The organism is Acidimicrobiales bacterium (assembly GCA_035533595.1).
Taxonomy (GTDB): Bacteria; Actinomycetota; Acidimicrobiia; order Acidimicrobiales; family Bog-793; genus DATLTN01.
In genome coordinates this window covers 1-42,571 of record DATLTN010000017.1, presented here as the reverse complement: position 1 = coordinate 42,571, position 42,571 = coordinate 1, and the positions used below count along the sequence as shown (strand labels likewise).

Sequence of the window (42,571 nt, the reverse complement as noted above, 5' to 3'; positions counted from 1 at the left end):
TGCTCACGCTCCCCCACGACCGGGCGGTCGTCACCCTCGCCGCCGGCGAGGAGGGGCGCGCCCCCTACGTCGCGGCGCACCTCGCCCTCGGAGACCTGCGCGACCTCACCGCCGCGGTCGGCCGCTGCCGGCGCCTCCTCGACCTCGACGCCGACCCCGAGACGGTCGGCGGCGCGCTCTCCGGCGACGCACTCCTCGCCCCCCTCGTCGCCGCCCGCCCGGGGCTACGCGTCCCGGGCACCGTCGACCCCGCCGAGCTCGCGGTGCGCGCCATCCTCGGCCAGCAGGTCTCGGTGGCCGGCGCCCGCACGGTGGGCGGCCGGCTGGCCGCCGCCTTCGGCGAGCCGCTCGCCGCCCCCGAGGGCGCCCTCACGACCACCTTCCCGCGCGCCGAGGCCCTCGCCGCGCTCAGCCCCGCGGACCTCCCCCTCCCCGCGGCCCGCGGCCGGGCGCTGATCGGCCTCGCCGAGCAGCTGAGCTCCGGCAAGCTCACCCTCGACCCGGGGGCGGACCGCGACGACTGCGAGGAGGCACTGCTCGCGCTGCCGGGGATCGGTCCCTGGACGGCCGCCTACATCCGCATGCGCGCCCTCTCGGACCCCGACGCCTTCCTCGCCGGCGACCTCGGCCTGCGGCACGCCCTCGCGGCCCTCGGTGAGGCCTCGGGCCCCGCCGACGCGCTCCGCCGCGCCGAGGCCTGGCGCCCCTGGCGGGCCTACGCGCTGCACCACCTGTGGGCCTCGCTGCCCACCACCACCCGCCCGGCGAGCGCCGCGGCGTGAGCCGCGACCGGAGACGACCACACCCGAGACAGGAGCCGACGTGACCCTCACCACGAGCCGCGACAACGCCCTCCGCTTCACCGAGCCCGCCCGCGACCCGGCCCCCACCTGGCGGCGCGTCGCCTCACCGGTCGGCGGCCTCCTCCTCCTCTCCGACGGCGCCGCGCTGAACGGCTGCTACCTGGAGGGCGCCCGCTACGCCGAGGAGGCGCCCGACGGCGCCCTCCCCGACGAGGGGGTCCTCGAGGAGGCGGCGAGCCAGCTCGCGGAGTACTTCGCCGGCGAGCGGCGCTCGTTCTCCCTCTCGGTCGCGCCGGTCGGGACCGACTTCCAGCGCACCGTGTGGCGGGCGCTCGCGGCGATCCCCTACGGCGAGACCCGCAGCTACGGGGAGATCGCGGCGGCGGTCGGGCGCCCCTCGGCGTCGCGCGCCGTCGGCGCCGCCAACGGCCACAACCCGATCTCGGTGATCGTCCCCTGCCACCGGGTGATCGGCGCGAACGGCTCCCTCACCGGCTACGCCGGAGGGATCGAGCGGAAGACCACCCTCCTCGACCTCGAGCGCGCCGGCGGCGGCGGCGACTGACGCCCGACGGCGGGGGCGCCCCTCGCGGCGACTCAGCCGAGCCAGCTGCGGATCAGCGCGTGGCCGGCCGAGACCGGCCCGGGGAGGGTCATCGTGCGCCCCGTCATCCCCGAGGCGACCTCCTCGCGGGTGAACCAGCGCACCTCGTGGTGCTCGTCGTTGCCGACGAGGGGCGCGTAGGCGGCGGTCGCCTCGTAGGCGAGCATCAGCGAGGAGGGGAAGGGCCAGGGCTGCGAACCGCGGTAGCGGACCGCGCTGACGCGCAGGCCGACCTCCTCCTCGACCTCGCGGGCGACCGCCGCCTCGGGGGACTCGCCGGCATCGACGAAGCCGGCGAGCGTCGACCATCGCCCCTCGGCGGCGCCGATGCGGCGGCCGAGGACGCAGCGCTCCCCGTCGCTCACGAGCATGATCACCGCCGGGTCGCTGCGCGGGAAGTGGTCGCTCGCGCACGACGCGCAGCGGCGCACGTGGCCGCCCTCGGTGGGGTGCGTCGCGCCGCCGCAGCGGGGGCAGAAGGGGTGGCGCTCGTGCCAGGTGTAGAGGGCGAGCGCCTCGACCGCGGCCTCGCCGTCGGCGGCGGCGAGCGAGGGGCCGACCTCGCGCATCGCGGCGTAGCTCGGCCCGTCGTCGGTGAGCGCCTCCTCGGCGTCTGTCACCGAGGCGGCGAAGAGCGCGCCCCCGGCGGCGTTCACCCCGAGGAAGGTGAGCGTGTGCCCCGCCTCGAGGGCGGGGGCCGACGGCGCCCAGACGAGCGCGCCGTCGCCGTCGACCGGGATCGTCGCCCCGTCGCGCAGCCACAGCACCCGCCCTTGCGGCGCGGCCGCGGCGGTGGCGAGGAAGGCCTCGTCCTTACGGCGCTCGCCGGCACGGTCGAGGGTGTGGCCGCTGAAGGGGAGCTGGAAGAGCTCGTCGGTGGTGCGCATCGACCCGGAGCGTAGGCGGCCGCGGGGCGGCCGGCCCGCGTCAGCTCTGCAGGTCGCCGAGCGCCGAGGCGAGCGCGGCCAGCTCCTCGTCGTGGTCGTCGACGGCGGCCATCGGGCGGAGGACGAACTTCGAGAAGCCCTCGGCGATGAAGGCCTCGAGGAGCGCACGCGCCTGTTCCAGGCCGACCGGCACGACGAGGCGGGGGTCGCGGCCCTTTGCGCGCTCGGTGATCTGGGCGCGCTGCTCGGGTGTCGGCTCGGCGCGGAGGTAGGCGATGCTCACCCCGTAGTGCTCGTCGGAGATGGCGCGCCCCGCCGCCGCCGCCACCCCCTCGATCACCTCCCGGCCGGCGGCCGCCTCCGCGGGGGTGCAGGCCGAGGGGAGCCAGCCATCGCCGAGGCGGCCGCAGCGCTCGAGGGCGGCCGCGGCCATGCCGCCCAGCCAGAACTCGAGCGGCTGCTGCACCGGGAGCGGGGAGAGCGTGACGCCGCGGAACGAGCCGAGCGCGCCGTCGTGGTCGGTGACCTCGCCTGAGAGGAGGCGGCGCACGAGGGCGAGTCCCTCCTCCATCGCCGCGCCGCGCGCCCGCGGCGCGACACCGATCACCTCGCGCTCGGGGCTGCGCAGCACGCCCGGGACGAAGGTCACGAGCAGGCGGCCGCGCGACAGCCGGTCGAGTGTGGCGAGCGCCTTCGCGAGGCGCACCGGGTTGCGCCCGGGCAGCAGCATCGTCGTCCCGAGCTTCACCCGCGGCGCGCGCGCCGCCGCGAAGGCGAGGCCGGCGACGGGGTCGACGCCGCCCCCGGCGAGGGTCTCGGAGAGCCAGATCGAGTCGAAGCCGTGACGCTCCATGGCGTCGAGGAAGGCTCCGAGGCGCTCGTCGTCGAGGGGGCCGCGGCCGTTCCCGATGCCGATGCGGACCTTCACCGTCTCCCTCCGCCAGACCGCCGCGCACCGTTATCGGGGCGCGGCTCCACCCGATCACAGATCAGGCAGAGCCGCCGGGGGAGGACAGCTGCGGCGCCCGGAGTGCCACGCCGCTCGACTGCGGTGGGCCGACCGACGGTGACCCACCTGACCTTGTCCGTGCTCGGTGCGCGGGAAGGTCGCAGTGGTGATCGTCGCGTGCAGTTGTAAGACGAGTGCTGGCGAAGTGTTAGCGAAGCGTTGCGCCCTTCACGCCGCATCGAGCTGCCCCTTGCGCTCGAGCTCGGCGTGGAGGTGGGCGGCGATCGCGAGGCTGGAGGTGGCGGCCGGCGAGGGGGCGTTGCGGACCACGGTCACCCTCCCACTCGTCTCGATCACGAAGTCGTCGACGAGCGCCCCGGCGCGATCGAGGAGCTGCGCGCGCACCCCCGCCGGCGCGCGCTGCAGGTCCTCCGTCGAGAGCGCCGGCAGGTAGGCGCGCACCTTCGCCGCGTAGGCGCGCCGCGAGAGCGAGGTGCCGAGCTCCGCGAGGCCGGCCCGCCAGTGGGCGGCGAAGAGGCGGCGGGTGCCGGAGAAGGCGAGCACGCCGGCGAGCTCGCGCACCGAGAGGTCGCGGCGGCGGTAGCCCTCGAGGGCGGTGGCGAACACCGCGTTCGGACCGGCGAGGACCTCGCCGGAAAGGGTGCGGGTGAGGTGCACCCCCAAGAAGGGGTAGCGCGGGTCGGGGACGGGGTAGACGAGGCCGCGTACGAGCGCCGCGGCCGACGGCGCGAGGCGGTGGTACTCGCCGCGGAAGGGCACGACGTGAAGGCCGCCCGTCGCGCCGGCGAGGCGGGCGAAGCGGTCGCTGTGCGCCCCCGCGCAGCAGACGACCGCGGCGAAGCGCTCCTCGCCGCGGTCGCTGCGGACGAGGACCCCGCCCGCGACCTCGCGCAGGCCGCGCACCTCGTCGCCGAGGCGGACCTCCCCGCCGTGCGCGACGAGGTCCGCGCCGTAGGCACGGGCGACGGTCGGGAAGTCGATGACCGCAGTGTGCGGCGAGTGCAGCGCGCGGGCGCCGACGACGTGCGGCTCGATGCCGGCGATCTCCGCCGAGCCGAGCACCGCGAGGTCGGGGACCTGGTTCTCGACGGCGCGGGCGCGGATCGCCTCGAGGCCGGCGAGCTCGCCCTCGTCGCGGGCGACGACCAGCTTGCCGAGCTCGGAGAACGGGATCGCCTTCTCCGCGCAGTACTCGCGCAGCATCGCCCCGCCCTCGCGGCAGAGCCGTGCCTTGAGCGAGCCGGGGGCGTAGTAGAGGCCGGCGTGGACGACGCCGCTGTTGTGCGAGCTCTGGTGCGGCGCGAGCGCCTCCTCCTTCTCGTAGAGGACCACCTCGCCGCCCCACTCGGTGGCGAGCGCCCGGCCGAGGGCGAGGCCGACGATCCCCCCGCCGACGATCGCGACCCGTCGCTCACCCATCGCCCGACGGTACCGCGGCGCCCTCGGGCGGGTCGCCCGAGGCACCGGGGGTGGCGCTATCCGCGAGGGCGCGCCGTCTATCGTCGAGACGTGGCTGGCTCCGCTCCTCGTGGCCGCGCGAGGCACCGGCGCAGGCGCCCCCGCCGGCAGCGCTACCTCGCCGTCGGCGCCCTCGTCGTCGTCCTCGGCGCCATCGCCGCGGTGGTGCTCGCCCTCGGCGGCGGGAAGCCGAGCGCGAGCGGCGGCCACGGCACCACGACGACGACCACGCTCGCGCTGGCGACCAGGGCGCCCGCGCGTCCCTCGACCACGCTCGCGCGCACGAAGGCGAGTTCGACGACGACGACGTCGACGGCGACCTCGACGACGCTTCCCACGGCGAGCACGACCACCACCGTCGCCCCCGTCGACCTCGTCAGCCCCTCCTCGGTCCTCGTGCAGGTGGTGAACGGCTTCGGCGGCAGCAACGCGGCCACCGACGCGGCGAGCGCGCTGCACAACGCCGGCTTCACGATCAACGGCACGGGCGACGCCCAGAACTTCACCTACCACGAGAGCGTGATCGAGTACTCGCCCGGCAACCTTTCGGCCGCGCAGACCCTCGACAACCACGTCGTCGGGCCGGTCCACCTCGAGCAGGTCTCGGACCTCCCGGCGAACGACGAGGTCGTCCTCATCCTCGGCTCCACCTACGGCGGCGTGGCCGCCTAACCTCCCGCCCCGGCGGCGGCGCGCCGCCGAGAGAGCGAGGAGCCCCTGATGCTCGAGCCCGCCGCGACCTACTACGCCCCCGGCGGGATGGTCTGCACGGTCGACCACCTCGCCTCCGCGGCAGGCGTCGCGGTGCTGCGCGCCGGGGGCAACGCCGTCGACGCCGCGATCGCGACCGGCGCCGTGCTCACCGTCACCTTCCAGCACCGCAACGGCCTCGGCGGTGACCTGCTGGCGGTGGTCGTGCCCCCCGGCGAGGCGCCGGTGGCGATCAACTCCTCGGGCTTCGCCGGCTCCGGCGCCAACGCCGCGGCGGCGCGCGCCGAGGGCCTCACGCGCATCCCCGCCCGCAACGACATCCGCGCCGTCACCGTGCCGGGCTGCGTCGACGGCTGGCTCGCGCTCCATGAGCGCTTCGGCCGGCTGCCGCTCGCCGAGGTCCTCGCCGCGGCGCGCGACTACGCCGCCGAGGGCTTCCCGGTCGGCCCCGAGCTCGCCGGGGAGATCCACCTCATCGCGGAGCGCCCCGGGGCCGCGGACTTCATTGCCGGCGGTCCGGCGCACGCCGGCTCGCGGGTGCGCCGGCCGGGGGTGGCGCGGCTCTTCGAGGCGATCATCTCCGACGGTCGCGAGGGCTTCTACGGCGGCGAGTTCGGCCGCGAGCTGCTCGAGGTCGGCAACGGCGAGTTCACCCCCGAGGACCTCACCCGCCCGATCGCGAAGTGGGCGCCCGCCCTCGGCGTCGAGGCCTTCGGCCACCGCCTGTGGACCGTCCCCCCGGCCTCGTGCGGCTACCTCACCCTGGCGAGCGCCTGGATCGCCTCGCAGCTCGACCTCCCCGAGGACCCGGAGGACCCCCGCTGGGCGCACCTCCTCGTCGAGGCCTCCCGGCAGGCGAGCTTCGACCGCCTCGACGTGCTGCACGAGGAGGCCGACGGCGAGGCCCTCCTCTCCCCCGAGCGCCTCGCGCCGCGCGCCGCGGCGATCGACCCCGAGCGCGCCTCGGAGCTGCCCGGGAGCTACCTGAAGGGGGGCACGATCGCGCTCACCGCGGTCGACTCGGACCGCATGGCGGTGAGCATGCTGCAGTCCAACGCCTGGGGCTTCGGCAGCTACCTCGCGCTGCCCCGCCTCGGCGTCTTCCTGCACAACCGGGGGATCGGCTTCTCCCTCGACGAGGGCCACCCGAACGAGTATCGCCCCGGCCGTCGCCCGGTGCACACCCTCTGCCCGACAGCGGTCACCGGCCTCGACGGATCACTCACCGGCGTCGTCGCCTCGATGGGCGGCGACAGCCAGCCGCAGATCGTCCTGCAGCTCCTCGCCCGCTGGCTGCACTGCGGTCAGGAGCCGGGCGACGCCCTCGCCGCGGGCCGCTTCATCCTCGCCGACCCGGTCGCCGGCGCCCCCTTCGACACCTGGCAGGAGCGGGGCCGTGTCGAGGTCGCCCTCGAGGGCCAGGCGGCCGAGGGATGGGACGAGGGCCTCGCGGGCCGCGGCCACGACGTCGCCCGCCGGACGCCCTTCAACGCGAGCTTCGGGCACGCACACCTCATCGCGCTCGAGGAGGGGATGCTCGCCGGCGGCACCGACCCCCGGCCCCGCTCGGGCGGCGCCCTCGGCTACTGACTACCGATGGAGCTGACCGCCGATTGACCGGCTGGACGCTCTCGCGATTGTGCCTGGGGAATCGCCTCCATATCCCGCGGTGACCTGCGGTGATAGCGCGCCGCGAAAGCGCGGCGAACGCCCGGCATCGGTTCCACGCGGGTGCGCATGATTTCGCGCTCCACGATCATCTGGCGAGGCGGTTGCCGGTCTTTCGTTCATGTTGCCGCAAGGATCGCTCCCTACCGTTCACGCGATCGCGCCCGATCGCGCCCGATCGCGCCCGATCGCGCCCGGGCGCGGCGGTCGACGCCCCCGAAAGCGAGGATTCCTGTGGCATTTCCACTCTCACGTCGACTCGCGGCGGCAAGGGCTCGCGGATCATCTGGGGCCTCCATGTCCGGCGAGTCGACGAGCCATGTCCCACACCTGGACATGCGATCAGGCGGACTCCGCGCGGCGGTCTTTGGAGTGAGTGACGGCCTCGTGTCCAACCTCTCGCTCGTCCTTGGAACCTCCGGGGCTCACCCCGGCGGAGGCTTCGTGCGTCTCGCCGGCCTCGCGGGGTTGCTCGGGGGCTCTTTCTCGATGGCCGCGGGAGAGTACGTCTCGATGCGCGGCCAACGCGAGGGCCTCGAGCGTCAACTCGATCTCGAACGTGACGAGCTCGCCAGCGTGCCCGACAGCGAACAGCGAGAACTCGAAATGATCTATGAGCGTCGAGGCGTCTCCCCCGAGGTGGCCGCGGCGGTCGCGCGTGAGCTGATGGCCGATCCACAGACTGCCCTCGACACCCACGCCCGTGAAGAGCTGGGCATCGACCCAAATGCACTCGGTTCGCCGCTTCAGGCCGGCGCCGCGTCCTTTGTGACTTTCGGGATTGGCGCATTCGTCCCGATGGCCGCCTTCCTCGGGGGCTCGTCGGGCAACGGGGCGCTGTTCGTCTCGATCGGCAGCGCAGGAGCACTCGCGCTCGTTGTCGGCGCTCTGCTGTCGATCTTCACCGGCCGAAGCTGGTCGTGGTCAGGGATCCGATCGCTATTGATCTGCGCCGTGGCGGGTGCGGTGACGTACGCGATCGGCTCCGCCATCGGCGCGTCCGGGTAGTAGCCGACCCGCTATCGGTGCGCTTTGGGCACGGGTGATCGACCGGAATGCCGGTCGCGGGAGCGAACGGGGAACCCGCTTCGTTCATGTTCTCGTAAGGCCTGGCCCCTAGGTTGGATCGGGTGAGGACCAGCGCAAACACAGCTCTTTCGGGCATGCGAGCGTCGGTAAAAGCCGCCGGGGCCATTCGTTGAGATCTGCCAGCTCCGATCGGGCGGCCCACTGTTCGCGTCCTTCGGTTTGAAACGTTGCTGCTCCGCCATTCCGAGCGCGCTCCCGGCGCGCGGGGCGCGCCCGATTCCTCCGTTCCGAATGCGGCTGGCACACTTCTCGGCGTGCGAATCCTCCTTGCCGAAGACGACGCTCGCCTGAGGGAGGTCCTCGAACGGGGCCTCCGCGAAGCCGGCTACGTCGTCGACGGGGTGGCAGACGGTGACGCCGCCCGCGAGTACCTCCGCGCCTATGAATACAGCGTCGGCGTCCTCGACTGGCGCATGCCGGGAGCTTCCGGACTCGAGATAATCACCTGGGCTCGACACCGGGGAATCCACACGCCGTTCTTGATGCTCACGGCAAAAGACGCCCCGCCCGACCGGATCCGCGCCCTCGACGAGGGCGCGGATGACTACCTGATCAAGCCGTTCGACTACGGCGAGCTGCTCGCCCGGCTCCGTGCGCTGCTTCGCAGACCGAGTGGAGAGCGCCAGCCACTCCTCCGCTGCGGATCACTCACCCTCGACCCCGCTACGCGGGTGGTGCTCGTGGATGGTGCACCCGCGGAGCTCACGCCACGGGAGTACGCCATCATCGAGCTCCTCATCCGCAGGAGCCCCGCCGTCGTGCAGCGCAGCACGATCGCGCTGCAAGCGTGGCCGGACGAAGCCGACGCAGTTGGCTCCAATACGATCGATGTCCACATCGCCCGCCTCCGCGCCAAACTCGCTCGTGGCGACACGAGGATCGAGACGCAGCGCGGTGCCGGCTACCGGCTGGTCGCTTCATGACGACCGCAACGGCGAGCGCCGGGGTTGCGCGAGTCCGCCGGGAGGCCCGGCGCGTCGCGCTCGGCGCGACGCTGCTCGCCCTCGCCGTCTATCTCTTGGCCTGCACGCTCGCGGACCTTTTAGTCGTCGACCACCTCAACGGTTCGATCGACGCGCGGTTGGCGGGTCGCCTCATTTCGCTCACCCATGGACTGCCTCGGCACCTGAGCCCGCAGAAGTCGAGCCAGACCGAGCTGTCGACCGGTTCGGGTGGTGATCTCGACGACGCTCCACTCCTCGCCTGGTTCGTACCGGCCGGTGCTACACGCGCCCAGCCTCTCGAGAGTGACGAGCCGATCCTGCCGAGAAGTGCGCTTCACGTCGGCCGGCCGACCACGGCGGTCGTCGACGGCCGCACCTTTCGCCTCGACGGGACGGTGATTCGAACCGGACGGCTTGTCGTCGCCACGAGCACCCGCGAAGCGATGAGCGTGCGCAACACGTTGTTCGTCATCGAGGGAGCACTCGCGCCGATCCTGCTCCTTGCCCTGTTCGTCGCCGCCTCGATCATCGGTCGACGCGCCGCGACACCTATCGAGCAGGCCCGGCTGCGCCAGCTCGAGTTCACCGCCGATGCTTCTCATGAACTGCGCACCCCGCTCAGTGTGATCGAGGCCGAGATCGGTCTGGCGCTCAGCACCCAGCGATCAGCAACCGGCTACCGCTCGGCACTGGAGCGGGTTGCCGGAGAGTCAAGGAGGTTGCGGAGCATCGTTGACGACCTCTTGTGGTTGGCTCGCCTCGATGCGATGCCGGACAACCCGCCCCACGAAGCCGTCGACGTGGTGAGTCTGGCGACGGTGTGCGCCGACCGCTTCCGTGCGCTCGCGCAGCGCGACGGCCTCACCATCTCCACTGCCGAGGAAGGTTCCCTCCCAGCGATCATCCTCGCCCCTGCCGACTGGCTCGATCGCCTCGTCTCGGTCCTTCTCGACAATGCCTGCCGCTACGCCGGCGTCGGCGGGCTGATCGACGTCACCGTCTCCAGGACCGAGGACCGGGTGACGCTCACCGTCGACGACAACGGTCCAGGAATTCCCGAGGAGCAACGTGACGAGATCATGGAACGGTTTCATCGCGCGAGCGACGTCCCGGGGGGTGCCGGTCTCGGACTCCCCATCGCCAACGCCGTCGTACGGGCTACCGATGGCGAATGGAGCATCACCACCGCGCCCAACGGTGGCGCTCGGATCCAAGCTTCCTGGCCGCGCTTTCGATCAGACGATGCGAATGGCGCACGTGGCGACGACCACCGCGAGGCACTCCCCGTCGGCAGCCCCTCCTGAGCCACCGGAATGTCGCCCGACGATCAGCCGAGCGCGAGTCGGCCCCATTCATGTCGCCGTAAGGTCCGCTCCATACCCTCTACCTTGAGACGCGGGATCCCGCGCGTTTGACACCGAAGGGGTGAGGACGGGCATGGCAAACGGTCGCAAGCGCGGGCGACGTCCATATCAAGTCCGCCCCCAGCCGGACCACCCTGTGCAACGGGGCGAACCCGGTCCGGTCATAGACGACGAGCACGTGGCTCAATTGACTGCGCCGCGAAGCATCGGGGAGCTGTTCGGGGGGGTAGGGGGGCCGCTCCTATTTCTTCGGGCGTTCCTCGGCGTGACCTTTGTGTTCGCCGGCCTGCAAAAGCTTGCCAACCAGAACTTCTTCAGCGCGACCGCTCCCGGATCCTTCCAGGAGCAGCTGCGCGGCTCGATTCTCACGAGCCCGCTTCACCATCTCCTGTCTCCGGTGCTCCCCCTCGCCACGCTCGTCGCGGTGGTCATCTCTCTCGGCGAGGTCGCGGTCGGCCTCGGCACGCTGCTCGGCCTCTTCGGGCGCGTCGCGGCGCTCGGCGGGTTGCTGTTGTCACTGTCGTTCTTCCTCACCGTCAGCTTCAATGACAACCCCTACTACTACGGACCGGACATCGTTTTCTTGTTCGCCTGGACGCCGTTCGTGCTCGCCGGTTCGGGTACCTGGTCGCTCGACGCGCTCTTCGCGCAACGCGCCGCGCGGACACGCGCGGCGCTGCAGACCGCGGCGATCCGCGGTGGTCCCGCCGCGCGGCGCCGGGCAGCCGAGTTCGATCGACGGGTCTTCCTGCAGCGACTCTCTGCGGCGGGGGTCGTCGGCCTGACCGGTCTCGCCCTCGGTGGATTCGTCGCCGCGATCGGGCGCCTTGCTCACGGCGCTCAACAAGCGTCGGGAACGGGAACCATCGGCGGAGGCGGCACGAACCCAGGTACCGGCTCCACCGCGCCGACCGGCAACGGAGCGGCGAGCTCACCGTCGACGACCGTGCCGGCTCGCCCCCCTGAAGGACAGACCCCAAAGGGAACGCGCATCGGCCCCGCGAGCGACGTTCCGGTCGGAGGCGCGGCGAGCTTCACCGATCCGGCGCAGGGAGTCCCCGCGTTGGTCGTCCAGGTCAAGCAGGGCACGTTCCACGCCTTCTCGGCTGTCTGCCCGCACGCCGGGTGCCAGGTCCAGTTCGACCAACAGAACGACATCTTCGTCTGTCCGTGCCACGGATCGACCTTCAACGGATCGACCGGGGCCGTCGAGAGTGGCCCCGCACAAGCCGGACTCTCGCCGATCACGGTCAACGCGGGGTCCAACGGCCAGCTGTATGTCGACGGCTGAGTAGTCGTCCTCGGGAGCGTTGTGCCTCGCCGCGAGGCCTTGGTCTTGCGGGGTACCGAAGCGATCGCCGTCGGTGATGAGGCCCGCCGGACGGGCACCGCTCGGTTACGGCGCGGACATCGTGACAAAGTCACGGGAATACGCGGGTTCGAAAAAGCGGGCCGGCGTCTGCAGCATCGCGGGAAGCAGGTCGGAGCCGTTCGACGGCGAAGCAGCACCGCTGCCGCTCGTTGGCGCGTAGATCGAGAAGACGGTCCAATTCGGGTTCATGTCAAGGACCATCGCTCGCACCGAGCCGGCTCGCGCAAGGATGTCCGCGAGGTCGACGATCGTCATCTGGCCCGACACGTAGACGAGAGCGCCGTTCGCGGTTTCGCCGAGGCCGGATCGCCACGTGTCGACGACCCCGTGGAGACTCACCCCCCAAGTCGAGACGTCATTCGGATTGAGCCCTGCGACGGGTTGGCCGTGGTCGATGAGGAGGGTCAGGTTCTGCCGCACGGCGACGACTGCGGGCGTCATCGCAAGATCTCGCCCCCACTCACCGACCGTCGCAGAGCCGTTCTTGAAGATCACGAGCGACGCGGCGCCGGTGCGGAGCGGTGCGACGAGGTGGCGCTCACTGAAGTAGCCCCCGTTCGTGTCTTTCAGCAGGAACCCGCCGTTGAACGCCGCGACGAGCGTCTGGGAGGCGGCGGGCGAGATCGGGGCGGTGTACTTCCAGAACAGTCCTCCGGGGCTGAGGCTTCCCGAGTAGAGGCGAGCTCGAAGCAGCTTCGTGTCCATCCAGGCGATCCCGGCACCGGCGGCCGCATTGCTCGGGAGCCGGACCGTCGTCTCGTACACCGCAGGGAGATTGTCGACGCGACGGCCAACCGGCCGCCACTGACCCTCGCCGCTCGTCGGAGGGAGGTGGAAGGGGCCGATCGCATCGGGTGGCGCAAGCGACACCGCCGGCGCGTCGACCGCCTTGGGGTTCGTCGACCTTGCTTTCGTCGGAGTGTGCGGGGCTCCACGAGCGGCGCCGAGCGAGTGGAGAACCCCGACGAATCCGATGCACGGCAGCGCGACGGCCACGAGTACGAGCGCCTGGCGCCGCCGCGCCACGGACCTCGGAACGCGACGTCGCCCGGCGCTCGGACCCCCGCCCGCTTCAGCGATGCGGTGGGCCATCGGTCTCGGGGTCGTCGGTCCAGCGCGGTCCGAACACCAAGGCAGGCCCTCTGTCTGGCGGGGGCGGCGTCGCCCCGGCCCCTCGGTGCGTCACCGGAAAAGGCACCACGCCGGCAAGCGTGAATTGTGCCGGCCCGCGCGGTCGCAGTGAGACGCTGCGATCCGCTCGAATTGGTAGTAAACGATCGAGAGGTGATCCCCCAATTTCCGTCACCGTTAGGACGATAGGGACCGATCCTTACGGTGCCATGAACAGCTGGGCTACGACCGGGAAGGCCCCCACTCGGTGCCGTGATCCAAGAGCTCCAGTATTGAATGGTGCGTGTTCATCTCGCCGTAAGGCTTGCTCTCTACCCTTTTCGCCATGGGGACCACGTGGCACGCGAGCGGACACCCGGCTTGCTGAGCACTCCGGACGCCCTTTGCATTCTCGGCCAAGGCCGCTCGGCAGCGATGCAAGCGGCCGACGGCGGATGAATGCGCCGCGCCATCTCCGTCCGAGCTCTTCGCGCGTGCTCGAAGACCTCCGCGACCTCGGCGCTCCGCCATCAGAACCCACCGTCGACTCCCAGCCGGCACGAGCACGAAGTCACCACAAGGTCCGTTCCCCCAACGCCCGCCGTCGTCGACGGTCGCGACGGCGGGCACTGAGGGCAGCTCGCACAACGATCGTCGGTCGACATCCGTATCGCTCCGCCGCACTTGTCGTCGTTGTCCTGCTCACGCCGGTGTGGGTGTCACTCGGAAGCGCGCTGGGCAACCCGGGACTTGGCGCTTCGAACGGCGCACGATTGGCGGAATGGGCGCGCGAGCACGGGGCTGCCCCCGTCGTCAACTGGGCGGAGTCGCTTTGGTACTCCCACCACCAGCCTCCGGTAGGCGGAGCGCCGCGCAAAGGAGCGATCCCGCCCCCTTCGGCCCGGGCGATTACCTCTGACGCGACGGCCCGCTCCGCGGCGCACCTCCCGGCACCGGCGCCGATCCCGCCGCTCGCGAGCCCGGCGATCCCGGGAGAGGGCATCTGGCACCAGGTCGGGCGCAAGGTCGATGGTCTGTCCGCTGTCTACGAGGCGTTCCTCCGACCCGATCCGATCCACACGAGCCTCGTCGTCGGCGTGGCATGGATGGACACCAAGCTGCTCCGCGCGACGCTCTACTCGGGCAGCACGGTCCCCGGCGGCGGGCCCTACCCCAACACCGCGCCGATCCAACCGGCAGCGGCGAGGAGCCTCGTCGCCGCATTCAACGCCGGCTTTCTGATGGGCAACGCGAATGGCGGCTACTACACCGATGGGCGCGTCGTCGACCCACTACGGCAAGGCGCTGCCTCGTTCGTCATCTACCGCGACGGCACCGCGACGGTGGCGCAGTGGGGTCGGGACGCGACCCTCAGCGCAGACGTGGTCGCAGTTCGCCAGAACCTCGACCTCCTCGTCGACGGTGGCCGGCCCGTTCCCGGCTTGAACGCCAACGACACGACGAAGTGGGGCTACACCCTGGGGAATCAGATTTACGTCTGGCGTTCCGGCGTCGGGGTCACGAGAAACGGGGCGCTCGTCTATGTCGGCGGCCCGGGCCTCAACATCACGACGCTGGCCGGCCTCCTCGCGCGAGCCGGTGCCGTGCGGGCGATGGAACTCGACATCAACACCGACTGGGTGAACCTCGCGACGTACTCTCCTTCTTCGCCGACAGCGCCGGCGGATGCGGCGAACGGCTCGGACCTCCTCCCGGACATGTCGGGCTCGCCGGCGCGCTATTTCGAGCCGTGGTGGTCTCGGGACTATTTCACGATGTCGGCCCGGGGAGTGCCGTAACCGATGACCGGCCGCCTCATGCAACGTCATCGCGTCCATCACAGGGGGGCCGGCGCGGGCCGGACCCCGACGACGCGTGACCGCTCGAAGTCACCGGCGACTCCGGAAGCGGGTGCTTCACGACGGCCGCTCCTCTGCAGCCTCCTCGTGGCGACGCGACCACGCCAGTGGATCAAGAACCTGCTCGTCTTCGCAGCGCCGGGAACGGCCGGCCTGCTCGGCCGACCGGCCATCATCGGCCGGACCGCAGCGGCCGCGGGGATCTTCCTCGTCGCCTCCGCTGGCACCTATCTGCTGAACGACGCGATCGACGCGCCGGCGGACCGCCTCCACCCCGACAAACGCCATCGTCCGGTCGCGTCCGGCGAGCTTGCTTCGCAACTTGCGATCGGGCTCGGGAGCGCGCTGCTCCTCCTCGCCACCGCGGGCGCCGGCCTTCTCGCCGGGATCCGCCTCGCGGTCCTGCTCGGCGCCTACGGCGCGACGACCATCGCCTACACGCTCTGGCTGAAACGCGTGCCCATTCTCGAGCTCGGGTGCGTCTCGGCGGGATTCGTCCTGCGAGCGATCGCTGGGGGTGTGGCCGTTCACATCTCGATCTCGCCGTGGTTCGCCATCGTGACGTCCGCAGCCGCCTTGCTCGTCGTCGCTGGCAAACGCACCGCAGAGATCGACACCCTCGGAACAGCGAGCATCGCCCATCGTGAGGTGCTCAGCCGTTACCCCAAGCCCTTTCTTCGCTCAGTCCGGATCATCGCGGCAGGCGTCGCGATCGTTGCCTATTGCCTATGGGCGTTCGAGCGCGCCGCGCACATCGACGTCGGCAGGCCCGACTCCGACAACGTCTTCTTCGAGCTTTCAATTCTCGCCTTCGTCCTCGGCGTGCTGGCTGTCGAACTCGCCGTCGAGACGGGTGAAGGCGGTGCTCCTGAAGACCTCGTGCTTCACAATCGGGTGATCCAACTTGTCGGAGCGGCCGGGGTGGCGCTCGTCACCATTGCGATCTACACGTGACGAAGGTTGACCGCGCCGAAGCCGCCCGGGTGATGCGAGATGCGGGGCGCTGCCCTCCCCCGTCGTTGACGAAGAGATCTCGCCAGGCGCTGGCAGAGATGGCGCGGGCGGAGAGGTTGACCTCAGCCGACGAGGAAGTGGCCCGCTCGGCCAACGGTCACCGCTGCGAGCAATGCACCGACCACCAAGCTCGCCGCGATCGACCACTGGCGAAGTCCGGCGCCCGCCACCTGCTTTCGAGTTCGCCAATAGAAGTCCCTCGGAGCGAGCTTGGCGGTGTCGAGGAGATGGCCGAGGACATGGACCGTCATCGCTGCGAGCCACAAGACAAAGCTCGCCTTGTGAATCAGAAGAAGGTTCTGGCGGAGCCCCGCACCCGCGAACAAGAGCGCGACGCCGCTTGCCATCAAGGCGATCGTCAGCACGACGACCAAGGGCCCCAACAGGCGCAGGAGCGCCGGCGGCGGTCCCTTTCGTCGGTAGGCGAGCGAGCCGGTGTAGTAACGGACGAAGCGATAGCCGGTGCTTCCGATCTTGAGTGCAGTCGGTGGAATGAGGAGCATCCCGATGAACACGTGCGGTTTGAGGAGCGGGCCGATGCGGAGCACCGTGACTCCCTCGGCGGCGAGCAGGACGAGCAGCACGGCCGCCGTCGAACCGGTCAGGCGAGCGTTCGCTTCGACCCCCTTTGACGCCCCCTCGGGGCCGTCCGCCTGGGCGTGCAGGCGCGCGGGCCGGCTCGGCGAGCGTCGCTCCATTTGGCAAGGATCGCCGCGTACCCTGACGACAACATGAACTTTTCGTCCGCTCAGCGGTTCACGGGGGATCTCCGCGCCTCATCTCCCGTCGGCCGCGCGCGAACGATCCCCCAGGGTCCCGGGCAATGGGCGGCCCGCAGCGTCCCTGTGGAGCGCTTCCACACTCAAAAGCGCAGGTAGAAGTTGAGAGGCTCGGCCTCGTGGGGCAGCTTCGGCGAGAGGTGCACCGAACGGGGCCAGACGAGCACCCGGTAGCTACCGACGGAGTACGTGTGCGACGGCATCCCGAAGGTGGCGACGGCACTCGCGGTGTCGACCGCGCGCCAGGGGCGGCGGGTGTCGTAGACGAAGAACTGGAACGAGACCCCCGCGTACCAGCTGTCGCTCGACTGGCGGTCGTAGCGCAGCAGGTTGCCCGCCGCGTTGTTGGTGACCGGGCGGACCACGACGTCGCCGTCGCTCTCGACGGTGACGAGCGACGAGCTCCAGTAGTCGCCGAGGCCGACCCGCAGGTCATGGGCGCGTAGAAAGCTGCTCAGCGCGACGGCCGGCGGCGAGGGCGGCGGGTGGTCAAGGTAGAGGGTGGCGTCGAGGAAAAAGGCGAGCGAGAGGGCCGCCCCCGCACCGAGGACGAGGCGGCGCGGCTGGGAGTCGCCGAGGGCGGCGACGAGGTGGCCGAGGTGGCGGCCGGCGAGCACCGCGGCGAAGAGCACCGCCGGCAGCAGGTAGCGGAGGTAGTCGACGTTGTTGCTCGGGGCGGTGAGCAAGAAGGTCGCGATGCTCCCGAGCACGGCGAAGAGGAGGAGGTCGTCGAGGCGGGCGTCCTCCTCGGGCTGCGGGCGGCGGATCCCCCGCCACAGCACCCACAGGCCGTAGCCGACCGCCGCGAGCACGCCGGCGAGGCCGACGGCGTGCGCCACCGAGGCGGCCACCGACTGGTGGGTGACGTCCAGCGGCAGGTTGCCGACGCCGAAGAGCGCGGCGAGGCGCCCCGGCAATTGGCTCACGTTGTGGCCGATCTGGCCCCTGCTGATCACGACATTGCGGTTCACGAGGGTGAAGGTGCCGATCGCCGTCGCGAGCAGCCGCCCGAGGGCGGCGAGGGCGACCGCCGCGGGGACCGCGGCGGCGAGGCGCAGGCCGGCGGCGAACCGCCGGCGGGCCATCGTCGCGGCGCCGGCGAGGAGCACCGGGAGGAGGGCGATGCCAAGGGTCATGAAGTCGCCGAGGAGGGCGGCGGCGAGGAAGAGCGCGCCGACGGCGAACAAGAGCCAGCCACCGCGACGGGCGGTGAGCGCGCCGAAGGCGACGAGCGTCCACAGCACGGTGCCGACGTGCCAGGGCCCCTGCAGGAGGAAGAAGGCGAGCGTCGGGCTCGGGAGGCCGACGATCGCGACCACGGCGAGCACGGTGGCCGGCCTCGCCGCGCCGCTGCAGCCGCGGCGCGCGAGCAGCGCACCGGCGACGACGACGCCGATCGCGAGGAAGCTCGGGACGAGGTGCAGCAGATCGGCGTGCAGCCCGGCGACCCGCTCCACCGCGGCGTAGACCACGGCGTCGATGCTCCAGAAGGACTCGAGGCTCATCGACCAGCCGCTCAGCGCGAGGTGGCCTGCCGAGATCGCCTGTCCCTCGAGGACCACGGTCGCGCCGTCGGAGTTGCCGACGTAGGTGTGCAGCGAGGCCTCGTCGAGGAGGAGGGCGAGGGCGGCGAGCGCGGCGAGGAGGAGGGCCCCCTGCGCGAGGCGGCGCCCGCTCACCGGGCCCGCCTCGGCGCGGTGCACGCCGCGCGTAACCTTGCCTGGCCGCCCGCCCTTTTCGAGGAGTGACAGCCGTGCCCATGCCGAAGCGCCCCGAGATCGACACCGACGCGCTGATCGACGCCGTGCTCACGCGCGCGCTGCGCCTGCACCGCCGGATCTTCGAGGCCAGCAAGGGGCGCATCGGGGCGCGCATCGGGGGCACCCGCTGCCTCCTCCTGCACACGACCGGCCGGCGCAGCGGCCTCGAGCGCACCGCGACCCTCGCCTACGCGACCGACGGCGAGGCGCTCGTCCTCGTCGCCTCCAACAACGGCAGCGACAGCGAACCGGACTGGATGAAGAACCTGCGCGCCGACCCGCACGTCGAGGTGCAGCTCGGCACCGAGCGCAGGCGCGCCAGCGCCCGCATCGTCGAGCGCTTCAGCGAGGGCTACGAGCGCCTGCTCCGGCTCGCGAACGCGAACACCGGCTGGCGCTACTTCCACTACCAGCAGAAGACGACCCGCCCGATCCCGGTCGTCGTCCTCACCCTCGAGGCCGCCTGACCGCTCGTCACGGCTCCTCCGAGAGCCGGTGCACGACGACCGCCTCGCGCACGAGCTCGATGCTGCGGTACGGGCCGCGTAGCGCCTGCACCTCCGGGCTCGCCTCGTCGTAGGGCCCGTCGTCGTCGCCGCAGGTGCTGCAGAGCACCTCGAACAGCCCCGTCGTGCCGTGCACCTGCCAGCGGCCCCGCTCGTCGCGGCCGAGGAACTCGGCGGGCTGGGGGCGCCAACGGTTCTGGTGATCGGCGACGGCCATTGCCCGAGACTACGACCTCGCCCGCAGGACATGCCCCGCCGGCGGCCGCTCAGGCGAGCGGCGGGAGCGGTGCCGCGAGCAGCACGGGCGTCGTCGGCTGCACCGAGCCCCCCGCCGGCTCAGAGGTGACCATCAGCATCGACATGCTCGGCGCGACGCGCAGCGCGGCGAAGCCGTGCGGGTCGGCGCCGAGCAGCGAGATCGAGACGAGTCGGCGGCCGACGAGCGCCCACAGCTGGTAGGTGCGCCCCGCAGCGAGGTTGCCGAGCGTCGAGCTCACCCAGTACGCCGCGCCCGAGGGCGCGATCTCGACCACGGCGCGGGCCCCGCTACGCGCCGCGGTGAGGGTCACGGTCTGGTGCGGCCCGAGCGCCGTCGCCGCGACCGCGGGAGCGAGACCGCGCGCGGCGGTCGCCTGCTGCAGGGTGTTCAGCTCGTGGTCGAGGTGCGCGAGCGAGAGGCCGAGGGCGACGAGGACGGCCGCCGCGACGGCGCCGAGAGCGGCGCGTAGCGCCCGCGCCCGCCGGCGGGGGGCGAGCGGGATCGGCGCCGAGAGAAAGCCCGGGGGCGGGGGCGGGGGCGCCTCCTCCTCGGCGGCGACGCGCGCTGCGATCTTCTGCCACAACCCCTCGGGGGCGATCGCGCCGAAGTTGCCGAGGGCGGCGGCGACCTCGCGGTGCGCCCGCAGCTCGCCACGGCAGCGGGGGCAGCCGCGCAGGTGCTCCTCGAGGCGCTCGACCTCGTCGCCCTCGACGGCGTCGAGGGCGTACGCGCCGAGCAGCTCGGCCGCCTCCTCGTGCTCCATCACTCCGGCCATCCTCCCGCCACCATGCCGCTTCCGGCGAGAGCGTCGTGCATCCGCCGCAGGCCGGCGCGGATCCTCCCCTTCACGGTCCCCTCCGGCTCCCCGAGGAGCTCGGCGACCTCGCGGTAGGTGTGGCCGGCGAAGTAGGCGAGCGCGATCGGCCGCTGCTCGTTCTCGGGGAGGGACCTCAGCGCGCTGCGGACGTGCTCGGCGAGGGTGAGGTCCGCGACCTCGCGCTCGAGGTCATAGCCGGCCTCGGCGGTGCGCAACGCGTCCCGGTTCTCCCGGTCGCGGCGCGCCCCCTCAGAGCGGAGGGTGTCGATCGCCCGGCTGTGGCTCGCCGAGAGCAGGAAGGAGCGGAGCGACCCGCGCTCGGGGTCGTAGCGCTCCGGCTGGCGCCACAGGCGGAGGAAGACCTCCTGCACGACCTCCTCGGCGAGGACGGCGTCGTTCAGGAGCCGGCGGGCGAGGCCGAAGACCGCTCCGGCGTGACGGCGGTAGAGCTCGGCGAGGGCGGACTCGTGCCAGCGGGCGACGAGGAGCACGAGGCTCGCGTCGCTCGCGGTGGCGAAATCGTTGCGCACGAAGCTCATACGGAGCGGGCCGGTCCGGCGGATGGCCACCGGCGCGGGCCCGTCGCAGGGCGGTCGTCCCGGCTTGCCGGGACACGGCGCGCGAGGGCACGCGGGCTCGGCACTTCGCAAGTTTCGCAGTTCCCGCATCCGCCGGGCGCGGCCGCCCCGTAGAGGTGACGTCGGGCGCCGCGCCCGCAGCGCCTGGAGGCGCTCGCGGTGTGGGTCCTCGGCGAGGGCCTCGGCGGCGTCGCGAGCGGCTTCGGCGGCCTCGCCTTCGGCTCCCCCGGCCCCGCCCTCCTCTACGCCGCGCTCGCGGCGGTCCTCTTCTGCAGCCTCGGCGGCGACCCGGCGGCGCTCGGCGCGCGCCTCCGCCGGGTGTGGGCCGTCGTCCTCGCGGCGGGGCTCCTCCTCGAGGCGGCCTCGCCCTATCCGGCGTCGCTGCGGCTGCGCGCCGACTACCAGTCGCTCGCCGTCGGCGAGCCGGCCGCGCTCGCCCGCGTCGACCGCGCCCTCGGGGCCTTTACGAGCGGTCACGCGCTCGCCGTGACCCTCGGCCTCCTTGCCGTCGAGCTCACCCTCCTCCTCGCCGTCGCCCGCCCCCTCCCTCAGGCGGCGCTCGCCGCCGTGCTCTGCCTCCTCGGCGCGTTCTGGCTCCTCGGCGAGAACCTCGGCGGCCTCTTCACCGGCTCGGCCAACGACCCCGGCGAGATGCCGCTCCTCGCGCTCGTCGCGGTCGGTGCCTTTCGCGTCGCTCCTCGGTACGCTTTTGGCATGCGAGTTGACCGTCGCCAGTACACCCGGCTCGCACGTCCGGGAACGCCAGTCGCTCCGTAGGAGACGCGTGAGTGCGACGCCCGAGACCGCTCGAAAGAAGTGGCAGGGGCGTAGCCACGCGCTCGACCTCGAGGGCATCGACTTCGCGGCCTTCCGCAGCCGACCCCTCGAGCCCGAGACGCTGCGCGCGCTGCGCTACATGCACGACGTCGAGCACCACACGGTCTGCTACCTACGCGACCTGTTGGTGACGCGCCTGCACCGCGACCCGGCAATGACGACCTTCCTCACGATCTGGGTCTACGAGGAGCACTGGCACGGAGAGGCGATCGGTGAGGTCCTGCAGCTGCACGACGAGCCGGGCAACGAGGCGCGCATCAGCGTCGTCCGCCAGCGCCTCGGCCTGCACGACCGGCTGCGACCGCTCCTCTCCCAGCTCTCGACGGCGGTGCTGCCGACGATGAGCGCGCTGCACCTCGCCTGGGGCGCGGTGAACGAGTGGTCCACACAGGCCGGCTACGCCCGCCTGAGCCAGCTCGCCGACCACCCGGTCCTCTCCGAGCTGCTCTGCCGGATCATGCGCCAGGAGGGTCGCCACATCGACTTCTACCAGCGCGAGGCGTCGCTCCGCCTCGAGGAGAGCCCGCTTGCGCGCCGCCTCACCCGCTCCGCGCTCGCGCACCTCTGGGCGCCCGTCGGCTCGGGGGTGATGCCAAAGAGCGAGGTCGCCTTCCTCGCCGGCTATCTGTTCTGCGGGGTCGACGGGGAGAAGGCGGCGGCGCGCATCGACCGCCAAATCGACCGCCTCCCCGGCCTCGACGGCATGCACCTCGTGAGCCGCGCCGCGGAGCGCCTCGGCCCGCGCGCGCAGCTCGCCTCCTAGACCTCCAGGGCGCCGAACAGCTCCTGCTGACGCGGGTCGTGGCGGAGCGCGCCCCAGTCGACACGCGTGCCGCCGTCACACAGCGGCACCCCCTCGGCGGCGAGCAGCGCCAGCTGTCGCTCGGCGAGGTGCGCGGCGGGGACCCCGCTCGCCATCACCACCCGCTGCCAGGGGACCTCCTCGCCGTGGCGCGAGAGGACCTGTCCCACCTGGCGGGGCGAGGCGCCGGCGGCATCGGCGATCTCGCCGTAGGTGGCGACGCTGCCGGGCGCGAGCGCGTCGACCGCGTCGAGGATCGCGCGCACGAGCTCGCCGGGGCGCGCCCGGGGTCGCCCCCCGTCCTCGGGAAGGTGTCCTGCCACGAGCGCACGGTATCGTGGCCGCGGCCGGTGGTGCGTCATCCACCTCGCCGAGAGGAGCGCCCGATGCCCGTCTCCCCCTCCACCGACGCAGCGGTGCGCCCGCCCACGCTGCGCACCGCCGGCGTCCACCACGTCTCGATCAACGTGAAGGACGTCGGCGAGGCGATCCGCTTCTACACCGAGGTCCTCGGCCTGCCGCTGCGCACGGACCGCCCGGACTTCGCCTTCGGGGGCGCCTGGATCGACGTCGGCGACCAGCAGCTCCACCTCATCGAAGGGGAGGTCCCCGAGGCGCGCGGCCAGCACTTCGCCTTCGCCGTCGAGGACCTCGACGCCGCGGTCGCCGGGCTGCGCGTCGCAGGGATCGAGATCACCGACCCGCGTCCCGTCGGGCCGCGCCGGCAGTCCTTCTTCTCGGACCCCGCCGGCAACTACCTCGAGCTGCTCGAGGTCGGGAGCGGCTGAGCGGCGCGCCCCGTCACAAGCGCGAGCAGCTCCTCGGGGTCGTCGGGGAGGTGCTCGCCCGACCAGACGACGTACTGGTCGGGGCGGACGAGGATGAAGGGCGCCTCGTAGGCGGCACGCGCCTCGTCGCCCGGAGAGCGCACGATCGTGAGCGGCACCGCCGTCGCCCCCGCCGCGGCGGCGAAGGCCGCGACCTTCTCGTCGTCGGGGCCGAGGACGAGAAGGGTGAAGCCCTCGCCCAGCTCCTCGAAGACGTTGCGCCCCGAGCGCAGCAGCTGCGGGGAGAGGTGGTGCCCGGCGAGCGCGGCGTGGCTGTGGCTGCCGCGGATGCTGATCGGCGCCCCCACGTCGCCCGCCACCACCGAGGAGCCCGCGTAGTGCGGCTCGTAGCCCTGCACCCCCGCCCCGGCGTAGCCCTGGGCGCCGCCGCCGCCGGTCATCTCCGCCCACGCGGCCTCGAACGCGGCCGCGTCGCGCTCGGGGCTGAAGGCCTCGAGGAACTCGCGGTCGCGGACGATGCCGTCGGCGATGATCAGCTCGGCCGTCTCGACGAAGATCGGTTGGCGCTCCTCGCTGTAGGAGTCGAGCAGACCCTCGCTCCCCCACCCCTGCAGCGTGGCGGCGAGCTTCCAGCCGAGGTTGGTGGCGTCCTCGAGGCCCGTGTTGAGGCCGAAGGCGCCGTAGGGCGGGTGACTGTGCGCGGCGTCACCGGCGATGAAGGCGCGGCCCTCGCGGTAGCGCTCGGCGACCTCGATGCGCAGCTCCCAGAAGCCGACGTGGTCGATCTCGGCCTTGAAGGAGAAGCCGGCCGCGCGCTCGAGCATCGCCTGGAAGTCGTAGTCCTCGCGCGTCGCGTCGCGCGGCACGGGGCCGTGGAAGAACCACGACTCCCCGACGTCGACGCGGCCGAAGAACTGCCAGACCCCTCCAGCCTCGGGGTCAAGGACGCGATAGGTGGTGAGCTCGGGGAAGTGCGCGAGGCCCTCGTGGAACTCGCGGGATCTGAAGACGAGGAGGCACATCTTCTGGCCGAAGTCCGGGCCGTGACGCTCGATGCCTAGGGTCTCGCGCACGAGCGAGCGGCCGCCGTCGCAGCCGACGAGGTAGTCGCCCTCGAGGACCTCCTCCTCGTAGGGCCAGGTCTCGTCGGCGACGAGGACGCGCACCCCTGCCTCGTCCTGCTCGATCGACTTCGCCACACAGCCGTAGCGGTGGGTGACGTTCTCGAGCGCCGCCGAGCGCTTCCGCAGCACCTCCTCGGTGAGGTACTGGGGGAGGCGCTCGTTGGCCTGGAAGTAGTAGGCGCCGACGAGCTCGCGCCCCGGCGGCGCGTACCAGTACTGCGAGCGCAGGTTCTGGTAGGCCGTCGCGCCGCCGATCGGGTAACCCGGCGGGAGGATGCGCGCCGCGCGCAGCTCGTCGACGCAGTGCCAGAAGTAGAAGTGCTCGAGCGTCCGTTGCGAGAGGTTCTGACCCTTCGGGATGCGCTGGGTGGCGAGGTGGCGCTCGACCACGACGCAGCTGATCCCCCGCTGACCGAGCTCCACCGCGAGCGCGACCCCCACCGGGCCGCCCCCCACGATCACGACCTGATAACGCCGCGCCATCGCCCCTCCTCGTGCCGCATACCCGAAGCGCCGCCTCACGATATCGAGGGTTCGGTGCCGTGGCCTCCCGGCCGCCCCCCACGGGCAGTCGGTAGTCTCTCGACCCAGCCGGCCGAACGGGAGGGGCGATGCAGCGCGACGGTGAGCGAGCGAGCAGCCCGGCCCGCGGCGTGTGCCCGGCGCAGCCGCCGCGCGGCGCCCTGGCCGGGGGCCGCCCGGCGTGACGCTCGCCGAGGAGCTCGGCGCGTTCTTCGCGGAGGCGCGGCCGGAGGAGCTCCCCGCGGTGGCGCGCGAGCACGGCGCGATGGTCGTCGCGAGCACCCTCGCGAGCGCGGCGTGCGGCATCGCGATCGACTCGACGCGAGTGCTTCGGTCCCTAGCCGAGCAGCGCGGCGGGAAGGCGGAGTCCTCGCTGTGGTTCACCGGCGGCCGCCTCCCTGCGGCCGCCGCCGCGCAGGTGAACGCGGTGGCGAGCGACGCCGCGGCCTCCGACGACAGCGACCTGCGCAACATCGTGCACGCCGGGACGCCGGCGACGGCCGTCGCCCTCGCCCTCGGCGAGGCCCGCCACGCCGGCGGCGCGGCGCTCGTCGCCGCGGTCGTCCTCGGCTACGAGGCGGCCGGGCGGATCGCCTCGGCCATCACCCCGGGCTTTCGCCGCCGGGGCTTCCACGGCTCGATCGGGGCCGTCTTCGCCGCCGCCGTCGCCGCCGGGCGGCTGCTCGGCCTCGACCGCCGGCAGATGGCCGAGGCGCTCGGCCTCGCCGCGACCTCGATCGGCGGCCTCACGATGGCCGCGGACACGAGCACCGCGCGCGAGTACCACGCCGGCGCCGCGACCTGGCAGGGAGTGCAGGCCGCGCTCGCCGCCGAGGGGGGCTTCCACGGCGAGCTGAGCGTCTTCGAGGGGCGCGGCGGCTTCTTCTCCTCCTTCGGCGGCGACGACGGCGAACGGGCCGCAGCCGCAGCGCGCGAGGGGCTCGGCGGTGCGTACGACATCGTCACTGACATGGCGATCAAGCTCGGCCCCGGCGCGCACTCCTTCCACGCCATCGCCGAGGCGGCGGCGCTCGCCGCGGCGAAGGGGGGGATCGCCCCCGAGGAGGTCAGCGTGATCGCCGTCGCCCGCCCCGACATGGCCGTCCTCTCCGGCCCGCTGCACCTGACCGACCTCATCTCGATGGCGCACAGCCCGGCCTACTTCGCGGCCGCAGGGGTCGCCGACGGCGGCCTCTCCTGGGCGCACGCGACGCCGGAGAAGATCACTGACGAGCGCATCCACCGCCTCATCGACCGCGTCGCCTTCCTCCCAGACCCCTCCGTCGAGGCCGAAGCCGACCGCTACCGCCAGGGAGCGACGGTGACCGTGAGCGGCGCCGCCAGGAGGGAGGGGCGGGCCACCGTCTACCTCCCGAATGGCGCCGGCGCGCGCGGCATCCGCTGGGCCGACGTCGACGAGAAGTGCCGCGCGCTCCTCCCCGAGGGGGGTCTCACCGGCGCCGCCGTCGAGGCGTGCCTCGAGGACCTGCACGGCCTCGAGTCCCTCGCCGATGTCGCCGTGCTGAGCGCCCTCGTCACCCCTCGGGCGGGCTGAGGCCGACCCCGCGCGCGCCGCTCACGAGGCGCCCGCGGGCGAGGTGCGCGGGCGGAAGTCGAACATCTTCCGCCCGGGGCGGAACGCGAGCGGCGAGCCGCTCCAGCGGTTGCTCCCGACCCCGAAGGTCGCACCCTCCTCGGTCGCGTAGGCGAGCTCCTCGAGGCCGGCGGCGACAAAGACGCTGCGCACCCACTCGCGGAGGTCCGGCGGGCTCGACTGCTTGGTCCAGATCGCCACCGCGCCGGTGGTGGCGAGGTGCCCCAGCTCGGCCACGGTGGCCTCGATCTCGGCCTGGCTGATGCTCCCGAAGACGCCGCACACGAGGAGCACGTGCGCCGGGACGACCGCCGCGTAGGCGTCGGTCAGCGAGGCGTCGCCGGCGAGCACCTGCACGCCGCCGAGGCCGTGGTGCGCTGCCGCCGCGACGGCGCGGGCGGCGAGCTCGGAGCTGCGCTCGACGAGCAGCGCGCGCACGTCGCCGGCGCGAGGGTGGTCGGCGAGCACCTCGATGACGTCGCGGCCCTCGCCGGCGCACATGCTGAGGAGGCGCACCTCCCCCTCCGGGGCACCGTCGAGGGCGGCCCGTAGCTGGCGCTGCACCGTCGCCAGGCGCCGGCTGCGCTCCGAGGTCGGGTCCTCGTAGGCCTCGTGCCAGCGCGCCCAGTAGTCGTCCTCGGACACCGTCGACCTCCCCGTCCACCTTCGATCGCCCCGTCTCGGTGAGGGGCTGTTGTTATCGTGCCCCGGAATGGTCGTCCTCGCGTGGGTGATGGTCGGCGTCGGCGCCGCCGTGCAGGCGATGACGGGCTTCGGCTTCTCGCTCGTCTCGGCGCCCTTCCTCATCGCCAGCTACCACGCGCCCCTCGGCATCGAGATCAATCTCGTGCTCTCGGTGGCGCTCAACGTCATCCTGTTGGCGCGCGGCCACCACCTGGTGACGCGCCGCGCCGCGGGGGCGCTCTTCGTGCCCGCCGCGCTCGCGACCGTGGCCATCGGCCTCGTGCTGAGGGCGAGCGCCGGGGCGGCGTGGACGATCGCTGCCGGGGCGCTCTGCCTCGCCGGCACCCTCGTCGTCTGGTCGGGGATCTCCTTCCCGCGGCTGCGCGGCCCGCTGGCGACGGTCGTCGTCGGCGGGCTGAGCGGTGCGATGAACGTCACCACCGGGGTCGGCGGCCCTCCCGTGGTGCTCTTCGCGGTGAACGCCCGCTGGGAGCCGGCGACGAGCCGGGCGACGATGCAGGCCTACTTCCTCGGCGTGAACGCCGTCGGCCTCGCGATCCTCGGCCCGCCTGCAGAGCTCCCCCTGCCGTTGCTGGCGGCGGTGGTGGTCGGTGCTCCGCTCGGCCTCGCCCTCGCCGGCCGCCTCTCGGTCGCGCGCGTCCGCACGGCCTCGCTCGCCCTCGCCGCGCTCGGCTCGCTCCTCGCGATCGCCCGCGCGCTGTGAGCGCGCCGCCCGGGCCCCCCCGTTTTCGGGTGCCGCCGCCCAGCTCAGCGCCGGGGCGCCCGCCGATGTCCGCGCGGGCGGCGGCGCGGGCTGCAAACTGAGGCATGCGCGCATTTTTGAGGCTCTCGGCCGCGATCCTGGTGGCGATCGCGATCGGCGTCGTCCTCGTCCGCACCCCCCCGGCGCGACCGGCAGCGACACCCGCCCCGGCACCCTCCACGACGACGACGACCCTCCCGAAGGCGAGCCCCCCCGGGCCGCGCTGCCCCCTCACCGACGCCCCCGCGCCGGGGGTGACCAAGGTCCCCGCCCGCCCGGCAGTCGCGGTGAAGGTCGGCAACGAGCCCGACGGCGCCCGACCCCAGAGCGGCCTCAACGAGGCGGACATCGTCTTCGACACGGCGGCCGAGGGCTTCATCATGCGCTACGTCGCCGTCTTCCAGTGCGAGAACGCAGCGAGCATCGGCCCGACCCGCTCGGTGCGCTGGGTCGACTGGAACATGATCGCCCCCGAGCTCAGCCACCCGATCCTCGCCTTCGCGGGCGGTATCGACCCCAACGTGAACGGCCTCGCCGCCGAGCCGTACCTCACCGGCGCCAACCTCCTCGAGGGGGGGCAGGCCGCGGGGACGCGCATCTCCTCGCGGGTGGCGCCCGACAACCTCTACACGAGCACGGCCGCCCTCTATGGCCTCTTCCCCTCGCTACACAACGTCCCGCAGCCGATCTTCGACTTCGGCGCCAAGGTGCCGAGCGACTGGGCGCCCGCCGCCTCGGTGGAGATCGACTTCTCCGGGGGGACCGACGTCGTCTGGAAGTGGAGCCCGAGCGAGCACCAGTGGCTGCACACCTACTCCGGCGCCCCCGACATCGATGTCCTCACGGGCAAGCAGGTGACCACCACCGACGTGGTGATCGAGGAGGTGCCGTACTCGGTCGGCCCCTACAGCGAGCACGGCTGCTGCAGCGGCGACATCGAGAGCAACCTCCTCGGGAGCGGACGCGGCTACGTGCTGCGCGGCGGACGCGCCTTCAGCGTCACCTGGCACCGCCCGAGCGTCAGCGCGAAGACCACCTTCACCGACGCCACGGGCGCCGAGGTGACGCTCGCACCGGGGCGCATCTGGGTGGAGCTCGAGCTCACCGCGCAGGGCGCGCCGGTCGTCACGCCCTGACCTCCGCCCGCGGCGTTGCTCCCGGGCTCGTGTAGGGAAGAGAACAGAAGGACCGAGAGGGGGAGTGGCGATGCGCAAGGACAAGGGCGACGTCGACGCCCGCAACTGGTTCGGCTTCCCGGCACTGTGGGCGGCGCTCACGCCCTGCAGCGGAAGCGGGCGAACGAGCTCGGCGACGACCTGCCGATCGAGAACGAGCCCGCCGAGGCCTCGGCCAGCTACGACCAGTGATTCGCCGCGGCGCACACGCCCGCGCCGAAACTGCGCGACGCCGACTACACGGGCGACTGAGACGGGTCCGGCCCGCTCCGGGAGTGCGCTCAGGCGCCCTCGCCGCTCGGGCCGGCGGGCTGCCAGGAGGAGAGATCGTTGCAACGGGGCAACGTGCCGTTCGCGGCGCGGAACTCCGCGAGCAGCTCCTCCGCCCGTGCCTCGGCGCGCTCGGCGGGGGTCACCTCGACCTTCACCCACGTCGCGCTCGAGGTGCAATCGCTGCTCTTCGCGTGCGCGAGCAGCGTGGCGCGCAGGCTCTCGGTGGCGGCCCCGATGAAGGTCACGATGTTGTACTGCGAGAGCGCGTAGACGCCCGGCTCCTCGGGGGCGTCCTGCGACCCGAGCTGCTCCTTGAACGCGGATCCCTTGCCGGCAATGGACATCGTGCTCCTCCCGACCCTCGAACCTGAGGGTCGACGACCCTCGACGACGAAGCGCACCGAGGTGCCGCTGTCGCCACTTCTTAGCCGCGCGCGCCCCGGCCGTCACGTTGTCGCTCCCGGCCCCGGTGAGGACGGCGGAGTGCGGCCTGGCGCGGGCTGCCGTGCGATGCGCGAGGTCAGGAGGGGTGCCCGTGGCGACGCCCCTCCCCTCCCGTCAGGAGGCCTCTGCGGGAGGCGGCGCCGCGGCGGCGGCAGCGGCGGCGCTGCTCGCGGCCTGCGCGGCCGCCGAGGCGCTCTCGGCGGCCTGCTCGGCGGCGGCGGCGGCGGAGGCCGCCGCAGTGTCCTCCGGAGCCGCCGAGGCAGCGGCGCGCGCCTCGGAGGCCGAGGCCGCCGCGGTCCCCGCCGCGGCGGCGGCCGAGTCCGCAGCTGCCGAGGCGGCCGCGGGGGTGGGTGCCGCGGCGGCGGCGTCGGCGGCGGCGGCCGCTTCCTCCGCGGCGCCCGCGGCGGCGCTCACCGCGGGGGCGATCACGCCGCCGGCCGCGGCGGCGGCCGAGTTCGCCGCCCCGGCGGCGGCGTTCGCGGTCTGGGCGGCGGCGTGGGCCGCTGCTGCGGCGTCAGGTGGGACTGCTGCGTCAGTCATCGGTTTCGACCTCCGGATTGGTGGTGTGCATTTGACAGTGCGCGTACGGTAGCTATCTGCGGCGCTCTGCGCTAGGGGTCGATGCACTGCGCGTGCGAGAGCACTGCCGGGGGCGGCGGCTGGGTATGGACCCGACATCGCAAAGGACCGCCTCCCGGGGCTCGCGAGGCGCCTGCTGCGTCAGGCCGGCAAGGACAGGGTCACGACGAACGCCGCCAGCCTGGCGTTCCACTGGTTCCTCGCCGTCGTCCCGGGCGCGATCGCGCTGATCGGCGCCGCCGACCTCTCGGGCCTCCCGCAAAAGCGCCTGCAGTCCCTGCTGCACGGGATCTCCGTGCTGCTACCCGCCACCACGGCGAAGGTCTTCGAGCAGGCGCTCACCTCGCCCGGGCCACGCAGCTCGAGCGTGCTCGCGCTCGTCTTCGGCGGCCTCGTCTCGCTGTGGGCGAACATCGAGGCGGCCGTCGCCCTGCAGTTCGCGCTCGACATGGCGTACGAGACGTCGGGCGACCGAGGTTTCCTCGCCCGGCGCCTGCGGGCCCTCGCGCTCGTCGGCGTCACCCTCGTCTTCGGCGGCGGGGCCTTCCTCTTGCTCATCGTCGGCGGGCCGCTCGGCTCGCTCCTCGCGCCCGCGGGCGGCTCGTGGTTCCACTTCCTGTGGACGGCACTGCGCTGGGTCGTCGGCGTGGCCTGCGTGGTCGTATTGATCTCGCTGTACGACTACCTCGCGCCGAACCGGGAGGAGCGGCGCTGGCGGCTGCTCAGCGTCGGTGGGGCGGTGAGCACCGCCCTCTGGCTGGGGATCGCCGCCTGCTACTCGGTGTACCTCGACCGCGTCGGGCACACCTCGCGCGCCTACGGCACTTTCGCCGGTGTCATCACCCTGCTCGTCTGGCTCTTCCTCACCGCCGTCGCGATCCTCCTCGGCGCGGAGCTCAATAGGGAGCTCGAACGCTCCCGGCGCTAGCTTCGACCCCCGAAGCAATGCGGGGAGTGCTGGGTGCACGGTGATGACGACGACACGACGAGCGCCGCGGCCGGCGCGCGCCCGTCGTCGACGGTGAGCGCAGCGCGCACCGCGGGGGCCGACAGCGGCCGCGCTCGCGAGCGCCGGGGCCCGTGAGCGAGCCCGGGGCCCTCACCGCGCCGCTCGACGCCGCCTCCCGGGAGGGCGTCGCGCGCCACCTCCCCCGCCTCACCGCGGCGCGTGCCTTCGCCGCGCTCGCCGTCTTCGCCTTCCACGCGAGCCAGCTCTTCCACCTCGCGCTCGGGCCGCTCTCGAGCTTCGGCTACGCGGGCGTCAGCTTCTTCTTCATCCTCTCCGGCTTCGTGCTCACCTGGGGGAGCGGCGCAGCGATCCGCGCGCCGCGCTTCTACGGCCGACGCTTCTCTCGGATCTACCCGGCGTACGCGGTGGTCCTCGTCCTCACCGGGGTGCTCGGTTTCAGCCAGGCGCCCACCCACGAGCTCTCGACGACCCTCTGCGCGGTGCTCCTCGTCCAGGCGTGGCTCCCCAACACCGGCATCTACGCGATCAACCCGCCGGCCTGGTCGCTCAGCGTGGAGGCGGCGTTCTACGCGGCGATGCCGTTCCTCCACGCCGGGCTGCTGAGGCTCGGGCGAGCGCGTCGCTGGTCGGTCGTCCTCGGGTGGTTCCTCGCCTTCGCGACCTTCGTCGCCGTCGCCGCGCACGCGGGCGGCGGCTGGACCTCGACGGCGCTCGCCAACCCGCTCGGCCGCGCCGCGGAGTTCCTCCTCGGGATGCTCGCCGCGTTCGAGCTGCGCGCCGGGCACCGCCTGCGCGTCCTGCCCGCGCTCGCGGTCGCGCTCGGCTCGCTCGCCCTCTGCGCCCTCGCCGGTGGGCCGGTGCCGCTGCCGACGGTCGAGCTCGACCCGCTCTTCGCCGTGGTCATCGTCGTGCTCGCCCAGGCCGACCTCGCGGCGCGCCCCGGCTGGTTCCTCACCGGGCCGACGCTCGCCTACCTCGGGGCCATCTCCTACGAGTTCTACCTGGTGCACCAGTTCGTCCTCGATCGCGTCTCGACGCTGCGGGTCGGCAGGTTCGGGGCCGTCGCCCTCTCGCTCGCGATCGCCCTCCTCGCCTCGTCGCTCCTCTTCGAGCTCGTGCAGCGCCCGCTCGAGGGCTCGCTGCGGCCACCGCGCCGCGCCCTCGCCGGGGCGTTCGGGCTCGTCGGTGCGAGCGCCGCCGTGCTCGTCGCTTTCACGATCCCGAGAGCCGAGCTGCCCGTCCGCACCGCGACCGTCGCGGTCGCGGGGGCGATCAGCGTGCAGGGGGCGCCCGTGGAGCACGTGCACGGCAGCGAGGTCGTCGACTTCTCCGCCGAGGCGGCCTCGGCCAGCGGGACCTTCGCCCTCACGGGCCCGGCGGTGAGCGAGCAGCTCGACGAGGAGACGGTGGGGGCGACCTCGTTCTACCGACTGCGGAGCGGCAGCGCGCCCAGCGCGCCCTGGAGGGCGGTGCCCCTCGTCGCGGGCCTCCCCGGCCGCCCCGACGACGACCCGGCGCACCTCGCCCCCCGGGTGCGCGCCCTCGGCAGCACGGTCGTCGTGGGCCGCCCCCTCGAGGGCACGCGCCGCGGCACGAGGCTGCGGATCACCGTGCAGCTCTCCCGTCTGAGCGGTGGCGAGCTGCGCCAGCTCTCCTTCGCGACCCTCGACGGCGCGCGCACGACGGGGCTCACGATGTGGATGGTCGTCGACGCCGACCACCTCGTCCGCCAGCTGCAGTACCGCGACGAGCTCGCCGACGGGCGCGGGCGGCTGGCGACGGTCACCGCGACCTACACCTTCTCGCACTTCAACGACCCCGCGCCGGTCGTGCGGCCCCCCGCGAGCGCGAGTGACGGGCGGGCCGCCTCCGGCCACGCGCCGGTGATCCCGCTCTTCAACTGAGACGGCTGGCGCCCCGAGCATCGGCCCCGCCCAGACGGCAGGCCGGGGTGCCGCCCGGGAGCCGGTGCCGGTAGCGCACGACGACGCGGTAGACGACGGCCGCCAGCAAGCTGGAGGGCGGGTGGAGGACAAACCAGCCGAGTAGGGCGCGGCCACCGCCACCCGCCTGCAGCGCCCTTCCGACCGCCCGGTGGCCGCGCTCGAGGGCGCCCTCGCGGGTCACCCACCAGGCCGCCTGCGCCGCGTCGTGCGCGCTGAGGCCGAGCGCGCTGAGCGCCTCCTCGCCGAGGAGCTGCCACGGCGCGGCGTGCGCCTCGTCGCGGAAGCGCCGTTCGACAAAGCGGGCCGCCGTCGTGCAGAAGCCGCACTCGCCGTCGAAGACGAGGAGCGGCCCCCGCGGCCCCATGGCCGGGCCGGTCACCGCCGCGACCGCCCCGCAGACGGGTGCGGCCGCCGGCGTGCGCGGATCAGCCGCCGGCCTCGCGCTCGAGGACGATGATCGGGATCCGGCGCTCGGTCTTGTCCTGATAGATCCTGAAGTTCGGCGTCGCCACGCAGCGCTCGGCGAAGAGCCGCTCGCGCTCCTCGCCCCCCGGCTCGATCGCCCTCGCCCCGAACTTCTCCGAGCCGACCTCGACCGTCACCCGCGGCTCGGCGACCAGGTTGTGGTACCAGGCGGGATGCTGCGGGGCACCCCCCGCCGCGGCCGTCACCACGTAGCGGTCGCCGTCCATCGTGTAGATGAGCGGGGAGGTGCGCTCGGCGCCGGTGCGGGCACCGGTCGTCGTCAGCAGCAACAGCGGGCGGCCCTCGAAGTCCCCGGTGACCCGGCCGCCGTTCGCCCGGAACTCCTCGGCCGTCGCGGCGTTGTACTCGAGCGGGTCTGGGATCTCGGCGCGCCGCGGCATGTGCTCCTCCTCGTCCTCGGTTTGCAGTCGACGGTACTCCCCGGGCCCCGTCACGCGGCCCGCCGCCGGCCCGCGGCGGGCCCGCGGCGCCGCGACGCCTCTCCCGGCGGTACCGTGCCCGGCGGGGGTGAGCACGCTGGGCGAGCTGCGGACGGGACAGGACATCGGGGCGCTCGCTGCGCAGCGCCTCCTCATCGGCGGCTTCGGGGCGCGCCTCGGCGGCGACGTCCGCGACAGGACGGCCGCGATCTACGAACCGCGCCACCCGCGCGAGCTCGCCCACCGAGTACTCCGCGACCTCCCCTACGGTCCCCACCGGCTCCAGCGACTCGACCTGCACCTCCCCGAGGAGGGTGTCGAGCAAGGGTCCGTCCTCTGCTACGTGCACGGCGGGGGCTACGTCGGCGGCGACAAGGGCGCCCCGGGGCGCCCCTTCTACGACAACATCGGCCGCTGGGGAGCGGGCGAGGGCTTCGTCGTCGCCAACCTCAACTACCGCCTCGCCCCCGACGACGCCTACCCCGCGGGCGGCGAGGACGTCGCCCTCGCGCTGCACTTCGTCCAGCAGCACGTGGCCGAGCACGGCGCGGACCCGGCCCGCGTCGTCATGATGGGCCACTCGGCGGGGAGCTCCCACGTCGCGACGATGGTCGCGAACCCCGAGCTGTGGCCGGCCGGCACCGCGGCGCCGGCCGGGGCCGTGCTCTCCTCGGGGACCTACGACCCCCTCCTCGGCGGCGACGAGCGCCTCGCCCTGTACTTCGGCGACCGCGAGGCGATGGCGGCGCGCTCGGCCATCCCGGGTCTGTGCGCGACCGACGTCCCCCTCCTCGTGAGCACGACGGAGTTCGACCCGCCGGATCTGCAGGTGCAGGCGCTCTCCCTCTTCACGGCCTTCTTCGAAGCGCACGGGCGACTCCCCCAGCACGTCTTCGCCGACGGGCACAACCACTTCTCGGTGGTCCAGCAGATCGGCACCGCGGACACCTGGTTCAGCGAGCGTCTCGCCCGCTTCATCGTCTCCCCTGCCTCCCCCGGCACCGCGTAGGCGCCCCGCGGCGGGCCGGCGCTCGGCGAGCGCCGCCGGGGCCCTCCGGCATCGTCGGGCTCCGCGAGCGGGAGGAGGCCGATCGGTACTGTCAGGTGATGAGCCAACCGGCACCCTCGACGGACGCAGCGAGCCCATGGGAGCCGCTCGACGCCGCCTACCGCGCCGCGCAGCTCGGCCCGGCCAGCAGCAGGTGGGCCTCGCTCTTGGAGCAGACGATCCTCACCGCTCCCGAACGGCGGCGCCTCCTCGGCGCCGTCGGGGCGCGTGCCGGGTGGCGGGTGCTCGACGTCGGCACCGGCTACGGGCCGATCCCCGTCGAACTCGCCCACCTCGCGGCGCTCGAGGCGATCGGGGTGGACACCGACGAAGAGCTGCTCACGGCCGCGGCCAGCGTCGCCGACGCCCTCGCGGAGAGCGACTTCTTCGCGACGGGCGCCACGGTCTCATTCGCCCCCGGTGACGCCTACGCGCTGCCCTTCGACGCCGGCGAGTTCGACCTCGTCACCGCCCGGCTCGTCTTCCAGCATCTCGCCGACCCCCGCCTCGCCGCGGCCGAGGTCGCGCGCTGCCTCCGCCCCGGTGGCCTCGCCCTCGTCTACGACGTCGACGACGGCCTCTCCGCGAGCTGGCCACCGGCCTCGCCCGAGGTCGCGCTCCTCGATCGCGCCTACGACGCCTACCAGTTGGCGAGCGGTGGTGACCGCGAGGTCGGCCGCAAGCTCTCGAGCTACCTCGCCGACGCCGGCCTCACCGTCCGCCAGGTCCTCGTGCTCCCGCAGGCGGCCCACGAGGATGCCGGCTCCGCCGATGCGGCGCGGTCGGTCAACGAGGCCCGCCACCTCGCGGCGCGCGACGCGATGATCGCCGCCGGGCTCATCGACCGGCCGACCTTCGACCGCTGCCTCGCGGCGAGCGTGCAGGCGGCCGCGGTCGCCCGCTGCCGGATCGAGAGCCAGGTCGTGGTGCTCGCCGGCAAGCCCTGAGCAGGTAGCTCAGCCGGCGCTCGCCAGCCCGCCACCGGTGTCCGCGGTGCCCGTGGAGAGCTCGGCCGTCACCGAGTACAGGCGCGCGCAGTTGTCCCAGAGGACCTTCTGCTTGTCCTCGTCGGCGAGGGGCAGCTCGAGGAAGGTTTCGACGGCCTCGGGGTAGCGCGAGTCGCCGTGCGGGTAGTCGGTCGAGAAGACGAGCTGGTCGGAGCCGAAGTCCTCGATCATGTGCCGCACCGGGAACTCATCGGGCTCCACCGAGACGAAGCACTGACGCCGGAAGTAGTCGCTCGGTCGCATCGTGAGCTCGGTCATCGAGACGTCGCCCTCGAGCTCGTAGCCCTCGTCCATCCGCCACAAAAGCCACGGTGCCCAGGAGCAGTTGGCCTCGAGGAAGGCGACCTTGAGGCGCGGGTGGCGCTCGAGGACCCCCCCGCAGAGGAAGCTCGCGAGGGCGAGCATCTGCTCGAAGGGCTGTCCGTAGATGCGCCGCATGCCGGTGTTCGGGGCGTAGCTCGCGCCGGCGCGCCGGACGCCGCCGCTCACCGCCTCGTGGAAGCCGAGCGGGATGCCGAGCTCGTCGAGCGCCTCCCACAGCGGCTCGTAATAGGGGTCGTGCCAGCTGCGGCCGTTCACCAGGTTGGAGCGCAGGAAGACGGCGCGGAAACCGAGCTCGCGCACGGCCCTCTCGGACTCCGCGACTGCGTCGGCGATGTCGAAGACCGAGATCATCCCGGCACCGAGCAGGCGGCTCGTGTCGGGCTGGCAGAGGTCGAACATCCAGTCGTTGTAGGCGCGCGCGATCGCCGCCGCGAACCGCGGCTCGCGGTTCGGGTCGTCGAGGGCGTGCAGGCCGCGGCTCGGGAAGAGCACCGCCACGTCGATGCCCTCGATGTCCATCGCCTCGAGCTGGCACTCGCTCGTCCAGCCGCGCCTCGCATGGTCGGCGTAGAGCTTCTGGTTGCGCTCGAAGTTGTGGCCACGCAGGTGCCGCTCCTCGGCGGAACGGTCGCCGGTGAAGGCAAGACGGAGGTCGCGCACGTTCTCCGAGGTGAGGCCGCGCGGCGCGAACTGCCGAAACTTCGGGTCGATGTAGCGCTCCCAAAGGTCGGGGGGCTCCATCACGTGCATGTCGCTGTCCATTACCAAGAAGCCGCCCTTGGCCATCTCTGTCCTTCCCCTTCCGTCTGACAACGAGCTCCGCTTCCCCGCCGGAATGCCGGCACGGTTACGGCACCGGTACCGCCACGGAGACCTCGAAGGGGACCTGGGTGGGTCCGACGCCCTCGGTGCGGGTGTTGGTCGCCATGTGGTAGCGGCCCTGCAGCTTGCGTCCGACGAGGCGCTCGCTGCGGATGATCACCGCCACCGAGCGCGAGGGGCCGGGGATCTCCGAGTGCGGGTCGAAGGGTGGCACGAGGTCGACCTGTCCCACCCCGCCGACGTCGGCGGAGCGCAGGCGGATCTCGGCGTGCCCCTCGACGCTCTCGTCGTCGAGGCGGTCGAAGCGCTGGAGGGTCTCGGTCCCCTCGACGAGGCCGTAGAGGACCCATGCGGTCGCGTGGTCGTGGGCGTCGTGGCTGGAGGTGCCGGCACGGGGGCCGGGACGGACGACCGCGTTGACGACGAAGCCGAAGACGGGGTCCTCGTAGAGGAGGAGGTTCTTGTGGCCCTCGGTGGACGGCCAGTCGCGGGCGTGCTGCTGCAGCGTCGGCTCGACGACGAGGGCCTCGAGGACCGGCTTGGCGGCGAGCATCTTGCGCTCGTCGTCGCCCCCCTCCGCCCAGATCGCCCGCAGCTCGCTAAGAAACCCGCTGAAGGCGGGAAGCAACGATTCCACGGGACCTGCCCCCTCTCGCAGTCGACCCGGCAGGATCCGGGGCGCACACCGCTCGTCCGCCGCGACGGACCGCAGGATCGGGCCGCACGTCGGGAGCGTCGCTCATTATCGGCGCCTCTCCGGGTGAACGCCAGGGGGCGCCGTAGCGACGGGCCGGCCCCGGCGCGCGTCGGGGATGGCCAGCGACACCCTCTCCTTCCAACTTTGGCGCATGTCGACCCATGGCCCGTTCTCCGACCACGGCGGACGTCTTCAATGCAATCGCGGAAGCGTACCGCCGCGACATCCTCGACACGCTGATCGCCGGTGAGAAGGCGGTCGGGGCGATCGTGGCCGACCTCTCGCTGTCCCAGCCCCAGGTGTCGAAGCACCTTCGGGTACTGAGTGAGGTGGGGTTCGTCCGGTGCCGTGCGGAGGGGCGCCGCCGCCTGTACCGCCTGGAACCGCAGCACCTTCGGCCGTTGCGCGACTGGCTGGTCAAGTACGAGCAGGCCTGGAACGACCAGATGGATCGGTTGGACGGCTACCTACAGGAGCTACAACAAAGAGGACCTCAGTGACACCCAAGCGCCACGGACGGGTCGTCATCAAATTCCCGGGCGAGCTCGACATTCTCCTCACGCGCGAGTTCGAAGCCCCGATCGCACTCGTCTTCGACGTGATGACGAAGCCGGAGCATGTGCGCCCACTGGTTCGCTCCGTTTGAGGACGGCGATCTCGGTCTGCTCGGGCTGCGACGTGCGGCGAGAGCGCCTCGTCGACGAGGAACCTCACCCGGTGGGGCGAAGCGGGAGCTCCCGTTCCTCGACGGCGGCCGCTGCGTAGCGAAGCGCTTCCGCAATGTCCTCGGAAGAGAGCTGCGGGAAGTCGGCGAGCAGCTGCTCGCTCGTGATTCCCTCAGCAAGCGCGCTGATCAGCGTGGCGACCGGGATTCGCGTGCCGTGGATGCACGGAACGCCCCCCATGACCCGATGATCAACGCTGATCCGCTGGAAGGACATGGGTCGATGGTACAGGCAGAGACGAACCAAACGCCGCCTACAGGTCGACTCGCCGCCACTCGCCCGCGTCAGATTCGCGTCAGAACTCCGAGGGGCGAGCGGCTGGTGCGACCGACGGTCCCCCTCCACCCACTCAAGGGCGGCGCACCCTTCCGACACGCTTGACACGCTTCCAGCTCTGCGCGAGATGCAGTGGGATGCACGATGGATCACACGTGTATTAAGCGGTTTGGGACGGTGCTCGACGGGCGTCGAATACCTCCGCAGTCCAGGCCTAGTTCGTGATCGGTCGCGTGCCGAGATCACTGAACGGGCGCCAGAGATAGCCGTCAGGATCAGCGAGCACGAACTGACGGTTGCCGGCCTCGATTGGTCCCTTTACCTGCCGCCGCCCGCCGGTCTCGGCGACATCAACCCGGTACCAGCGTTCCTCGATCGGCACGACGACGTTCACGTCCGCCGCGACTGCTCGGGCATAAACGTCATCGACGTCCGCGACCAGGAGCTGGACGTTCACGCCGCGACCAAACGGAAGATCGAGCGGCGCGGTGTGAAAGCGCCGCCCGGGACCGGCCGCCTCCTGAATCATCAGCTCCGCGCCATCGCGCTCGAGATACGCGAAACGCTCCTCGGGACGGTCGAGCAGCATTCGGAACTCGAGCACTTCCAGGTAGAAACGCAAGGATGTGACGAGCGAGGTGACATCAAGCTCCGGGACGAGCATCGATCGCGCACCTTTAGTGAGGAGATGCGCAGGGTCCCAGCGTTCACGGACGCGCCGGGTAATGGAGCCAATCCAAGAGCTGGCTGTGCAATACGGCGTTCGAGTACAGACCACCGCCCTGATCACTTGCGGATCCACCGCTTCGATCGGTGAAGCGGCCTCCGGCCTCCTCGACGAGGAGCACCCACGGCGCGTGATCCCAGATGTAAAAGCCCTCGGCCAGGAAGGCATCGATCTCGCCACGCACCAGCTCAACGAGTGGAAGTGGGCTTACCGCCGCGCGAACAGCACTCGGTGGGAGGCGAGCTCTGGACGCGTCGTCCGGGGCGTCAACGCGGCATCAGCGAAGTTCGACGTCGTGCTGACCTCGAGGCGCCGCATCTCGCTCTCCTCACGAGGCCAGGACGACTCGAATGCGCCTCCATCTCGGCTGGCCCACCAGCAGCGCCCGAGCGCCGGAGAGGTCACAGGCGCGACCTCCGTAGAGCCTCGGACCAGCAGCGCAATGTGGATTCGCCAGTTTGGATCACCCCGACTGAAGAACCGAGTGCCATCGATCGGGTCGAGGATCCAGACCCGTTCAGACGAACCCAGCTGACCGAGTTCCTCACCGAGCAATGCGTCGTCGGGCCGCGCCTCAGACAACTTCTCCCGAAGCAAGCGCTCGACGGCCCGGTCGGCCTCGGTCACCGGGGTGCCGTCGGCCTTCAGCGTTGTTGACACGCCAGCCTCGAAATGCGAGAGCGCGAGTTTCGCTGCCTCGTCCGATGCTTCGAACGCGAGTTGTAGGTCGTCAACGCCGTTCATTGCCGCGGACGGTAGCAACTTGGCCCCGCACCACAGGCCTGAGCCGCCAGCCGGCGATCGGGGACGCGGCGGCGGTGCCGCTGGGACATTCCGTCCACGGCATCGTGCTGACGAAGCGGACGTGGCTTCCTACAGAGGGCGGTAGCGAAGCTGAACGACGCCGCTGCTGAATCGGCGCTCGTCGAGCAACTCGAGCTGAGAGCGCGTGCCGGTCGGCAGTGCCGGCTTGCGCCCACCGAGGACGACCGGCCTGATGAACAGGTGGCACTCGTCGACCAGCCCAGCCTTGAAAGCCTGTGAAGCGAGGTTCGGACCTCCCACGATGAGATCGCGGGCGGCCGCGGCCTTCAGGTCGCGTACCGCGCCGGGATCGAAGTGGCGCTCGAGACGGGTGTTGGCGGTTGGCACGGCGGCCAGGGTTGTGGAGTAGACGACCTTGTCCGCCGATTTCCAGACGTTCGCGAAGTCGCTCGAGAGCTCCGACTGTGCAGCCAGGGCAGCGTCGGTTTCCCATACGGCCATCGTGTCGTACAAGCGCCGCCCGTAGAGGTGCGTGCCCACGGACCGCAGGAGGTCAGTGATGAACACGAATACGTCGTCGTCCGGCGCAGCCCAGTCGATGGCGCCGCGTTCGTCCTCGGTGTAGCCGTCGAGGGACACGTTCGACACGTAGATCAGCTTGGCCATTGCCGCTCCTGCACACCGTCGACACCATCTCGACGACCCTGCTGTCCGAACTTAGTGGCGGGGCATTGCGAGGTTTGAGGTGAGGTGGGGCGCGTCGTCGAGGTCCTGGCCCGTCGAACACAGTGGCCTCGGGGCTAAAGCTCTCGCCTGCCCCTAGCCGAGGGCTAGAAGCGATCTTTGACCGTCCCATGGGCGCCGCTCGGTGCGCCACGTCACTGATCAGGGGCACCCGGTGAGTCACGAGGTGGGACTGTTCCGGCCTCTCAGCGACGCACCTTCAGCTGCACAAAGGGTGATGGCCGCGACAAATGCGATGGCGGCCCCCACAACACCGAGATAGGCGCCAGCTCCTCGATGTGTGAACTGCGTGGGCGAAAGAGAGACGTAGACAATCAGCGCGAGCGCAAGATCGACAGCCGTCATCAAGAGGCTGGGAACAGCGACAGCGGAATCAGGCCGATGGGTCTCGAAGTGCCCAATCGCGATCAGGACGATGAGAGCGAGTGCAACGAGGAGCGCCATCAGCGTGGCGACTTTGACGAGGACATCCCCCCGCTGGAACGCCGAAACACCGCCACCAAATTCGATGCTCTGGTCTATCCAGGGCAGGAACAGCGAGATTGCCAGGAGAGACGTCATTGCGAGCGTCGTTGCCTCAAGCGTCGTTCGAATGAGGGACCGCACGGATCAGACGCTACTGAGCGGAGCCCGAGGCGCAGCGGCGCCACCAGCCGGTGGTCTGAGACACCCTCAACATCTGCGCGCTATGGGAGACGATGAACAAAATGGTGAGATGTTCGCGAGATACCTACACCTCGCGAACACCTCACCCATTCCGCACCGCCTCCAATTCGGAAGCGCCCGCGCGGACTACGAGTGATTAACGCAGGTTCCACCGTCACTATTGGAATTTGTTGCATTCGCGCATGTCGTGTTGGACCAGGTGATCTTCTGTAGGTTGGCGCCCTGTGAATTGGCACCCTGCAAGGTTGCGTCCGTGAGGTTTGCGCCTTGCAAATTGGAGCCTTGAAGATTCGCGTAGGACAGATCAGCACCCGTGAGGTTGGCGTTCTGGAGATTTGAACCTGCGAGGTTGTCACCAGTAAAGGAGGCGTTCTCGAAGTTTCCCTTCTGAAGGTTGTCGCCCTTCAAGGTGGCCCCGGCAAAGTTGGTGCCATTCGCACTCACACCTTGCATGTTGACGCCTTGCAGGTTCGCACCGCTGAAGTTGCTGCCGGTCAAGTCGGCCTTTTGGAGATTCGCTCCCTGCAGGTCACAACCAGAGTAGTCACCGGCACGCGTGGCGCCCTGGAGATTGGCCCCGGCAAAGCTCTTTCCACCAGCACAGACAGAGACAGCAGGGAGCATCAAGGTGTCGTAAATCGGCTGATTGTTGAAGTCCTGGCCGACGGCAGTGCACACGGTGCCCTTGCAGCTAACGCCGTAGAAGTAGCCGCCTCCGCCAGTTGAGCCGGAGACCTCGGTCACTGCGCCCCAGACACCGCTGGTCTCGGTAGCGTAGAACGGCATTCCGTTGGCATCCTTGCCAGCGGCGG

48 protein-coding genes are annotated in these 42,571 nt (G+C 72.0%); 23 read left to right on the top strand and 25 right to left on the bottom strand.

The annotated features are described in order from the left end of the window. Both VNF07_02890 and VNF07_02885 read left to right on the top strand, forming a co-directional pair. Positions 1–782: AlkA N-terminal domain-containing protein (locus tag VNF07_02890; GenBank protein ID HVB05179.1), on the top strand; the 782-nt coding region annotated here is incomplete at its 5' end. Positions 783–822: 40 nt separating this feature from the next. Next, complete coding sequence (locus tag VNF07_02885; GenBank protein ID HVB05178.1) at positions 823–1,368, top strand: methylated-DNA--[protein]-cysteine S-methyltransferase; 546 nt, start codon at positions 823–825, stop codon at positions 1,366–1,368. Positions 1,369–1,400: 32 nt separating this feature from the next. Here the strand turns inward: VNF07_02885 and nudC are convergent, their stop codons facing one another. From nudC to lhgO, 3 genes are all read right to left on the bottom strand, one after another. Next, positions 1,401–2,294: an NAD(+) diphosphatase gene (gene nudC, locus VNF07_02880; protein ID HVB05177.1), complete on the bottom strand. Its 894-nt coding sequence runs from the start codon at positions 2,292–2,294 to the stop codon at positions 1,401–1,403. 40 nt (positions 2,295–2,334) lie between these two features. After that, complete coding sequence (locus VNF07_02875; GenBank protein HVB05176.1) at positions 2,335–3,222, bottom strand: LLM class flavin-dependent oxidoreductase; 888 nt, start codon at positions 3,220–3,222, stop codon at positions 2,335–2,337. 249 nt (positions 3,223–3,471) lie between these two features. After that, positions 3,472–4,683, bottom strand: a complete 1,212-nt coding sequence (lhgO, locus tag VNF07_02870) for an L-2-hydroxyglutarate oxidase (GenBank protein HVB05175.1) — start codon at positions 4,681–4,683, stop codon at positions 3,472–3,474. 90 nt (positions 4,684–4,773) lie between these two features. Here lhgO and VNF07_02865 point away from each other — a divergent pair, with 90 nt between their 5' ends. The 6 genes from VNF07_02865 (at position 4,774) to VNF07_02840 (ending at position 11,789) form a co-directional block, all read left to right on the top strand. Next, positions 4,774–5,394 carry a LytR C-terminal domain-containing protein gene (locus tag VNF07_02865; GenBank protein HVB05174.1) on the top strand — a complete coding sequence of 207 codons (621 nt, stop codon included), beginning with the start codon at positions 4,774–4,776 and terminating at the stop codon, positions 5,392–5,394. Between the two features lie 48 nt (positions 5,395–5,442). Beyond that, on the top strand, positions 5,443–7,023 hold the full coding sequence (locus VNF07_02860; GenBank protein HVB05173.1) for a gamma-glutamyltransferase: 1,581 nt from the start codon (positions 5,443–5,445) through the stop codon (positions 7,021–7,023). A 375-nt stretch (positions 7,024–7,398) separates the two neighbouring features. After that, complete coding sequence (locus tag VNF07_02855; protein HVB05172.1) at positions 7,399–8,109, top strand: VIT1/CCC1 transporter family protein; 711 nt, start codon at positions 7,399–7,401, stop codon at positions 8,107–8,109. A gap of 335 nt (positions 8,110–8,444) precedes the next feature. Continuing rightward, positions 8,445–9,113, top strand: a complete 669-nt coding sequence (locus tag VNF07_02850; protein ID HVB05171.1) for a response regulator transcription factor — start codon at positions 8,445–8,447, stop codon at positions 9,111–9,113. 95 nt (positions 9,114–9,208) lie between these two features. Then, positions 9,209–10,438: a HAMP domain-containing sensor histidine kinase gene (locus VNF07_02845; GenBank protein HVB05170.1), complete on the top strand. Its 1,230-nt coding sequence runs from the start codon at positions 9,209–9,211 to the stop codon at positions 10,436–10,438. A gap of 133 nt (positions 10,439–10,571) precedes the next feature. Next, on the top strand, positions 10,572–11,789 hold the full coding sequence (locus VNF07_02840) for a Rieske (2Fe-2S) protein (protein ID HVB05169.1): 1,218 nt from the start codon (positions 10,572–10,574) through the stop codon (positions 11,787–11,789). 105 nt (positions 11,790–11,894) lie between these two features. On the opposite strand, the gene VNF07_02835 is transcribed toward VNF07_02840, so the two are convergent. After that, positions 11,895–12,740, bottom strand: a complete 846-nt coding sequence (locus tag VNF07_02835; GenBank protein HVB05168.1) for a phosphodiester glycosidase family protein — start codon at positions 12,738–12,740, stop codon at positions 11,895–11,897. A gap of 1,013 nt (positions 12,741–13,753) precedes the next feature. On the opposite strand from VNF07_02835, the gene VNF07_02830 reads away from it, so the two are divergent. Then, on the top strand, positions 13,754–14,779 hold the full coding sequence (locus tag VNF07_02830) for a phosphodiester glycosidase family protein (GenBank protein ID HVB05167.1): 1,026 nt from the start codon (positions 13,754–13,756) through the stop codon (positions 14,777–14,779). Positions 14,780–14,782: 3 nt separating this feature from the next. Next, positions 14,783–15,793 (top strand): decaprenyl-phosphate phosphoribosyltransferase, encoded by a 1,011-nt coding sequence (locus tag VNF07_02825; protein ID HVB05166.1) that lies wholly within the window; start codon positions 14,783–14,785, stop codon positions 15,791–15,793. 122 nt (positions 15,794–15,915) lie between these two features. Here the strand turns inward: VNF07_02825 and VNF07_02820 are convergent, their stop codons facing one another. Together VNF07_02820 and VNF07_02815 are read right to left on the bottom strand one after the other, a co-directional pair. After that, complete coding sequence (locus VNF07_02820; protein HVB05165.1) at positions 15,916–16,551, bottom strand: hypothetical protein; 636 nt, start codon at positions 16,549–16,551, stop codon at positions 15,916–15,918. Between the two features lie 164 nt (positions 16,552–16,715). Continuing rightward, on the bottom strand, positions 16,716–18,311 hold the full coding sequence (locus tag VNF07_02815; protein HVB05164.1) for a hypothetical protein: 1,596 nt from the start codon (positions 18,309–18,311) through the stop codon (positions 16,716–16,718). A gap of 80 nt (positions 18,312–18,391) precedes the next feature. Here VNF07_02815 and VNF07_02810 point away from each other — a divergent pair, with 80 nt between their 5' ends. Further along, on the top strand, positions 18,392–18,859 hold the full coding sequence (locus tag VNF07_02810) for a nitroreductase/quinone reductase family protein (protein HVB05163.1): 468 nt from the start codon (positions 18,392–18,394) through the stop codon (positions 18,857–18,859). A gap of 7 nt (positions 18,860–18,866) precedes the next feature. On the opposite strand, the gene VNF07_02805 is transcribed toward VNF07_02810, so the two are convergent. Genes VNF07_02805 through VNF07_02795 form a run of 3 tightly spaced genes read right to left on the bottom strand, consistent with a single transcriptional unit; the run spans position 18,867 to position 20,504 of the window. Next, positions 18,867–19,115, bottom strand: coding sequence for a hypothetical protein (locus tag VNF07_02805; GenBank protein ID HVB05162.1), 249 nt, complete (start codon positions 19,113–19,115; stop codon positions 18,867–18,869). A gap of 49 nt (positions 19,116–19,164) precedes the next feature. After that, positions 19,165–19,932: an anti-sigma factor gene (locus VNF07_02800; protein ID HVB05161.1), complete on the bottom strand. Its 768-nt coding sequence runs from the start codon at positions 19,930–19,932 to the stop codon at positions 19,165–19,167. Continuing rightward, complete coding sequence (locus tag VNF07_02795) at positions 19,920–20,504, bottom strand: sigma-70 family RNA polymerase sigma factor (GenBank protein HVB05160.1); 585 nt, start codon at positions 20,502–20,504, stop codon at positions 19,920–19,922. Before VNF07_02795 ends, VNF07_02800 begins: the two co-directional genes overlap by 13 nt. Positions 20,505–20,711: 207 nt before the next feature. Between VNF07_02795 and VNF07_02790 the strand changes: the two genes are divergently transcribed. Both VNF07_02790 and VNF07_02785 read left to right on the top strand, forming a co-directional pair. Further along, positions 20,712–21,329 (top strand): hypothetical protein, encoded by a 618-nt coding sequence (locus VNF07_02790; protein HVB05159.1) that lies wholly within the window; start codon positions 20,712–20,714, stop codon positions 21,327–21,329. A 7-nt stretch (positions 21,330–21,336) separates the two neighbouring features. Continuing rightward, entirely contained in the window at positions 21,337–22,152 is an 816-nt protein-coding gene (locus tag VNF07_02785; protein ID HVB05158.1) for a hypothetical protein, read from the top strand. Here the strand turns inward: VNF07_02785 and VNF07_02780 are convergent. After that, positions 22,149–22,514 (bottom strand): MGMT family protein, encoded by a 366-nt coding sequence (locus VNF07_02780; protein ID HVB05157.1) that lies wholly within the window; start codon positions 22,512–22,514, stop codon positions 22,149–22,151. The two genes, VNF07_02785 and VNF07_02780, sit on opposite strands and share 4 nt — an antisense overlap. Before the next feature lie 63 nt (positions 22,515–22,577). On the opposite strand from VNF07_02780, the gene VNF07_02775 reads away from it, so the two are divergent. Continuing rightward, positions 22,578–22,979, top strand: a complete 402-nt coding sequence (locus tag VNF07_02775) for a VOC family protein (protein ID HVB05156.1) — start codon at positions 22,578–22,580, stop codon at positions 22,977–22,979. Here VNF07_02775 and VNF07_02770 read toward each other — a convergent pair. Further along, positions 22,946–24,586 carry an FAD-dependent monooxygenase gene (locus VNF07_02770; GenBank protein HVB05155.1) on the bottom strand — a complete coding sequence of 547 codons (1,641 nt, stop codon included), beginning with the start codon at positions 24,584–24,586 and terminating at the stop codon, positions 22,946–22,948. The genes VNF07_02775 and VNF07_02770 overlap by 34 nt on opposite strands. Positions 24,587–24,806: 220 nt before the next feature. Between VNF07_02770 and VNF07_02765 the strand changes: the two genes are divergently transcribed. Then, entirely contained in the window at positions 24,807–26,180 is a 1,374-nt protein-coding gene (locus VNF07_02765; GenBank protein ID HVB05154.1) for an MmgE/PrpD family protein, read from the top strand. Between the two features lie 21 nt (positions 26,181–26,201). Here the strand turns inward: VNF07_02765 and VNF07_02760 are convergent, their stop codons facing one another. Beyond that, positions 26,202–26,864, bottom strand: coding sequence for a class I SAM-dependent methyltransferase family protein (locus VNF07_02760; GenBank protein ID HVB05153.1), 663 nt, complete (start codon positions 26,862–26,864; stop codon positions 26,202–26,204). Between the two features lie 67 nt (positions 26,865–26,931). On the opposite strand from VNF07_02760, the gene VNF07_02755 reads away from it, so the two are divergent. Together VNF07_02755 and VNF07_02750 are read left to right on the top strand one after the other, a co-directional pair. Then, complete coding sequence (locus VNF07_02755; protein ID HVB05152.1) at positions 26,932–27,627, top strand: sulfite exporter TauE/SafE family protein; 696 nt, start codon at positions 26,932–26,934, stop codon at positions 27,625–27,627. 104 nt (positions 27,628–27,731) lie between these two features. After that, positions 27,732–28,802, top strand: a complete 1,071-nt coding sequence (locus tag VNF07_02750; GenBank protein ID HVB05151.1) for a DUF3048 domain-containing protein — start codon at positions 27,732–27,734, stop codon at positions 28,800–28,802. Positions 28,803–29,122: 320 nt separating this feature from the next. Here VNF07_02750 and VNF07_02745 read toward each other — a convergent pair whose 3' ends face one another. Continuing rightward, positions 29,123–29,458 carry a hypothetical protein gene (locus tag VNF07_02745; GenBank protein ID HVB05150.1) on the bottom strand — a complete coding sequence of 112 codons (336 nt, stop codon included), beginning with the start codon at positions 29,456–29,458 and terminating at the stop codon, positions 29,123–29,125. A 214-nt stretch (positions 29,459–29,672) separates the two neighbouring features. Further along, the gene (locus VNF07_02740) at positions 29,673–30,098 is read right to left on the bottom strand and encodes a hypothetical protein (GenBank protein ID HVB05149.1); all 426 of its coding nucleotides are present in this window, start codon (positions 30,096–30,098) and stop codon (positions 29,673–29,675) included. Between the two features lie 103 nt (positions 30,099–30,201). On the opposite strand from VNF07_02740, the gene VNF07_02735 reads away from it, so the two are divergent. Then, complete coding sequence (locus VNF07_02735) at positions 30,202–31,065, top strand: YihY/virulence factor BrkB family protein (GenBank protein ID HVB05148.1); 864 nt, start codon at positions 30,202–30,204, stop codon at positions 31,063–31,065. A 152-nt stretch (positions 31,066–31,217) separates the two neighbouring features. Further along, positions 31,218–33,011 (top strand): acyltransferase, encoded by a 1,794-nt coding sequence (locus VNF07_02730; GenBank protein ID HVB05147.1) that lies wholly within the window; start codon positions 31,218–31,220, stop codon positions 33,009–33,011. Here VNF07_02730 and VNF07_02725 read toward each other — a convergent pair. Together VNF07_02725 and VNF07_02720 are read right to left on the bottom strand one after the other, a co-directional pair. Beyond that, a complete protein-coding gene (locus VNF07_02725; protein HVB05146.1) occupies positions 33,004–33,432 on the bottom strand; it encodes a DCC1-like thiol-disulfide oxidoreductase family protein in 429 nt (142 codons plus the stop codon). The genes VNF07_02730 and VNF07_02725 overlap by 8 nt on opposite strands. 46 nt (positions 33,433–33,478) lie before the next feature. Then, positions 33,479–33,919 (bottom strand): nitroreductase family deazaflavin-dependent oxidoreductase, encoded by a 441-nt coding sequence (locus VNF07_02720; protein ID HVB05145.1) that lies wholly within the window; start codon positions 33,917–33,919, stop codon positions 33,479–33,481. Positions 33,920–34,046: 127 nt separating this feature from the next. Here VNF07_02720 and VNF07_02715 point away from each other — a divergent pair, with 127 nt between their 5' ends. Further along, positions 34,047–34,967 (top strand): alpha/beta hydrolase, encoded by a 921-nt coding sequence (locus VNF07_02715; GenBank protein ID HVB05144.1) that lies wholly within the window; start codon positions 34,047–34,049, stop codon positions 34,965–34,967. A 98-nt stretch (positions 34,968–35,065) separates the two neighbouring features. Next, positions 35,066–35,953 (top strand): methyltransferase domain-containing protein, encoded by an 888-nt coding sequence (locus tag VNF07_02710; GenBank protein ID HVB05143.1) that lies wholly within the window; start codon positions 35,066–35,068, stop codon positions 35,951–35,953. A 9-nt stretch (positions 35,954–35,962) separates the two neighbouring features. On the opposite strand, the gene VNF07_02705 is transcribed toward VNF07_02710, so the two are convergent. Both VNF07_02705 and VNF07_02700 read right to left on the bottom strand, forming a co-directional pair. Then, positions 35,963–37,123: an amidohydrolase family protein gene (locus tag VNF07_02705; GenBank protein ID HVB05142.1), complete on the bottom strand. Its 1,161-nt coding sequence runs from the start codon at positions 37,121–37,123 to the stop codon at positions 35,963–35,965. A 61-nt stretch (positions 37,124–37,184) separates the two neighbouring features. After that, positions 37,185–37,796, bottom strand: a complete 612-nt coding sequence (locus VNF07_02700) for a hypothetical protein (protein HVB05141.1) — start codon at positions 37,794–37,796, stop codon at positions 37,185–37,187. Positions 37,797–38,017: 221 nt separating this feature from the next. Here VNF07_02700 and VNF07_02695 point away from each other — a divergent pair, with 221 nt between their 5' ends. Continuing rightward, positions 38,018–38,356: a metalloregulator ArsR/SmtB family transcription factor gene (locus VNF07_02695; protein HVB05140.1), complete on the top strand. Its 339-nt coding sequence runs from the start codon at positions 38,018–38,020 to the stop codon at positions 38,354–38,356. Further along, the gene (locus tag VNF07_02690; GenBank protein ID HVB05139.1) at positions 38,353–38,502 is read left to right on the top strand and encodes a hypothetical protein; all 150 of its coding nucleotides are present in this window, start codon (positions 38,353–38,355) and stop codon (positions 38,500–38,502) included. Before VNF07_02695 ends, VNF07_02690 begins: the two co-directional genes overlap by 4 nt. A gap of 64 nt (positions 38,503–38,566) precedes the next feature. Here VNF07_02690 and VNF07_02685 read toward each other — a convergent pair whose 3' ends face one another. From VNF07_02685 to VNF07_02655, 7 genes are all read right to left on the bottom strand, one after another. Next, complete coding sequence (locus VNF07_02685) at positions 38,567–38,797, bottom strand: DUF433 domain-containing protein (protein ID HVB05138.1); 231 nt, start codon at positions 38,795–38,797, stop codon at positions 38,567–38,569. Positions 38,798–39,071: 274 nt separating this feature from the next. Further along, the gene (locus VNF07_02680) at positions 39,072–39,521 is read right to left on the bottom strand and encodes a VOC family protein (GenBank protein HVB05137.1); all 450 of its coding nucleotides are present in this window, start codon (positions 39,519–39,521) and stop codon (positions 39,072–39,074) included. Positions 39,522–39,564: 43 nt separating this feature from the next. Beyond that, on the bottom strand, positions 39,565–39,768 hold the full coding sequence (locus tag VNF07_02675; GenBank protein ID HVB05136.1) for an inositol monophosphatase family protein: 204 nt from the start codon (positions 39,766–39,768) through the stop codon (positions 39,565–39,567). Between the two features lie 23 nt (positions 39,769–39,791). Beyond that, the gene (locus VNF07_02670; GenBank protein ID HVB05135.1) at positions 39,792–40,328 is read right to left on the bottom strand and encodes an inositol monophosphatase family protein; all 537 of its coding nucleotides are present in this window, start codon (positions 40,326–40,328) and stop codon (positions 39,792–39,794) included. A gap of 129 nt (positions 40,329–40,457) precedes the next feature. Then, positions 40,458–41,015: a dihydrofolate reductase family protein gene (locus tag VNF07_02665; protein HVB05134.1), complete on the bottom strand. Its 558-nt coding sequence runs from the start codon at positions 41,013–41,015 to the stop codon at positions 40,458–40,460. Between the two features lie 237 nt (positions 41,016–41,252). Next, positions 41,253–41,699, bottom strand: a complete 447-nt coding sequence (locus tag VNF07_02660; GenBank protein ID HVB05133.1) for a hypothetical protein — start codon at positions 41,697–41,699, stop codon at positions 41,253–41,255. A 186-nt stretch (positions 41,700–41,885) separates the two neighbouring features. Then, positions 41,886–42,571, bottom strand: a 686-nt coding sequence (locus VNF07_02655) for a pentapeptide repeat-containing protein (protein HVB05132.1), incomplete at its 5' end; no start/stop codon positions are given.

Bases quoted from the DNA above. Each gene is read 5' to 3' on its own strand.
- nudC (HVB05177.1), bottom strand. From the start codon at position 2,294: ATGCGCACCACCGACGAGCTCTTCCAGCTCCCCTTCAGCGGCCACACC.
- lhgO (HVB05175.1), bottom strand. From the start codon at position 4,683: ATGGGTGAGCGACGGGTCGCGATCGTCGGCGGGGGGATCGTCGGCCTC.
- VNF07_02860 (HVB05173.1), top strand. From the start codon at position 5,443: ATGCTCGAGCCCGCCGCGACCTACTACGCCCCCGGCGGGATGGTCTGC.
- VNF07_02855 (HVB05172.1), top strand. From the start codon at position 7,399: ATGTCCGGCGAGTCGACGAGCCATGTCCCACACCTGGACATGCGATCA.
- VNF07_02840 (HVB05169.1), top strand. From the start codon at position 10,572: ATGGCAAACGGTCGCAAGCGCGGGCGACGTCCATATCAAGTCCGCCCC.
- VNF07_02825 (HVB05166.1), top strand. From the start codon at position 14,783: ATGACCGGCCGCCTCATGCAACGTCATCGCGTCCATCACAGGGGGGCC.
- VNF07_02820 (HVB05165.1), bottom strand. From the start codon at position 16,551: ATGGAGCGACGCTCGCCGAGCCGGCCCGCGCGCCTGCACGCCCAGGCG.
- VNF07_02810 (HVB05163.1), top strand. From the start codon at position 18,392: ATGCCGAAGCGCCCCGAGATCGACACCGACGCGCTGATCGACGCCGTG.
- VNF07_02805 (HVB05162.1), bottom strand. From the start codon at position 19,115: ATGGCCGTCGCCGATCACCAGAACCGTTGGCGCCCCCAGCCCGCCGAG.
- VNF07_02800 (HVB05161.1), bottom strand. From the start codon at position 19,932: ATGGCCGGAGTGATGGAGCACGAGGAGGCGGCCGAGCTGCTCGGCGCG.
- VNF07_02775 (HVB05156.1), top strand. From the start codon at position 22,578: ATGCCCGTCTCCCCCTCCACCGACGCAGCGGTGCGCCCGCCCACGCTG.
- VNF07_02770 (HVB05155.1), bottom strand. From the start codon at position 24,586: ATGGCGCGGCGTTATCAGGTCGTGATCGTGGGGGGCGGCCCGGTGGGG.
- VNF07_02755 (HVB05152.1), top strand. From the start codon at position 26,932: ATGGTCGTCCTCGCGTGGGTGATGGTCGGCGTCGGCGCCGCCGTGCAG.
- VNF07_02750 (HVB05151.1), top strand. From the start codon at position 27,732: ATGCGCGCATTTTTGAGGCTCTCGGCCGCGATCCTGGTGGCGATCGCG.
- VNF07_02745 (HVB05150.1), bottom strand. From the start codon at position 29,458: ATGTCCATTGCCGGCAAGGGATCCGCGTTCAAGGAGCAGCTCGGGTCG.
- VNF07_02740 (HVB05149.1), bottom strand. From the start codon at position 30,098: ATGACTGACGCAGCAGTCCCACCTGACGCCGCAGCAGCGGCCCACGCC.
- VNF07_02720 (HVB05145.1), bottom strand. From the start codon at position 33,919: ATGCCGCGGCGCGCCGAGATCCCAGACCCGCTCGAGTACAACGCCGCG.
- VNF07_02710 (HVB05143.1), top strand. From the start codon at position 35,066: ATGAGCCAACCGGCACCCTCGACGGACGCAGCGAGCCCATGGGAGCCG.
- VNF07_02705 (HVB05142.1), bottom strand. From the start codon at position 37,123: ATGGCCAAGGGCGGCTTCTTGGTAATGGACAGCGACATGCACGTGATG.
- VNF07_02695 (HVB05140.1), top strand. From the start codon at position 38,018: ATGGCCCGTTCTCCGACCACGGCGGACGTCTTCAATGCAATCGCGGAA.
- VNF07_02685 (HVB05138.1), bottom strand. From the start codon at position 38,797: ATGTCCTTCCAGCGGATCAGCGTTGATCATCGGGTCATGGGGGGCGTT.
- VNF07_02680 (HVB05137.1), bottom strand. From the start codon at position 39,521: ATGCTCGTCCCGGAGCTTGATGTCACCTCGCTCGTCACATCCTTGCGT.
- VNF07_02670 (HVB05135.1), bottom strand. From the start codon at position 40,328: ATGAACGGCGTTGACGACCTACAACTCGCGTTCGAAGCATCGGACGAG.
- VNF07_02665 (HVB05134.1), bottom strand. From the start codon at position 41,015: ATGGCCAAGCTGATCTACGTGTCGAACGTGTCCCTCGACGGCTACACC.